Origin of the sequence: Kitasatospora sp. NPDC127067 (genome assembly GCF_042724755.1) — a bacterium.
Lineage (GTDB): Bacteria > Actinomycetota > Actinomycetes > Streptomycetales > Streptomycetaceae > Kitasatospora > Kitasatospora lactacystinica.
Window position 1 is genome coordinate 1 of the sequence record NZ_JBHXEM010000027.1, and the last position, 56,426, is coordinate 56,426.

At 73.2% G+C, this 56,426-nt stretch carries 50 protein-coding genes and 1 pseudogene (1 of these 51 running past the window's edge); 6 read left to right on the top strand and 45 right to left on the bottom strand.

Annotation, left to right across the window (positions count from 1 at the left end; all coding sequences use genetic code 11):
• The first annotated feature begins 197 nt into the window (after positions 1-197).
• Together ACFWJ4_RS14415 and ACFWJ4_RS14420 are read left to right on the top strand one after the other, a co-directional pair.
• Positions 198-953 carry an ABC transporter ATP-binding protein gene (locus tag ACFWJ4_RS14415; RefSeq protein ID WP_380543353.1) on the top strand — a complete coding sequence of 252 codons (756 nt, stop codon included), beginning with the start codon at positions 198-200 and terminating at the stop codon, positions 951-953.
• Between the two features lie 10 nt (positions 954-963).
• Positions 964-2,115 (top strand): hypothetical protein, encoded by a 1,152-nt coding sequence (locus ACFWJ4_RS14420; protein ID WP_380543356.1) that lies wholly within the window; start codon positions 964-966, stop codon positions 2,113-2,115.
• Between the two features lie 19 nt (positions 2,116-2,134).
• On the opposite strand, the gene rlmN is transcribed toward ACFWJ4_RS14420, so the two are convergent.
• The 6 genes from rlmN to rpsB form a co-directional block, all read right to left on the bottom strand.
• Positions 2,135-3,235, bottom strand: a complete 1,101-nt coding sequence (rlmN, locus tag ACFWJ4_RS14425) for a 23S rRNA (adenine(2503)-C(2))-methyltransferase RlmN (protein WP_359900630.1) — start codon at positions 3,233-3,235, stop codon at positions 2,135-2,137.
• An 82-nt stretch (positions 3,236-3,317) separates the two neighbouring features.
• On the bottom strand, positions 3,318-4,823 hold the full coding sequence (locus ACFWJ4_RS14430) for a phosphatidate cytidylyltransferase (RefSeq protein WP_380543359.1): 1,506 nt from the start codon (positions 4,821-4,823) through the stop codon (positions 3,318-3,320).
• Complete coding sequence (gene frr / locus ACFWJ4_RS14435) at positions 4,823-5,380, bottom strand: ribosome recycling factor (protein ID WP_359900627.1); 558 nt, start codon at positions 5,378-5,380, stop codon at positions 4,823-4,825. Before frr ends, ACFWJ4_RS14430 begins: the two co-directional genes overlap by 1 nt.
• A 98-nt stretch (positions 5,381-5,478) precedes the next feature.
• The gene (gene pyrH, locus ACFWJ4_RS14440) at positions 5,479-6,243 is read right to left on the bottom strand and encodes a UMP kinase (RefSeq protein ID WP_380543362.1); all 765 of its coding nucleotides are present in this window, start codon (positions 6,241-6,243) and stop codon (positions 5,479-5,481) included.
• Between the two features lie 261 nt (positions 6,244-6,504).
• On the bottom strand, positions 6,505-7,344 hold the full coding sequence (gene tsf, locus ACFWJ4_RS14445) for a translation elongation factor Ts (protein ID WP_189923571.1): 840 nt from the start codon (positions 7,342-7,344) through the stop codon (positions 6,505-6,507).
• A gap of 129 nt (positions 7,345-7,473) precedes the next feature.
• Positions 7,474-8,346 carry a 30S ribosomal protein S2 gene (gene rpsB, locus ACFWJ4_RS14450; RefSeq protein ID WP_359900624.1) on the bottom strand — a complete coding sequence of 291 codons (873 nt, stop codon included), beginning with the start codon at positions 8,344-8,346 and terminating at the stop codon, positions 7,474-7,476.
• A 754-nt stretch (positions 8,347-9,100) separates the two neighbouring features.
• Between rpsB and ACFWJ4_RS14455 the strand changes: the two genes are divergently transcribed.
• Positions 9,101-9,751 carry a peptidoglycan DD-metalloendopeptidase family protein gene (locus ACFWJ4_RS14455; protein WP_380543365.1) on the top strand — a complete coding sequence of 217 codons (651 nt, stop codon included), beginning with the start codon at positions 9,101-9,103 and terminating at the stop codon, positions 9,749-9,751.
• 48 nt (positions 9,752-9,799) lie between these two features.
• On the opposite strand, the gene ACFWJ4_RS14460 is transcribed toward ACFWJ4_RS14455, so the two are convergent.
• From ACFWJ4_RS14460 to proS, 18 genes and pseudogenes are all read right to left on the bottom strand, one after another.
• Positions 9,800-10,396 carry a TetR/AcrR family transcriptional regulator gene (locus ACFWJ4_RS14460; RefSeq protein ID WP_380543472.1) on the bottom strand — a complete coding sequence of 199 codons (597 nt, stop codon included), beginning with the start codon at positions 10,394-10,396 and terminating at the stop codon, positions 9,800-9,802.
• 139 nt (positions 10,397-10,535) lie between these two features.
• Positions 10,536-11,331 (bottom strand): annotated as a pseudogene (gene whiG, locus ACFWJ4_RS14465) (RNA polymerase sigma factor WhiG); the annotation flags it as partial.
• Between the two features lie 597 nt (positions 11,332-11,928).
• Positions 11,929-13,125, bottom strand: coding sequence for a DNA-processing protein DprA (gene dprA, locus ACFWJ4_RS14470; protein ID WP_380543368.1), 1,197 nt, complete (start codon positions 13,123-13,125; stop codon positions 11,929-11,931).
• Positions 13,122-14,864, bottom strand: a complete 1,743-nt coding sequence (locus tag ACFWJ4_RS14475; RefSeq protein ID WP_380543371.1) for a YifB family Mg chelatase-like AAA ATPase — start codon at positions 14,862-14,864, stop codon at positions 13,122-13,124. Before ACFWJ4_RS14475 ends, dprA begins: the two co-directional genes overlap by 4 nt.
• Before the next feature lies 1 nt (position 14,865).
• Positions 14,866-15,369, bottom strand: a complete 504-nt coding sequence (locus ACFWJ4_RS14480; protein ID WP_380543374.1) for a YraN family protein — start codon at positions 15,367-15,369, stop codon at positions 14,866-14,868.
• A 168-nt stretch (positions 15,370-15,537) separates the two neighbouring features.
• Positions 15,538-15,864, bottom strand: a complete 327-nt coding sequence (locus tag ACFWJ4_RS14485) for a DUF2469 domain-containing protein (protein ID WP_030056781.1) — start codon at positions 15,862-15,864, stop codon at positions 15,538-15,540.
• A 55-nt stretch (positions 15,865-15,919) separates the two neighbouring features.
• Positions 15,920-16,393: an NUDIX hydrolase gene (locus ACFWJ4_RS14490; protein WP_380543377.1), complete on the bottom strand. Its 474-nt coding sequence runs from the start codon at positions 16,391-16,393 to the stop codon at positions 15,920-15,922.
• Between the two features lie 112 nt (positions 16,394-16,505).
• A complete protein-coding gene (lepB, locus tag ACFWJ4_RS14495) occupies positions 16,506-17,258 on the bottom strand; it encodes a signal peptidase I (protein ID WP_380543380.1) in 753 nt (250 codons plus the stop codon).
• A gap of 160 nt (positions 17,259-17,418) precedes the next feature.
• Positions 17,419-18,423 carry a signal peptidase I gene (gene lepB, locus ACFWJ4_RS14500; protein WP_380543383.1) on the bottom strand — a complete coding sequence of 335 codons (1,005 nt, stop codon included), beginning with the start codon at positions 18,421-18,423 and terminating at the stop codon, positions 17,419-17,421.
• A gap of 242 nt (positions 18,424-18,665) precedes the next feature.
• The gene (lepB, locus tag ACFWJ4_RS14505) at positions 18,666-19,625 is read right to left on the bottom strand and encodes a signal peptidase I (RefSeq protein WP_380543386.1); all 960 of its coding nucleotides are present in this window, start codon (positions 19,623-19,625) and stop codon (positions 18,666-18,668) included.
• The gene (lepB, locus tag ACFWJ4_RS14510) at positions 19,609-20,568 is read right to left on the bottom strand and encodes a signal peptidase I (protein WP_380543389.1); all 960 of its coding nucleotides are present in this window, start codon (positions 20,566-20,568) and stop codon (positions 19,609-19,611) included. The genes lepB (ACFWJ4_RS14505) and lepB (ACFWJ4_RS14510) overlap by 17 nt, the downstream gene beginning before the upstream one ends.
• Before the next feature lie 77 nt (positions 20,569-20,645).
• A complete protein-coding gene (rplS, locus tag ACFWJ4_RS14515) occupies positions 20,646-20,996 on the bottom strand; it encodes a 50S ribosomal protein L19 (protein WP_030306736.1) in 351 nt (116 codons plus the stop codon).
• A gap of 154 nt (positions 20,997-21,150) precedes the next feature.
• Entirely contained in the window at positions 21,151-21,969 is an 819-nt protein-coding gene (gene trmD, locus ACFWJ4_RS14520) for a tRNA (guanosine(37)-N1)-methyltransferase TrmD (RefSeq protein ID WP_359900684.1), read from the bottom strand.
• Between the two features lie 131 nt (positions 21,970-22,100).
• Complete coding sequence (gene rimM, locus ACFWJ4_RS14525; protein WP_380543392.1) at positions 22,101-22,700, bottom strand: ribosome maturation factor RimM; 600 nt, start codon at positions 22,698-22,700, stop codon at positions 22,101-22,103.
• A gap of 164 nt (positions 22,701-22,864) precedes the next feature.
• The gene (locus ACFWJ4_RS14530; RefSeq protein ID WP_030056773.1) at positions 22,865-23,104 is read right to left on the bottom strand and encodes an RNA-binding protein; all 240 of its coding nucleotides are present in this window, start codon (positions 23,102-23,104) and stop codon (positions 22,865-22,867) included.
• Between the two features lie 2 nt (positions 23,105-23,106).
• On the bottom strand, positions 23,107-23,535 hold the full coding sequence (gene rpsP / locus ACFWJ4_RS14535; RefSeq protein WP_359900600.1) for a 30S ribosomal protein S16: 429 nt from the start codon (positions 23,533-23,535) through the stop codon (positions 23,107-23,109).
• A gap of 354 nt (positions 23,536-23,889) precedes the next feature.
• Positions 23,890-24,468 carry a hypothetical protein gene (locus ACFWJ4_RS14540; protein ID WP_380543395.1) on the bottom strand — a complete coding sequence of 193 codons (579 nt, stop codon included), beginning with the start codon at positions 24,466-24,468 and terminating at the stop codon, positions 23,890-23,892.
• Between the two features lie 593 nt (positions 24,469-25,061).
• Positions 25,062-26,474, bottom strand: a complete 1,413-nt coding sequence (proS, locus tag ACFWJ4_RS14545) for a proline--tRNA ligase (RefSeq protein ID WP_380543398.1) — start codon at positions 26,472-26,474, stop codon at positions 25,062-25,064.
• A 189-nt stretch (positions 26,475-26,663) separates the two neighbouring features.
• Here proS and ACFWJ4_RS14550 point away from each other — a divergent pair, with 189 nt between their 5' ends.
• Positions 26,664-27,488 (top strand): class I SAM-dependent methyltransferase, encoded by an 825-nt coding sequence (locus tag ACFWJ4_RS14550; RefSeq protein ID WP_380543401.1) that lies wholly within the window; start codon positions 26,664-26,666, stop codon positions 27,486-27,488.
• A 65-nt stretch (positions 27,489-27,553) separates the two neighbouring features.
• Here the strand turns inward: ACFWJ4_RS14550 and ftsH are convergent, their stop codons facing one another.
• The 7 genes from ftsH to ACFWJ4_RS14585 all read right to left on the bottom strand — a co-directional run bounded on the left by ftsH (position 27,554) and on the right by ACFWJ4_RS14585 (position 38,301).
• Entirely contained in the window at positions 27,554-29,536 is a 1,983-nt protein-coding gene (ftsH, locus tag ACFWJ4_RS14555; protein ID WP_380543404.1) for an ATP-dependent zinc metalloprotease FtsH, read from the bottom strand.
• Positions 29,537-29,628: 92 nt separating this feature from the next.
• On the bottom strand, positions 29,629-30,153 hold the full coding sequence (locus ACFWJ4_RS14560; RefSeq protein WP_359900590.1) for a GNAT family protein: 525 nt from the start codon (positions 30,151-30,153) through the stop codon (positions 29,629-29,631).
• A gap of 125 nt (positions 30,154-30,278) precedes the next feature.
• Positions 30,279-31,844: a signal recognition particle protein gene (ffh, locus tag ACFWJ4_RS14565; RefSeq protein ID WP_380354239.1), complete on the bottom strand. Its 1,566-nt coding sequence runs from the start codon at positions 31,842-31,844 to the stop codon at positions 30,279-30,281.
• Between the two features lie 196 nt (positions 31,845-32,040).
• On the bottom strand, positions 32,041-34,527 hold the full coding sequence (locus ACFWJ4_RS14570; RefSeq protein ID WP_380543407.1) for a [protein-PII] uridylyltransferase: 2,487 nt from the start codon (positions 34,525-34,527) through the stop codon (positions 32,041-32,043).
• 247 nt (positions 34,528-34,774) lie between these two features.
• A complete protein-coding gene (locus ACFWJ4_RS14575; protein WP_380543410.1) occupies positions 34,775-35,113 on the bottom strand; it encodes a P-II family nitrogen regulator in 339 nt (112 codons plus the stop codon).
• The gene (locus tag ACFWJ4_RS14580) at positions 35,110-36,516 is read right to left on the bottom strand and encodes an ammonium transporter (RefSeq protein ID WP_380543413.1); all 1,407 of its coding nucleotides are present in this window, start codon (positions 36,514-36,516) and stop codon (positions 35,110-35,112) included. The genes ACFWJ4_RS14575 and ACFWJ4_RS14580 overlap by 4 nt, the downstream gene beginning before the upstream one ends.
• A gap of 330 nt (positions 36,517-36,846) precedes the next feature.
• Positions 36,847-38,301, bottom strand: a complete 1,455-nt coding sequence (locus tag ACFWJ4_RS14585; protein WP_380354225.1) for a hypothetical protein — start codon at positions 38,299-38,301, stop codon at positions 36,847-36,849.
• Between the two features lie 637 nt (positions 38,302-38,938).
• Here ACFWJ4_RS14585 and ACFWJ4_RS14590 point away from each other — a divergent pair.
• Positions 38,939-39,616, top strand: a complete 678-nt coding sequence (locus ACFWJ4_RS14590; protein WP_380543416.1) for a bifunctional DNA primase/polymerase — start codon at positions 38,939-38,941, stop codon at positions 39,614-39,616.
• 198 nt (positions 39,617-39,814) lie between these two features.
• On the opposite strand, the gene ftsY is transcribed toward ACFWJ4_RS14590, so the two are convergent.
• The 5 genes from ftsY to ACFWJ4_RS14615 all read right to left on the bottom strand — a co-directional run bounded on the left by ftsY (position 39,815) and on the right by ACFWJ4_RS14615 (position 47,313).
• On the bottom strand, positions 39,815-41,050 hold the full coding sequence (ftsY, locus tag ACFWJ4_RS14595) for a signal recognition particle-docking protein FtsY (RefSeq protein ID WP_380543419.1): 1,236 nt from the start codon (positions 41,048-41,050) through the stop codon (positions 39,815-39,817).
• 47 nt (positions 41,051-41,097) lie between these two features.
• Entirely contained in the window at positions 41,098-44,724 is a 3,627-nt protein-coding gene (gene smc, locus ACFWJ4_RS14600) for a chromosome segregation protein SMC (RefSeq protein WP_380543422.1), read from the bottom strand.
• A gap of 155 nt (positions 44,725-44,879) precedes the next feature.
• Positions 44,880-45,083 carry a hypothetical protein gene (locus ACFWJ4_RS14605; RefSeq protein ID WP_045702518.1) on the bottom strand — a complete coding sequence of 68 codons (204 nt, stop codon included), beginning with the start codon at positions 45,081-45,083 and terminating at the stop codon, positions 44,880-44,882.
• A 424-nt stretch (positions 45,084-45,507) separates the two neighbouring features.
• A complete protein-coding gene (locus tag ACFWJ4_RS14610; protein ID WP_380543425.1) occupies positions 45,508-45,807 on the bottom strand; it encodes an acylphosphatase in 300 nt (99 codons plus the stop codon).
• 159 nt (positions 45,808-45,966) lie between these two features.
• The gene (locus ACFWJ4_RS14615; protein ID WP_380543428.1) at positions 45,967-47,313 is read right to left on the bottom strand and encodes a hypothetical protein; all 1,347 of its coding nucleotides are present in this window, start codon (positions 47,311-47,313) and stop codon (positions 45,967-45,969) included.
• A gap of 320 nt (positions 47,314-47,633) precedes the next feature.
• Between ACFWJ4_RS14615 and ACFWJ4_RS14620 the strand changes: the two genes are divergently transcribed.
• Entirely contained in the window at positions 47,634-48,554 is a 921-nt protein-coding gene (locus ACFWJ4_RS14620; RefSeq protein WP_380543431.1) for a hypothetical protein, read from the top strand.
• 9 nt (positions 48,555-48,563) lie between these two features.
• On the opposite strand, the gene mutM is transcribed toward ACFWJ4_RS14620, so the two are convergent.
• The 9 genes from mutM to recG all read right to left on the bottom strand — a co-directional run.
• A complete protein-coding gene (gene mutM / locus ACFWJ4_RS14625) occupies positions 48,564-49,442 on the bottom strand; it encodes a bifunctional DNA-formamidopyrimidine glycosylase/DNA-(apurinic or apyrimidinic site) lyase (RefSeq protein WP_380543433.1) in 879 nt (292 codons plus the stop codon).
• Positions 49,443-49,496: 54 nt separating this feature from the next.
• The gene (gene rnc / locus ACFWJ4_RS14630) at positions 49,497-50,288 is read right to left on the bottom strand and encodes a ribonuclease III (RefSeq protein ID WP_359900567.1); all 792 of its coding nucleotides are present in this window, start codon (positions 50,286-50,288) and stop codon (positions 49,497-49,499) included.
• 20 nt (positions 50,289-50,308) lie between these two features.
• Positions 50,309-50,482: a 50S ribosomal protein L32 gene (gene rpmF, locus ACFWJ4_RS14635; RefSeq protein WP_030056747.1), complete on the bottom strand. Its 174-nt coding sequence runs from the start codon at positions 50,480-50,482 to the stop codon at positions 50,309-50,311.
• Positions 50,483-50,484: 2 nt separating this feature from the next.
• A complete protein-coding gene (locus tag ACFWJ4_RS14640) occupies positions 50,485-51,129 on the bottom strand; it encodes a YceD family protein (RefSeq protein WP_380543436.1) in 645 nt (214 codons plus the stop codon).
• A gap of 173 nt (positions 51,130-51,302) precedes the next feature.
• A complete protein-coding gene (locus ACFWJ4_RS14645) occupies positions 51,303-52,529 on the bottom strand; it encodes an ATP synthase F0 subunit B (RefSeq protein ID WP_380543439.1) in 1,227 nt (408 codons plus the stop codon).
• A gap of 186 nt (positions 52,530-52,715) precedes the next feature.
• Complete coding sequence (coaD, locus tag ACFWJ4_RS14650; RefSeq protein ID WP_359900561.1) at positions 52,716-53,207, bottom strand: pantetheine-phosphate adenylyltransferase; 492 nt, start codon at positions 53,205-53,207, stop codon at positions 52,716-52,718.
• Between the two features lie 49 nt (positions 53,208-53,256).
• Positions 53,257-53,841 carry a 16S rRNA (guanine(966)-N(2))-methyltransferase RsmD gene (gene rsmD / locus ACFWJ4_RS14655; RefSeq protein WP_359900559.1) on the bottom strand — a complete coding sequence of 195 codons (585 nt, stop codon included), beginning with the start codon at positions 53,839-53,841 and terminating at the stop codon, positions 53,257-53,259.
• 90 nt (positions 53,842-53,931) lie between these two features.
• Entirely contained in the window at positions 53,932-54,465 is a 534-nt protein-coding gene (locus ACFWJ4_RS14660; RefSeq protein ID WP_359900557.1) for a hypothetical protein, read from the bottom strand.
• 103 nt (positions 54,466-54,568) lie between these two features.
• Positions 54,569-56,426: the 3' portion of an ATP-dependent DNA helicase RecG gene (gene recG / locus ACFWJ4_RS14665; protein WP_380543442.1), read on the bottom strand. 374 nt of this gene lie beyond the right edge of the window; the window shows 1,858 of its 2,232 coding nt (coding positions 375-2,232); the start codon falls outside the window, past its right edge — the gene reads right to left on this strand; its stop codon occupies positions 54,569-54,571.

A 56,426-nucleotide genomic window follows, 5' to 3' on the forward strand; every position in this document is an offset into this window, starting at 1 on the left:
GCCCCGCTCCCCGCGGGGCCGCCCTTCGGCGTGCCCGGCCCGGTCTCCCACCCCCGGAACATCACAGTCGTACGACCAAACATGCCTGAATGCGGGTGATTTGCCCGTGATGGACCAGAGCGCCGCCACCGCGACCAGCCCCCGTCGTTCTAATCTGACGACTGTCATATCCCTGCGGCCACCCAGGATGGATCCTCATGTCAGCGGCACCGCCTGACAACGACGTGCTGTGGGCCCGAGGGATCGTCAAGTCCCATGACGGCACCCCCGCCCTGCGCGGCATCTCGATCGGCGTCCGCGAGGGCGAGGTGCTCGCCGTCACCGGCCCGCGCGGCTCCGGCAAGAGCACCCTGCTCGGCTGCCTCTCCGCGCAGCTCCCGGTCGACGAGGGGGAGGTCTGGTTCAACAGCGCCCCCGTGCACACCCTCGCCCGGGCCGGCCGCGAACGGCTGCGCCGCGACCGCTTCGGCTTCGTCGGCTCCGAGCCCCACCTGGTGCCCGAACTGACCGCCCGGGAGAACGTCGCGCTGCCGCTGCTGCTCGCCGGGGCCGGCAACAAGGCCGCCTACACCGCCGCCGACGAGTGGCTGGAACGCCTCGACGTCGGCGACTGCGCCCGGCTGCGGCCCGAACACCTGCTCCAGAGCCAGCGCCAGCGGGTCGCCGTCGCCCGCGCCCTGGCCCCGCTGCCCCCCGTCGTCTTCGCCGACGACCCCACCGCCCCGCTGCACCGCGAGGCCGCCGACCAGGTCATGCGGATACTGACCAGCGCGGCCCGGTCCCACCAGCTCACCCTCGTCCTGGCCACCCACGACCCCGAGCTCGTCCGGTTCGCGGACCGCGCCGTCGCCCTCGTCGACGGACGGCTCACCGCCCCCGCCGCACCCGTCCCCCGCGGCATCACCACCCCCGGGGCCGCCGGAGCGCCCGCCGTCACGGCCACCCGCCGCTGAAAGGGTCGACGTGTTCTACCTCCGTCTGGCCCGGGGCTACCGGGTGCCCGACCTCGGCCGCTGGCTGCTCACCGCAGCGGCCGCCGCCGTGGTCGCCGCCTTCCTGCTGCGCTCCCTCGGCCGGGCGATGAGCGAGCAGATCGGCGGCGCCGACCCGCTGGTCCGGCTGCTCTGGTGCCTGCCCCCGCTCGCCGCCCTCGCCTGGTTCGCGGCCGTCGCCGCCCGCGCGGTGCCCGCCCGCCGGCCCGAGCGGATCGCCGGCCTCACCGCCGCCGGGGCCGGATCCCGCCGCATCCGGACGCTGATCGCCGGCGAGGTCGCACTCGCCTGCACCCTCGGCAGCGTGCTGACCCTGCTGCTCTTCCTGGTGCTGCGCAACGACGTCGCCGGCCCGGCGCTCGCCGCCGACCTCGGCATGGGCGTGCCGCTGCCGCCCGCCGCGCCCCTCGCCCTGCTCACCCTGGTCCCGCTCACCGCCGCCGGCGCCGCCGCCTGCGCGGTCTCCGTCACCGACACCCTGCCCGGCGGCCGCACCCCCGTCCCGACCGGCTTCGGCGTCTGGCGGATCGCCCTGGCGACCGGGCTGGGCGTCATCGGCGCCGCGCTCGAACTCATCGCCCTGCGGCCCGGAGCCGCCGTCGACGGCCGTCCGATCCACCTGCCCGCCGGGCTCGGCTCCACCAGCACCGCCGCCCTCTTCGGCTGGGCCGCCAGCGCGCTCGGCCTCGCGCTGCTCACCGGCCCGCTGCTGGCCTGGGCCGGGCGGCTGCTCGCCGTCGGGCGGCCCACCCCGCTGCGGCTGCTGGCCGGGCGCGGCCTCACCGCCCAGGCCCGCCGGCTCGGCGCGCCGCTGGCCGTGCTCACCCTCGCCGTCGCGCTGGTGCTCACCACCGTCCGCTACTGGATCGGCACGCCCGACAGCGCCGACGCGCTGCCCGCCGTCGAGGCCTGCCTGGTCCTCGGCTGCGCGGCCGCCGCGGTGGTCAACCGGCTCGCCGAGGTCCGCACCGACCGCCGCGCGGTCACCCACGCGCTGCTGCGCCTCGGCACCTCGCCCCGACTGCTGTTCGGCGCGGTCGCGCTGCGCACCCTCGCGGTGGGCAGCACGCTGCTGCTGACCGGCGGGGCGACCGCCGCACTGGCGGCCGCCGGACTCCGGTAGCGGTCTCCCGGAACGGGCCTCAGCCCGCCGCGGCGAGCTGGCCGCAGGCGCCGTCGATCTCCTGGCCACGGGTGTCGCGGACGGTCGTCGGCACGCCGTGCGACTGGAGGCGGCGGACGAACTCGCGCTCGTCCTCCGGCCGGGAGGCCGTCCACTTGGACCCGGGGGTCGGGTTCAGCGGGATCAGGTTGACGTGCACCCGACGGTTCTTGATCAGCCGGCCGAGCAGGTCCGCCCGCCAGGCCTGGTCGTTGATGTCCTTGATCAGCGCGTACTCGATGGAGATCCGGCGGCCGGACTTCTCCGCGTAGTTCCACGCCGCGTCCAGCACCTCGGCGACCTTCCAGCGGGTGTTCACCGGCACCAGCTCGTCGCGCAGCTCGTCGTCCGGGGCGTGCAGCGACAGCGCCAGACGGCAGCTGAGGCCCTCGTCGGCGAAGCGGTGCATCGCCGGGACGAGACCGACGGTGGAGACCGTGATGCCGCGCTGGGACAGGCCGAAACCGTCCGGCGCCGGGTCCGTCAGCCGGCGGATCGACGCCAGCACCCGGTTGTAGTTGGCCAGCGGCTCGCCCATACCCATGAAGACCACGTTGGACAGCCGCGCCTCGCCGCCCGGGATCTCCCCGGTCTTGAGCGCGCGCATCCCGGCGGCGATCTGCTCGACGATCTCGGCGGTGGACAGGTTGCGGGTCAGACCGGCCTGGCCGGTGGCGCAGAACGGGCAGTTCATGCCGCAGCCGGCCTGCGAACTGATGCACATGGTGACCCGGTCCGGGTAGCGCATCAGCACGGACTCCACGAGCGTGCCGTCGAAGAGCTTCCAGAGCGTCTTGCGGGTGGCGTCGTCGTCGCAGGAGACGTGCCGGACCACCGACATCAGCTCGGGCAGCAGGCTCCCGGTGAGCTTCTCCCGGCTGGCGGCGGGGATGTCCGTCCAGCTCGCCGGGTCGTTCGACATCCGGCCGAAGTAGTGGTTGGAGAGCTGCTTGGCGCGGAACGGCTGCTCGCCCAGCTCGGCGACGGCCTCCTTGCGCTCGGCGGGGCTCAGGTCGGCGAGGTGTCGCGGGGGCTTTGCGCCGCGCGGCGCGACAAAGGTGAGTTCTCCGGGCTTAGGCATGGTTGTTCCAGTGTCGCAGACGCGCGAGGGCCCCGGACGCCAGGCGTCCGGGGCCCTCCCTGGTACGTCTCGTACGCGCCGGTCAGCTGCCGACGAACGCGGCCAGCAGCAGCCAGACCACCGGGGCGGTCGGCAGGAGCGAGTCCAGCCGGTCCATGATGCCGCCGTGGCCGGGCAGCAGCGTGCCCATGTCCTTGATCCCGAGGTCCCGCTTGATCATCGACTCGCCCAGGTCGCCCAGGGTCGCGGTGACCGCCGCGCAGCCGCCCAGGATCAGGCCCTGCCACCAGCTGCCGCCGTCGATCATCAGCTGCATCAGCAGCGCGCCCGCCAGCATCGACAGCGCGATGCCGCCGGCCAGGCCCTCGCGGGTCTTGCCCGGGCTGATCGTCGGGGCCAGCTTGGTCTTCCCGAACTTGTAGCCCACCGCGTACGCGCCGGTGTCGCTGCAGATCGTCACGATCAGGAAGAGCACGATCCGCTGGGGGCCGTCGTCGGCCGCCAGCATCATCGCCACGAAGGTGGCCAGGAACGGCACGTAGAAGGCCGTGAACACGCCTGCCGTTATGTCCCGCAGGTAGTCCTCCGGCGGCTCGGCCATCCGCCAGACCATCACCGCCAGCCCGGTCAGCGCCAGCGCGGCGGCCGCCCACTGGATGCCGGACCAGTAACCGGTGGCGACCATGGCGACGCCGCCCACGACCAGCGGGATCAGCGGCGCCTTGATCTGCTTGCACTCGGAGAGCCGGCTGGTCAGCTCCCAGACGCCGACCGCGACCGCGGCCATCACGACGACCAGGAACAGCGCCTTCACCACGAACAGCGAGGCGACGATCACCGCCCCCAGGCCGACGCCCACGCCTATGGCGGCCTGGAGGTTACGGCCACCGCGCTGCTTGCGCGGCTGCGGCTGCGGGGCGGACTGGGCGGCCACGGGTGTCTCCTGCCCTGGGTGGGACGACGGCACGAAGTGGGGCTGCCCGGCCGCCAAGTGGTTCGCCGGCGGCGCGGGATGCACCGGTGCCCCCGGGTGCGGCGGGGTGCCGCGGCCGGGGGCGGGAGGGACGTCGTCGGATATCGCGCGCAGCACGACCGTCTCCGTCACGCCCGTCGGCGCCGGCTCGGGCTGGTCCTCCCGGAACAGCGGGCCGTTCAGCCGGCCGGACTCCCTGCCCTGCCCCTCGGCGGGCCCGGCCGGGCCACCGGTGGCGGGCCGGCCGTGGGCCGGGGGCCGACCGTGGACGGCGGACCGGCCGTGGGCGGGCGCGCCGGGCGGCGGACCGGGCTCGGCCGGCACGGGAGGCATGACCTGAGTCTCCTCCGCGTCGCCGCCCCAGTACACCGGAGGCTGCTGCGACTGATCCGAACGGAGGCCCGGCGCCCCGTGGGCGACGCCCGGCGCGCCCGGGGGCACGGCGTGGCCGCCCGGGTGGCCGGGGTGTCCCTGGGCCGGCGCCGGCTGCGCGCCGTACCCCGGCACCGGATGGGCCGGGGTACGGGCGGCCTGCGGGTGCGGCGCCGGATGGTGGGGCTGGAACTGCTGGTCGGACGGGCCCCAGTAGCCGGGGGCGTCAGGGGCGTCGTTCATCAGACCTCGAGCAGCTCGGCTTCCTTGTGCTTCAGCAGCTCGTCGACCTGGGCCACGTACTTGGCCGTGGTGTCGTCGAGCTCCTTCTCGGCGCGGCGGCCGTCGTCCTCGCCGACCTCGCCGTCCTTCACCAGCTTGTCGATGGCGTCCTTGGCCTTGCGGCGCACCGCGCGGATCGACACCTTGGCGTCCTCGCCCTTGGTGCGGGCGATCTTGATGAACTCCCGGCGGCGCTCCTCGGTCAGCTCGGGCAGCACCACGCGGATGATCGAGCCGTCGTTGGACGGGTTGACGCCCAGGTCGGAGTCGCGGATCGCCTGCTCGATGGCCTTCAGCGCGGTCTTGTCGAACGGCGAGACGACCGCCATCCGCGGCTCCGGCACCGAGAAGGAGGCCAGCTGGTTGATCGGCGTCACGGCGCCGTAGTACTCCGCGACGATCTTGGCGAACATCGCCGGGTGCGCACGGCCGGTGCGGATGGCCGCGAGGTCGTCCTTGGCGACGCCGACGGCCTTCTCCATCTTCTCCTCGGCCTCGAGGAGGGTCTCTTCGATCACTGTGGTCTCCCTGTCCGGTTCATCTGCTGTTGTCCCGACCGGTGTCGGCGCGGTGGCCGGTCCCGGCGTCGGCGCCGTCCAGTACGGCTGGTTGCTGCTCAGGCCCGGACAGAATCCTGGCTGATGAGTGTGCCGATCTTCTCACTCTTCACCGCGCGCGCGATATTGCCCTCCGCCAGCAGTTCGAAGACCAGCATCGGAAGGTTGTTGTCCTTGCACAGCGTGATCGCGGTGAGGTCGGCGACCTTGAGGTCGCGCGCGATGACCTCGGAGTACTCCAGCGCGTCGAACTTGACCGCGTCCGGGTTCGTCCGCGGGTCGGAGTCGTACACGCCGTCCACGCCGTTCTTGCCCATCAGCAGGACGTCGGCGTGGATCTCCAGGGCGCGCTGGACGGCCGTGGTGTCGGTGGAGAAGTACGGCATGCCCATACCGGCGCCGAAGATCACCACACGGCCCTTCTCCAGGTGCCGGACGGCCCGCAGCGGCAGGTACGGCTCGGCGACCTGGCCCATGGTGATGGCGGTCTGGACCCGGGTCTCGATGCCCTCCTTGACCAGGAAGTCCTGCAGCGCCAGGCAGTTCATGACGGTGCCGAGCATGCCCATGTAGTCGGAGCGGGCCCGGTCCATGCCGCGGACCTGGAGCTCGGCGCCCCGGAAGAAGTTGCCGCCGCCGATGACCACCGCGACCTCGGTACCGGCACGGACGACGGTGGCGATCTCCCGGGCGATCGCGTGCACGACGTCCGGGTCGACGCCGAGCCCGCCGCCACCGGCGAAGGCTTCACCGGACAGCTTGAGCAGCACCCGGCGGCGCGAGCCGTGCCTGGGGTCCTGCGCGGTCTCCTGCGTCTCCTGCATGGACTTCTCCTTTTTGCACCTACTGGTCACAGGCGCGGGTGTGCGGATGCCCCGCCTGCGCGTACACGAGAGGAGGCCACTGCCGCGGGAACCGGTTCGGTGTCCTGCACGGCAATGGCCTCCTCGTCGTTCATGGTGCCGACGCGAGCCCGCCCGTTGGGGATAGGCGCGGGGTGAGCCCGTTCGGCGTTCCTCCCGCCCCGATCAGCGGGCGGGGGCGGTTCCCAGCGTAAAGGGGCCGGGGACCAGGTGGAACGTGGCTCAGGCGCCGACGCGGAAACGCGCGAAGCGCTTGAGGGTGACGCCGTTCTCCTCGAGGACCTTGGCGACGGTCTTCTTGTTGTCCTTCGCGAAGGCCTGCTCCAGGACGGAGAACTCCTTCACGAAGCCGGTGACGCGACCCTCGACGATCTTCGGCAGGGCGGCCTCCGGCTTGCCCTCCTCGCGAGCGGTGGCCTCGGCGACGCGACGCTCGTTCTCGATGTCCTCGGCCGGGATGTCCTCGCGGGACAGGTACTTCGGGGCGAAGGCGGCGATGTGCTGCGCGACGTCCTTGGCGACCTCGGCGTTCTCCTTGTCCAGCTCGACCAGGACGCCGACGGCCGGCGGCAGGTCGGGGCTGGTCTTGTGCAGGTAGACCGCGACGAAGCCGTCACCGTCGAACTGGGCGAAGCGGCGGAAGACGATCTTCTCGCCCAGGGTCGCGTTGGCCTCGTCCACGAACTGCTGGACGGTCTTGCCGGCCTCGATCTCGGAGGCCAGGGCGGCGTCCAGGTCGGCCGGGGCGGTCTTGGCGACGTGGGCGGCGATGGCGTCGGCGACCTTGACGAAGTTGTCACCCTTGGCGACGAAGTCGGTCTCGCAGTTCAGCTCGACCAGGACGCCGGACTTCTTGTCCTCGGCGATCAGCGCGGCGACGGCGCCGTTGGAGGCGTCGCGGCCCTCGCGCTTGGCGACGCCCTTCTGGCCCTTGATGCGCAGGAGCTCGACGGCCTTCTCGACGTTGCCCTCGGCCTCGTCCAGGGCCTTCTTGCAGTCCATCATGCCGGCGCCGGTGAGCTCACGGAGCTTCTTGACGTCCGCGGCGGTGAAGTTCGCCATGGTGTGAATCTCTTCTCGCGTCTCGCGTGTCTGCGTGGAGTGACGCCGGGACCGATGGTCCGGTCCCGGCGCGGGAGAGAGGGGCACCCGCCGGCTTCGTACCGGCGGGTGCCCCTCACCCTTGGTACGTCAGGCCTGCTCGGCCGGCGCCTCGGCCGCGGGGGCCTCCTCGGCGGGCGCCTCGGCGGCGGGGGCCTCGGCGGCGGCGGGGGCCTCCTCGGCCTTCTTCTCGCCCTCGATGAGGTCCTTCTCCCAGGCGGCCAGCGGCTGGTCGGCACCCGGCTCGGCCTTGGCGTCGCCCTTGGCGACACCGGCGCGGGACTTGAGACCCTCGGCCACGGCGTCGGCGATCACGCGGGTCAGCAGGGTGACGGAGCGGATCGCGTCGTCGTTGCCCGGGATCTTGTAGTCGACCTCGTCCGGGTCACAGTTGGTGTCGAGGATGGCGACGACCGGGATGTTGAGCTTCCGGGCCTCGCCGACCGCGATGTGCTCCTTCTTGGTGTCCACGATCCAGACGGCGCTGGGAACGCGCTGCATGTCGCGGATACCGCCGAGGGTCTTCTCCAGCTTGTCGTGCTCGCGCTGGAGGACCAGGAGCTCCTTCTTGGTCAGGCCGGAACCGGCCACGTCCGAGAAGTCCAGCTCGCCGAGCTCCTTCAGGCGCTGGAGGCGCTTGTAGACGGTCGAGAAGTTGGTCAGCATGCCGCCGAGCCAGCGCTGGTTCACGTAGGGCATGCCCACGCGGGTGGCCTGCTCGGCGATGGCCTCCTGGGCCTGCTTCTTCGTGCCGACGAAGAGGACGCTGCCGCCGTGGGCAACGGTCTCCTTGATGAACTCGAAGGCGCGGTCGATGTAGTTCAGCGACTGCAGGAGGTCGATGATGTAGATGCCGTTGCGCTCGGTGATGATGAAGCGCTTCATCTTCGGGTTCCAGCGGCGGGTCTGGTGACCGAAGTGGACGCCGCTCTCCAGCAGCTCCCGCATCGTGACGACGGCCATTGCCGTGCTCCTTGGTGTTACGGCCCGGCGGCGGCACTGCCTCGCAGCGATCGCCCACAGCCGGGTCAGGCTCGGTTTGTCCGTGGCGGCCAGGTGACAGCCACGCCTGACGCCCCGAACGTGCCGAGCCGCTTGAACCCTCCCGGCCCGGGGGCCGGTCGAGCTCGGCGGACCGAGCGGCACTCGCACCTGGCGGGGCTGCGGACGAACCGCGTCCGACCGCCGGTGGCGGGGCGTGCGAAGTCGACCCGGCGGACCGGGTCGCGTGTGAAGTGTACGGGAAGCGCCGAGGCGCGAGCGACTCCACAAGTGGCCGGGGGCCCGCCGAAGAGCTGGGGGGAGCCCGGAGAACGGCCGGGGTGGGCGGGTTTCGGTGGGGGTGCGGCGGGGTCCCGGTAGCGGGTGCGGCGGGGTCGGTGCGGGGCCGGGCCGGGGTCCCCGGGCCGCTGCGGGAGCGGAGCCGGGGGTGGGCGTGCGGCAGGGCGCGGGGGTGGGGTGCGAGCGGGGGGCGGGGGGTGCGAGCGGGGGCGGGCGCGATGGCGGGTGCGGGCTCGTCGGCTGCGGGCCCGGGGGCGGGTGCGGGCTCGGGTCCGGCGGCGGCCGGCACGCGGTCCGTCAGCGGCGGGCCGCTTGTACACCGGATGGTGGCGTTCGTACACCCGTCAGGGGGATGGCGGTCGGGCGCGAGGACGGTTTGTCCACAGGAATCCGAATGCGGGTGGTGCTGGGGACACCGGGCGGCGAGCCTGCGGGCATGACTGGTCGCGGGTGGTTCGGCGGGGTGTCCGTGGTGGTGAAGGTGATGACGGTGGTGCTCGTGGTCGTGCTCGCGCTCGGGCCGTCGGGGGCTTTCGGCGCCGTCGGCGTCTCGGGGGCTTCGGGCGCCGTCGGGGATTCGGGCGCCGTCGGAGCGTCGGGACGCACGGGTGCGGCCGACCTCCCGGGCTCGGCCGGCGGGGCCGGGTGGGGTGGAGCGCGCGCCTGGCCGGTGGGCGGGCCGGGCGGGGTGCTGGGCCGCTTCGAGCCGCCGGCGAAGGTCTGGGCCGCCGGGCACCGGGGGGTGGATCTCGCCGCCGAGCCGGGGGTGGAGGTCCGGACGGCGGCTCCCGGAGTGGTCGCCTTCTCCGGGCTGGTGGCAGGGCGGCCGGTGGTGACCGTCGCCCATCCCGGCTCGGGCTCTCCCCCGCTGCGGACCACCTACCTGCCCGTCACCGGCACCGTCCCGGTCGGCACCCCGGTGGCCGCCGGACAGCCGATCGGGCTGCTCGCTCCGGACGGGCGCCACTGCGCCGGGCGGGACTGCCTGCACTGGGGGCTGCTGCGCGGAAGCCGCTACCTGGACCCGCTGGCCCTGTTCGGCGCGGGCACGGCGCGACTGCTGCCGTTGAGAGGCGCGGACGGGTAGGACCGGGGCCGAGATCAGGCTCGGGACCGGCCAGGTTCAGGTTCAGGTTCAGGTGCCGGTTCCGGGGTGGACGAGTCCGTGCAGCACCATCGCGACGGCGGCGTCGGCGATCTCCTCGGGGCTCTCGGTCGCACAGCCGGTGCGGCCTCCGCCCGTGGCCTGCTCGGCCCTGCGGGTCGCCGCCTCCACGACGCCCTGGACCAGGGCCGCGGCGAGCCGGGGCTGCGCGTGGCCGAGGTCCTCCAGTGTCCGGCCGACCAGACCGGCCAGCCTGCCGTGCGCGGCCCTGATCCGCTCGCGCGCGGCCTCGTCGAGCTCCAGTGCCGAGATCGCCACCACCGCCCGGTGCCGGGGGTCGGCGGCCAGCGCCAGCTGGCCGCGGACGTAGGCCTCGATCCGCTCGACGGCGGTGTCGCAGCTCTCCATCCCGGCCTTGATCTCGGCCGCCCAGAGCGGGAGGTCCACCTCGCAGAGCGCCTCGACCACGGCGGCGCGGGAGCGGAAGTACTCGTAGACCGAGGAGCGCGCCAGCCCGGTGCGCGTCGCGAGTGCGGGGAAGGTCAGGGCCTCCATGCCACCCTCGGCGAGCAGGATGCGGGCAGCATCGAGAAGCGCTGCGCGCTGGAGCTGGCGATGCTCGGCCACCGTGGCCGCTCGGATCTTCGGCACGCTCCCACTCTACGGAGCCATACCTCCGGCCGGTACGGCGCCGCGCATCGGGAAGATGCCCGGGCCCCACGAGCGGCTTCCGGCGGCCAGGTGTCGACGCCCGGGCGCCGGCGCCCTATCGGATGTCCGACAGCTTGGCGCGCAGCTGGAGGACGGACTTGGTGTGGATCTGGCTCACCCGGCTCTCCGTCACCCCCAGCACCTGTCCGATCTCGGCGAGGGTGAGGCCCTCGTAGTAGTAGAGCGTCACCACCGTCTTCTCCCGCTCGGGGAGGGTGTTGACCGCCTGGGCGAGCAGCCTGCGCAGTTCGCGGTCCTCGGCCACCTCGACCGGGTTGTCCGCGCCGTGGTCCTCCAGGGTGTCCATCAGGCTCAGCCGGTCGCCGCCCTCCCCCACCGGGTGCAGCAGTTCGTCCAGCGCCACCACGTTGGCCAGCGACAGCTGGCTGAAGATGGCGTGCAGGTCCTCGATCGCGATGCCCATCTCGGCCGCGACCTCCGGCTCGTGCGGCGTCCGGCGCAGCCGGGCCTCCAGCGTCGCGTACGTCCGCTCGACCGCCTTCGCCTTCTGCCGTACCGAGCGCGGGATCCAGTCCAGGGCACGCAGTTCGTCGATGATCGCGCCGCGGATGCGGCTGATCGCATAGGTCTCGAACTTGATGGCGCGGCCGATGTCGAACTTCTCGATCGCGTCGATCAGCCCGAAGACCCCCGAGGAGACGAAGTCCGCCTGTTCCACGTTGGAGGGCAGACCGACCCCGACCCGCCCCGCCACGTACTTGACGAGCGGTGAGTAGTGCAGGATCAGCTGCTCGCGCAGCCGCTGGTCCCCGCTCTCCTTGTAGGAGCGCCAGAGTTCCTCGAGCGCGGTGCGGCCCTGGGTCGCGGCCTCCCGGGCGTCCTGCCCCTGGTCTCCGCCTGCCGCCCTCTCCCGGCGGGGCGGCGACACCGGCGAGGCGAAGGCCGGGGAGGCGGCGCTTCCGCCCGACGCACTACCGGGCGACCGGGGCGCGCCGGCCACTACCGCGCCGGGGGGCACCCCGGCGGGTGCACCGGCGGGCGCGCCGGCGGAGCCTGCCGTGTCCGCGCCCTGGACCGGCTCGGCACCCCGGGCCGCGTCCGTAGGCTGGGGCGCCACCGCCGGCCGCCCGCCCTGGCGCGACAGGCCTCCCATCGTCCCCGCCGACTTGGCCGGGAAGTCGGGCACGGGGCGCCTCTCGGTCCGCGGCCCTCCCGAGGACCGAGCGCCACCGGTCACTCTGTGTCCGGGAATGTGTGTGGGCATGCGTTGGTCTGCGCCGTTCTGCCGAGTCATGTGCTGATAGGGAAGGCATGTGGAGCGTAGCGTGACCAACTCACTGCAAAGCGCTACCGCCACTCGGTCGTCCCCCGATCCGGTGGCGTTCGCACACCGGATCCGGGCGACGAACAGGAGAACGGATCGGCAGGTCAGCAGGGCGGCTCCGACGTGCGTTCCCTCGACGCGAGCGCGTTCTCCGTTCCGGCGATCACCTCCTGCGCACCACGCGCCAGTGCGCGCCGTGCCGCTCCACGTAGCCGAGCGAGCCCAACTCGTAGAGCCGTTGAAGGACCTCGTCCGGCGGGAGACCGGACTGCCGGGCCAGTCGCTCGACCGGGGCGCCCTCCGGCGTTGCCGGCACGGCTTCCAGCACCCGGGCGACCGCCGGCTCCAGCAGGTCGCGCGGGAGCACCGGACCGCTGCGCTGCGGTGCCAGGTCGTCCCCGATCGCCCCGATCAGCTCGGTGATCTCGGCCGCGTCGGTGACCAGGACGGCGGCGCCGCTGCGGATCAGGGCGTGCACCCCGGCGGAGAAGGCCGAGGTCACCGGGCCCGCGACGCCCATGGTGTGACGGTTGAGGTCCCGCGCCCGTCTGGCCGTGCTCAGGGCGCCGCTGCGCACCGCCGCCTCGACCACCACGGTTCCCCGGGTGAGCGCCGCGATGACCCTGTTGCGCAGGACGAAGCGGAAGCGGTTCGGGTGCTCCCCGGGCGGGAGTTCACTGACCAGCAGACCCTGGACGCCGATCCGCCGGATCAGTTCGGCGTTGCCCTTGGGGTAGGCCACGTCGACGCCGCAGGCGAGCACGGCGGCGGTCATTCCGCCGACCGCGAGTGCCCCGCGGTGTGCGGCCGCGTCGATCCCGTAGGCCGCTCCGGAGACCACCGTCCAGCCGCGCTCCGCCAGTTGGGCCGACAGCTCCCCCGCGACGTGGGCGCCGTAGGCGGTGCAGGCGCGGGAGCCCACCAGCGCGACCGAGCGGAGCGCGAGCAGCCGCAGCGAGCCGGTACCCGCCACCCAGAGCCCGACCGGACGTCCGTCACCCAGGTCGTCGAGTTGGCTGGGCCACTCTGTGTCCCCCGGAATGATGAACCGTCCGCCGACGTCCCGTACCCGTTTCAGGTCCATCTCCGGGTCCAGGCCCGGGAGCCGCGCCTGGTACCCGGCCAGTCGGGTGGCGTCCAGTCCGGGATGGTCGGGCACCGTCCCGTCCCGGATCGCCTTGACCACGTCGACGGCGGAGAGTTGGCCGAGCCACCGGCCGACCACCGCGTCCCCCGGTTCGCTGAGCCGGCCGATCAGCACCCGGGCGAGGCGCTCGGGCTCGGGCCCGTCGTTGGTTGCGGCACCGGCCCCGGCCTCGGCCGCGCCGGGAATTCGAGGTTGCCTCAGCAGCTGGTTCATGCCTCACCCTTCTGGTTCCGCGAACGGTCGTCGAGCGCCCCGGGCGTCCCGGGCGTCGCTGGCGTCCTGGGCGGCGCGGACCAGCCGTCCTCCGGACTGTCGCGCTGTGCCGGGATTCCGCCGAGCTGGCCGAGGGCCCGCTCGGCCAGCGGGAGTCCGTGCTCCACGCCGGTGCGCAGGACCAGCGCGGTGCGCACGTCCCGCTGGTCCGGCCGGTCGCGTCCGGCGAGGTCGGCGACCGTCCAGGCGACCCGGAGTACCCGGTCCAGGCCCCGGGCGGTCAGCAGCCCCCGCTCCAACTGCCGCGCGACGTCGTTGAGCGCGCCGGGCCCGAGCTGCCAGCGGGTGCGCAGTTCGTGGCCCGGCACCTCCGCGTTGGTCCGCCACGGGGTGTCCGCCAACCGGGCCGCCGCCCGCTCACGCGCGGCCAGCACTCTGGCCGCGACGGTCTCGGTGGTCTCCGCCGTGGTGTCCCGTTCCATGAGCTCGACCCTGGTCACCGGGGCCACCTGGACCTGGAGGTCGACCCGGTCCAGCAGCGGCCCGGAGAGCCGCCCCTGATAGCGGCTGACCATGGCCGGGGTGCACTCGCAGCCCTCGCCCCGCCGCGAGTACCGGCCGCACGGACAGGGGTTGGCCGCCAGGCAGAGCAGGAAGCGGGCCGGGAGCCGCAACGAGCCGGCCGAACGGGCGATCACCACCTCGCCCGCTTCCAGCGGCTGGCGCAGCGCGTCGAGCACCCGGACCGGGAACTCCGGCGCCTCGTCCAGGAAGAGCACGCCCCGGTGGGCCAACGAGACCGCCCCCGGTCTCGGCAGACCGCTGCCGCCACCGACGATGGCCGGCATCGTCGTGGAGTGGTGCGGAGCGCAGTAGGGCGCGGTGTCGATCAGTGGACGCCCGGCCGGGAGCAGCCCGGCCACCGAGTGGACGGCGGTGACCTCCAGTGCCTCCTTCTGGGTCAGCGGCGGGAGCAGCGAGGGCAGCCGCTCCGCCAGCATCGTCTTGCCCGCCCCCGGTGGGCCCTTCAGGTAGAGGTGGTGGCCTCCGGCGGCGGCGATCTCCAGGGCCCGCCGGGCCTCGTACTGGCCGGCCACATCGGCCATGTCGAGCCGGGCCGCGCGGTCGTCGGGCAGGCCCCGCACCCCCGCGCTGGGCAGCATCAGACCGGCCATCAGCGGATCCGGCCGGCCGCCGATCGGGTCGGGCGGCTCCTCCGGGGTTTCCGCGCCGGTCAGGGTGGCGACGAGCTGGCGCAGGCTGCGGACGCCGATCACCGTCACCCCGGGAACGAGCGAGGCCTCGGGCGCGGTCTGCTCGGCGACCACGACCCGCTCGTACCCCGCGTCGGCGGCGGCCAGCACCGACGGCAGCACTCCCCTGACCGGCCGCACCCGGCCGTCCAGCCCCAGCTCGCCGATGATCAGCAGGTCGGCGATGGCGGCGGGGTCGAGCCGTTCCGCGGCGGCCAGCACGGCGCAGGCGACCGCGAGGTCGAAGCCGCTGCCGCTCTTGGGCACCGAGGCGGGGCTGAGGCCGACCGTCAGCTTGCGCTGTGGCCAGGCCTCGCCGCTGTTCACGACCGCGGCACGGACCCGGTCGCGGGCCTCGGTGAGCGCCTTGTCGGGAAGGCCGACCAGGGTGAACGCCGCCACCCCGGGCTCCAGATCGGCCTGGACCTCGACGATCACTCCGTCGACGCCGACCAGCGCGACGGAACAGGTACGGGCGAAGGCCATCTCAGACCACCCCCCGCAGATGGTCGACCAGGGCCGCACCCCGCGCCCGGTTGACCACCGCGACCAGGTCGATCCGCACCCCGCCCGGTGGGGCGGGCGGCCATTGCGGATCGGTGGGCCCCGGGTCGTAGCCGGGCCCGGCCAACTCCGCGAAGTGACCGGGCCAGCGCTCGGCCATCCAGCGCTCGGCCAGGCGCTGCAGTCGGGCGGCCTTGGCCCGGTCGATGGCCTCGGTGGGCTGCTGGAACCCCCGCTCGGAGCGGGTCTTCACCTCGCAGACCGCCACGGTGTCGCCGTCGAGGGCGACGATGTCCAGCTCGCCCTCGACGCAACGCCAGTTGCGGTCCAGGATGCGGAGCCCGGCCTCGGTGAGGCGGCGGGCGGCGACCCGCTCCCCGTAGCGGCCGAGCCCGTTCTTGGTGCTGCGCTCCGGGATCGCCCGCGGGGTCTTCCCGGCTGCGGCCGTGTCCGGTACGGCCTGGTCCTGCACGACGGTGTGCTGCATGGTGACCACCTCCGCCGAGGAGGCTGCACCAAGGCGCGCGCCGAGGCCCGGGAATTCCCTGCCCCTGTGGATAACCCGGGCCTGTGGACAACTTTTGTCACCCGCAGGAGTGAGAAGCCCCGTTCCTCCCGAAATCGGCTGGACAACGCGGGACGGAGTCGTTCAACGTCAGTTCCCGAAGCCGGACTCGTCCGAGGGCAGCTCCAGGTCGCTCTTCGCGAGTTCCTCGATGTTCACGTCCTTGAAGGTCAGCACCCGGACCTTGCGGACGAACCGGGCCGGCCGGTACATGTCCCAGACCCACGCATCCGCCATCGACACCTCGAAGAACACCTCGCCCTGGACCGAGTGCACCTGCAGCTCGTAGTCGTTGGTGAGGTAGAACCGTCGCTCGGTCTCGATCACGTACTTGAACAGGCCGACGACGTCCCGGTACTCCCGGTAGAGCTTGAGCTCCATCTCGGTCTCGTACTTCTCGAGATCTTCGGCACTCATCCAGGCGTCCCCTCAACTTGTCACGTCCACCCATTGTGGACCACCGCACCCACGGTCAGAGCCGTACCGGATCCACCGGCGGGCCCTCGGCCAGCAGCCGCTCCAGGAAGTCCGCCAGACCGGGCGGATAGACCGTCTCGGCGGTCCCCCTCAGTTCCTCGACCGTCCACCAGCGCGCCGCGAGCAACTGGGCGTGCTCGTCGGCGCCCATGCCCGAGTGGTCCAGCCCCGTCTCCGTGGTCCGGGCCAGGTGGAACCACTGCTCCTGCTCGTAGCGCTGTCCCTGAAAGGAGAACGACACCGTGCCGTACGCCACCAAGGGCCCCAGGTCCACACCCCGCAAGCCGGTCTCCTCGGCGAGCTCCCGCTCGGCGGCCCCGCGCACGTCCTCCCCCGGCTCCAAGCCGCCTCCGGGCGTGAACCACCACGTCTCCCCCGGGGTGGCCGGATCGGCCCCCAGGAAGAGGAGGATGCGGTCCAGCCCGTCCAGCAGCAGGATCCGCGCCGCCCTGCGGCGCCGTGCTGTCATGGCAGCGCTCCACGCTCCTTCCGTCCGCATCGGTGGCGCTACCGATCCTGCCACCCGACGCGGCCGTCCGGGGCGATGTTCGGCAGAGCGGCCCGCCGGGCGACGGTCCCGCTCAGGCGCCGCGCCCCCGGAGCCGGCGGGCCAGACCCGCCACCCCGCCCACCACCGAGGTCACGAGGATCAGCGCCGCGCCCGCAACAGCGGCGGCGGCGAAGGGCCCCAGCGGCCCCGGCTGCGAGGCCTTCGGGCCCGCGAAGCCGTCGAAGTCCGTGACCCGGCCGAGCAGGCCCATGCGGCCGAAGGGCAGCACCGTGGCCTCGACCCTGGCCTCGACGGCCTCGGCCGGGACGGTCCCGTCGTCGACCTCCAGGTGGGTGCGGGAGTCGAGCGAGCCCATCCGGTTGTCGCCGAGCAGGAACAGCCGGCCCTGCGGCACCGTGCCGCTGAACGAAGCGCCCTGGCGGCCCTGTGTCGCGAGGTAGGGCTCGTCCACCGGCTGCCCGTTGACCGTCAGCCGGTAATCGGCCCCGGTGGTGGCGACGGTGTCCCCGCCGACCGCGACCACCCGCTTGACCATGAGCTCACCGCCCCAGGCCTGGTCCCGGAAGACCACCACGTCGCCCCGCCCGATGTCGCCGCCGCCGACCTTGCGGGCGAGCACGGTGTCCCCGGCGCGCAGGGTCGGGTGCATCGAGGCGGTGGGGATCTTGTACGGCCGGTAGTCGATCGCGATCAGGGCGAAGCCGCCGACCATCAGCACCAGCCCCAGCGCCAGGGCGACGCCCTGGAGCACCGCGGCGGCCCCGCGGCGCCCACGGGCGGGTACCGGAGGGCGGTCGACCGTCTGCTCCACGACACTGCTCATCGACACCGTCCACCTCTGGCCGACCGGAGAACACCACTGGCACGCCGGAGGCACGGGCGGAAAAGCCGACGGGCCGTGGCACGTCCGAGCAGATTACTCGTCGGTACCACGGCCCGCGCAAGAGCCGGGGCCAACCCGGCGGAACACGATCCGGTGGAGCTCAGGACTCCTTGCGGTGCTCCGCCCGGCCCCGCACCCGACGGACCAGCGGGAGCAGGGCGACGGCCCCCACCGCACCGGCCACGGGGGGCGCCATCGGCGCGGCCGCCGCCAGGCCCTTCTGGTCGAAGGTGTCCGGCACCGGCAGCGTGGACCAGTGGCTGATCGGCCAGGCCACCACGAACGCGCGCCCGATCACGTTGTCCACCGGGACGGTGCCGCCACCCGGCTGGTCCATGTGGAAACGGGAGTCCAGCGAGTTGGCGCGGTGGTCACCCATCACCCAGATCCGGTCCTTGGGCACCTTGACCGGGCCGAAGGGGTGGTCGCCGCAGGGGGTGTTGCCCTGGTAGACGTACGGCTCGTTGAGGGCGACACCGTTGACCTTGACCGGCCCCTCGCCCTCGCACTCGACGGTGTCCCCGCCGACCGCGATGACCCGCTTGATCAGGTCCTTCTCGTTGGCGGAGGGCATCAGACCGACGAAGCTGAGCACGTCCTGCACGCCCCGGAGGAAGGCGTTGCTGCTCTGCTGGGTCGGCTCGTCGCTCAGCCAGCCGCCCGGGTCGTGGAACACCACGACCTCACCGCGCTCGGGCTCGGCCCCGAACCACGGGGTCAGCTTGTCCACCAGGACGCGGTCGCCGACCTGCAGCGTGTTCTGCATCGATTCCGACGGAATGGAGAACGCCTGGACGAAGAACGTCTTGATCACCAGCGCGAGGATCAGCGCGATGCCGACCAGGATCGGCAGTTCCTTCCAGAACGAACGCGGCTTGCGCGGCTTGGAGGGAGCCTCCGACTCCGATCCGTCCGCGGGCTCGGCCCCCGCGTGCGAGGAGTCCGGGGAGTCCTCCGAGCCGGCACCCTGCCCGTCAGCGGTCTGCGCCGCCGCGTCCTCGACCGAGGCCGAGGAGGCCGCGGACTCGGCGGACCGGTCCGCCCGACGACCTGGGCCCTCGGGCTCTCCGGCGCCTGATCGGGCGCCGATCACCAAATCCCCCACAACGTCTCCTCCCTGCTGTGCGGACGCCCGCGCGCCCGCGCTCAGAGTGCCGCACAGCGGGCACCACGCTCACCACGACCATGAACGCCTCAGGGCTGCCCACCGCGGACTCCCCCGACACCAGCACGGCCTCGGCACACGACCGGGACCACTCCCGGCCGCACCTGCACTTCTCTATCACTCCCAGGCATCCGGCTCGCGGTCCCACACGCGAGGCCCGTCCGGTCGACGGCCGGCGCTGCTCACTCCGGAGGCCGCCCCGACCTGCGCGCGACGAACGGAAGGATGCCCAACACACCCATAACGAGCGGGGGTTCCACAGGAACCGGCCCAACGCCCACCGACTCCGCGGCAGTTCCGCCGGCCTGCGGCATCCGGGCGAGAGAGGAGAGTGAACCTGGCGCATCGAGTTGATGGAAGCGGTCCAGCGGCCAGGCGATCACGAACGCGCGGCCGACCACGTCGCTCAACGGGACCGTTCCCTGGCCCGGATTGCCCATGTGGAAACGGGAGTCGGCGGAGACGTCCCGGTGGTCGCCCATGACCCACAGCCGTCCCTGTGGCACCTGCACCTTGAAGGTCTGCCGGGACGGCGGGTTGCCGGGCGCGAGGTAGGACTCCTCCACCGGACGACCGTTGACACTGAGGCGCCCCTGTGCGTCGCAGCACTCGACGGTGTCCCCGCCGACGCCGATCACCCGCTTGATCAGGTCCTGCTCGTTGTCGGAGGGCAGCAGTCCGACGAAGGTCAGCACCTGTTTGGCCCCGCCCAGCACCGGGCCGTCGCCGGACGGCTTCCGGTCGCGCTCCAGCCAGCCGCCCGGGTCCTTGAACACCACGATGTCGCCGCGCTGCGGCTCACTGCCGAACCAGGGGGTCAGCTTGTCGACCAGTACCCGGTCCCCGATCTGGATGGTCTGCTCCATCGAGCCCGAGGGGATCACGAACACCTGGATCAGGAAGGTCTTCATCACCAGCGCCACCAGCAGGGCCACCAGGACGATCAGCGGCACCTCGCGCACCAGCGAGCGCTTGCGCCGACCGGCCGCCTTGCGGGCACTGCGACGGCGCTCGGCCCGACCGCGTGTCGGCGGGGCACCGGTCGGCCCCGATCCGGCGCCGCCGTCCTGCCCCGGTCCCGCGGTCGCCGCTCCCCCGGCGGCCGGACGGTCGGCGAGCCGTCCCCTACCCCTGGTCCCCATGACCACCCGTCCCCGCAGTCGGGGCGAAGGCCGCGGGCCGGTCCAGGCCGGTCCAGTGCGAGAACGGGTAGACCACCCAGTCCGCCCTGCCGATCACCTTCGCCTCGGGTACGAAGCCGCCGCCGGGCTCGCCGAGGTGGTCGCGGGAGTCCCGGGAGGCGCTGCGGTGATCACCCATCACCCACAGCTTGCCGGCGGGCACGACGATGTCGAAGGCCACGCTCGACGGGTCGTCGCCCGGGGACAGGTAGGAGGTCTCGTCGATCGACACGCCGTTGACGGTGATCGGCGCGCCCGGGCCGGTGCTGGTCACCCGGTCCCCGCCAACGCCGATCACGCGCTTGACGTAGACCGTGTTCCCGGCCGGGGCCAGACCGAGGTCCTGGGCGAACGAGCGCAGGCCGTCCCAGAAGCCGGGCGGCTTCGCCGACTCCCGGAGGAAGGAGCCCGTCCCGTCGAAGACCACGACGTCGCCCCGGCGGGGGTGGCCGCCGAAGGCGTAGGCGAGCTGGTTCGCGACCAGCCGGTCGCCCGGGCGCAGGGTCTCCTCCATCGACCCGGAGGGCACCGAGAACGGACGCGCGACGAAGGCGTTCACCAGCAGCAGGGCTGTCAGGCAGATCCCGGCCACCAGCAGCAGGTCGCGCGAACGCGAGTGCCCCGGCTCCTCGTCCTGCTCCGGGCCGTCGTCTCCGCAGCCGCCCGTCCGCTCCCCGACGCGTTCAGGGCCCTCGACCTGCTCCGGTACCTCAGTGCGCTCCGGTACCTCGGCATGCTCCGGCCCGCCGGTGGCCGCCGGGCCGTCCACACCATCCGCCGCGGCACCCCCGTCGTCGACCCCGGCGGAACCGCTCCCGGAAACGACCGCGGACCGCGACAGCGAGTCCGCACCGGTGGGTGCGGGACTGCCGTCGCGGTCCGCGGGTGGTTCGTGCGTGCTCATCGGGGGGTGAGCTTACCTTGCGGTCGTTCGCCCCCCTCGGAGCGTTCCGATCCCCGGCGAGGCCGGGGGCCGGTGGATCAGCGGTCGCGCTTCTCCTTGATCTTCGCGGCCTTGCCGCGGAGGTCACGCAGGTAGTACAGCTTGGCGCGGCGAACCGCACCGCGGGTCACGACCTCGATCTTCTCGACGACCGGGGTGTGCACCGGGAAGGTGCGCTCCACGCCGACGTTGAAGCTGACCTTGCGGACGGTGAAGGTCTCACCGATACCGGCGCCGTGGCGGCGGATGACGACGCCCTGGAAGACCTGGACACGGGAGCGGTTGCCCTCGATGACCCGGACGTGAACCTTCAGGGTGTCACCGGCGCGGAAGGCCGGAATGTCGCTACGCAGCGAGGCCGCGTCGACAGCAGCGAGCTTGTTGCTCATGTTGCTCTCCATCGCAGGCGCCACGGGCCGCCCACGGAAAATCGTCACAATGGGGTTTGCTGCGGGCCGCATCGGCTGACGACGATCCCCCCGTGGCGAGGGCGCCGGTCCACGTGTCCCCTACGGAAGGGAACCAGCGACAGACAACAGCCGCCTATTCTTCCACATCACCGGCCACGGACCGAAATCGGCCGAGCCGCTCGTCCCAGGCCAGGCCGAGGATGCTCAGCGCCTCCCGCTCCTTCTTGTCGAAGGCTCCGTACTGCCAGCGCTCGACCAGGTCGGGCCGGTTCGCCAGGGTCCGGGCGAAGGCCTGCTCGCGGCGCCAGCGGGCGATCCTGCCGTGGTTGCCGCTGAGCAGCACGTCCGGCACCGTCCGGCCGCGCCACTCGGCGGGCTTGGTGTAGACCGGGCCCTCCAGCAGGTCGGCCATCGCGCCCGGCGCGAAGGAGTCGTCGCGGTGGGACTCGGCGTTGCCGAGCACCCCCGGCAGCAGCCGGGCGATCGCCTCGACCATCACCAGCACGGCGACCTCGCCGCCGGCCAGCACATAGTCGCCGATCGAGGCCTCGACCACCGGCATCCGGGTGGCCGCTTCCTCGATCACCCGGCGGTCGATGCCCTCGTACCGGGCGGGGGTGAAGGCCAGCCAGGGGCGCCCGGCCAGTTCCTGGGCGAGCTCCTGGGTGAACGGTCGCCCGCTCGGCGTCGGGACGATCAGGGTGGGCACCTGCCCCTCGGGGCCGCCGGCGATCACCGCGTCCAGCGCCTCGCCCCACGGCTCGGGCTTCATCACCATGCCGGGGCCGCCGCCGTACGGGCTGTCGTCGACCGTGCGGTGCACGTCGTGGGTCCACTCGCGCAGGTCGTGGACGTGCACGTCCAGCTGGCCGCGGGCGCGGGCCTTGCCGACCAGCGAGACGTCCAGCGGCTCCAGGTACTCGGGGAAGATCGTGACGACGTCGATCCGCATGCCGCTCCGCGCACCGCCGGCCCCCGCGTCGTCCGCCCCGGCGCCGCTCGTGGCCGCGCCGCTCGTGGCCGCACCGCTCGACACGGCGCCGTCGGCCGCCGGAACGTCCGCCCCGGCGTTCTCCTCCGCGGTCACTGCGACTCCTCCGAGCCCTCGGCGCCGTCGGCACCCTCAGCGGTCTCGGCGCCCTCGGCCGAGGAGGTCCCCGCGACGTCGGCCTGCTCTGGGTCGATCAGCCCGGGCGGCGGGGTGATCACGGCGCGCTGGTTCTCCAGATCGATGGTCGGCACGATCTGGCTGACGAAGGGCACCAGCACCTCGGTCCCGTCTGCCTTCCTGACCGTGAGCAGGTCCTGGTAGGGCAGGTGGAGGACCTCGGTCAGCTCGCCGACCAGGGTGCCGTCCAGCAGCACCACGTCCAGGCCGATCAGCTGGTGGTCGTAGTACTCCTCCGGGTCCTCGGGGCTCTCCTCCGGGTCGACCTCGGAGATGAGCACGGTGCCGCGGAGGGCCTCGGCCGCGTTGCGGTCCTTGACGCCGGCGAAGCGCAGCAGCAGCCGGCCGCTGTGCACCCGGCCCGACTCGACGGTCAGCGGCCCGACCGACGCGGGGTCGGTGAGCACGACGGCACCGGGGCCGAGCCGGAGTTCCGGCTCGTCGGTGCGGACCTCGACACTGACGTCCCCCCTGATGCCGTGGGCACGGCCGATCCTGCCGACGACGAGCTGCACGGTGATCGTTCTCCTGGAGTTCCTGAGCCGAAACGAAAAGCGACGGCGACGGGCTGCGAAGCGATGATGCGAGGGAAATGCGGAGGGAAATGCGAAAAGGGCGACCGGGACGACATGCGTCCCGGTCGGCCTCACAAGCCCTGACGGCTGAACGAGCAGCAGCGTCAGCGAATGTTGTCCACGTCGACCAGGTCGACCCGGACGTTGCGACCGCCGAGGGCGCCGACCACGGTGCGCAGAGCGCGCGCCGTACGGCCGCCCCGGCCGATCACCTTGCCGAGGTCATCGGGGTGCACTCGCACCTCGATGGTGTTACCCCGACGCAGGTTGCGCGAGCGCACCTGCACCTCGTCGGGGTGCTCGACGATGCCCTTCACCAGGTGGTCGAGGGCGTCCTCGATCACGATCAGGCCTCGGCGGCGACGTCGGCCTCGGCCTCGGCCTTGTCCGACTTCTTGGCCTTCGGGGTGATGGCGACACCGGTGGTGGCGTCCTCGAAGCCGGCGACGGCCTTCGCGAACAGGTGCGAGAAGTCCTCGACCTTCGGCTCGGCGACCAGCAGCGGCGCCGGAGCCGGCAGGCCCTTGAACTTCTGCCAGTCGCCGGTCAGCTTCAGGATGGCGAGCACCGGCTCGGTCGGCTGGGCGCCGACGGACAGCCAGTACTGGGCGCGGTCGCTGTCGACCTCGATCTTCGAGGGGTTGTAGGTCGGCTGGTAGATGCCGATCTCCTCGATCGCGCGGCCGTCACGCTTGGTGCGGGCGTCGGCGACGACGATGCGGTAGTGCGGGGAGCGAATCTTGCCGAGACGCTTCAGCTTGATCTTGACTGCCACGGGAGTGGATTCTCCTGGTGTTGACGTGGGTGAGCGGGCTCGCCATCGCGTGGGGTTGCGCGGCGGACCGTTCAAGGGACACGCCAGCCGTAGGAGAGAGGGGTCCTGCTCGGCTGCCGAGTACTCAGCTGTCCATTCTGCCACATCGGCGAGAACCGGCTGAACGCGGGACCGGGAGCCCGGTCAGAGCTCGACCGGGAGCCCCCGCTCCCGGTCCAACCCGAAGACGTCACCGCTGTCCTGCTGTACCGCTCATTCGGTACCACTCATTCGGTACCGCTCACTCTGCCGCCCGGTGCCGCTCATTCCGGCCGGACCGCTGCCCGCACAGCAGCCCGCCGGGACGTCGAACGACTAAGCGATCTTGAACGGCTGCTGGCACGCGCCGCAGACGATGGACGCCTGCGCGAGCACCGACGGAACGACCCGGACGTTGCGCCCGCAGCCGCAGACCGCCTTGACCCGCACGCCACCCCCGGAGGAGCCGTGCCGGGCCGCCGGGCCGCGGAAGGCGCGCGTCGCGCCGTCGCCGGCCACCGCCTCCTGGTGCGCCCCGAGGGCACGGTCCAGGCGCTCGATGGTCTCGGTGTACCGCTCCTGCGTCTCCTTGAGCATGGTCACCTGGGAGAAGCCGCTGCTCGCGTGCGGCTCGACCGGGTGCGCCAGGCCCAGCTCGGAAGCGAGCATCAGGAAGCGCCGGTTGTGGTAGCGGCCGGCCCGCGAGGTGTCCCGGATGTCCCGGGCCGCGGCCAGACCGTGGGCGGCCTCGTGCAGGAGTCGCTCGAAACCGAGCCGTGTCCCGCAGGCCGAGGAGGACTCGCCGATCAGCGCCTCGGGCGAGGCGAGGTCGGGGAGGTCCTGGTGGTAGGCCTGGATGTCACTCCAGGCGGCGGCCAGTTCGGCCGCGAGAACGAGGGGCTGTGTCGTGCTCACGCTAGACCAACGATGGAGTGCGAGCCGATGTTCCGCATGTTCTCGTTCTTGGGAAATTCACAGGGAACTCCCAGGAATGCAAGGCCGCGCGCGAATTGCGCGTTCCGGATCTGACGCAAGACCAACCCCCTGCCGGTTTCGGCCCGTCGCGAGGTCGGCGGGCCTGGTGAATTTCCGTCCGGGGAGCGGGCTGTCGCCACCCAGGACGTACGGCCCGTGGGCCTGCCGGATTGACAGGGCCACGGGCCGTACACCGTACCGCTATTCCGTTAATACCGGGAGTTGACCGGCCAGTAGGGATGTCCACCGCGGGGACGCACCGGAGGAGTTACCGGATTCTTACCCTTCCGCATTCCGGGCAAATGTCGCCGCTGTCGGTCATTACCCGCGGACGACGGACGCCCGGCGGACATCAACAGGACATCCACCGAACACCGAACGCCCGTCGGGGCGCACCCGTGACGGCCGCGCGCCCGGAACGGACGCACGCCCGGGCCAAGCGCGCCCCCGGAGCGGACCCGGACCCGGGGCAAGCGGGCCCCGGACGGACGACGGCGCACCCCCGACGGACGACGGCGTGCCCCGGACGGACGTCAGTACGCCCGGGCGACGATCGCGATGTTGCCCTCCTGGTCGTCCGCCGCCGGCACCGAGCCGTCGGCCGCGACGATGCAGCGCACCGTGACGCCCTGCTCGGCCAGCTTGGCCTCGCCCTCCGCGCCGAGCTCGGCCCAGGAGATCCGGCCCCAGCCGGTCGCGGCGGCCTCGATGGCCTCGTCGATGGTCTTGACGTCGACCGTGCGGGACTCGCGGCGCTCGCGGGACTGGCGCAGCAGCAGCGCCTGGTCCTCCTCCAGCACGCCCGGGACCAGCGCGACGAGGGAGTCGATGGAGACCGGCTCCTTGCCGCCCGGGATGCGGCGGGCCAGCATCGCGGTGCCGTTCTCCAGGTCGCGCGGGCCGACCTCGATGCGCAGCGGAACGCCCTTGAGCTCCCAGTCGACGGCGCGGCGGCCGAACGGGGTGTCGGTGCGGTCGTCGACCACGACCCGGATGCCGGCGGCCTCCAGCTGGGCGCCGATCTCGCGGACCTTGGCGATGACCGCGTCGTCGCCCTTGATGGCGAGCACGACGGCCTGGACGGCGGCCAGGCGCGGGGGCACCCGCAGGCCGTTGTCGTCGCCGTGGGACATGATCAGGCCGCCGACCATGCGGGTCGAGACGCCCCAGGAGGTCTGCCAGACGTACTCGCGCTCGGCGCCCTGCAGCTGGTAGGTGGTGTTGAACGCCTTGGCGAAGTTCTGGCCCAGCTCGTGGCTGGTGCCCATCTGCAGGGCCTTGCCGTCGCCCATCATGCCCTCGAGGGTGAGGGTGTTGATGGCGCCGGCGAAGCGCTCCTTGGCGGTCTTGCGGCCGAGCACGACGTCGATGCCGAGCACGTTGGTCATGAAGTCGCCGTAGACCTGGGTGTGGATCATCGACGCGTAGGCGCGGGCGTCCTCGTAGGTGGCGTGGGCGGTGTGGCCCTCCTGCCAGAGGAACTCGGTGGTGCGCAGGAAGACGCGCGGGCGCAGCTCCCAACGGACCACGTTGGCCCACTGGTTGATCAGCAGGGGCAGGTCCCGGTGGCTCTGCACCCACTTCGAGAAGTACTCGTTGATGATCGTCTCGGAGGTCGGCCGGACGACGACCGGCTCCTCCAGCTGCTTGCCGCCGCCGTGGGTGACCACCGCGAGTTCGGGGGCGAAGCCCTCGACGTGCTCGGCTTCCTTGGTCAGGTAGGACTGCGGGATGAACATCGGGAAGTAGGCGTTCTGCGCGCCGGCCTTCTTGATCCGCGCGTCCATCTCCTGCTGCATCCGCTCCCACAGGCCGTAGCCGTACGGTCGGATGACCATGGTGCCGCGCACCGGACCGTTGTCGGCCAGCTCGGCCTTGTTGATGAGGTCCTGGTACCAGCGCGGGAAGTCTTCCGCCTGAGGGGTGAGAACGGGTGCCTTAGCCATGGGGCGAATGGTACGGGGCCCGGGGCCCCGGTTTCGAATCGGTATCACCGGACGGGGGCGCACCACCGCGACACGCGCGCACCACCCTGCACCCCTCTGGACGCCGGGCCCGACCCGCTGTTCGCTGGTGTGGGGCGGGACTTTGGGGGAGCCGTAGCAGCACACCGAAGGACCGGATGGGAGGCCGCCGTGGCTTCAGCTCGGACGACCGGCACGACCGCACGACCGACGGGCGCACGCCCGCACCACCCGCGGACCGGGGTCGCCCGCCCCGCGCGGGCGCGCGACTGGGCGGAGATCCAGGAACGCATGCTGGTGCCGCTCTACGAGGCGGTCTACGACCGTCTGGAGGTCGGCCCGGCGAGCAGTGTGCTGGGCCTGGGCTGCCGGTCCGGGCTGGCCCTGCTGCTCGCCGCCGGGCGGGGTGCCCAGGTCGCCGGGCAGGAGCCGCGGGAGGAGCTGCGCGAGCTGGCCCACGACCGTCGGCTGCGGGTGTGCGCGGGGGCTCGGACGGCGTCCGCCGTCCCCCGCTCGGCCCACTCGCTGGTGACGGTTTTCGAGCAGCTGCCCGGCGCCGCCGGGTCCGGCCCGGTGGTCGCCGAGGCCGCCCGGCTCGCTCTCCCGGGCGGGCACGTGGTGCTGGCCGCCTGGGGCCCGCCGGAGCGCTGCGAGAGCGCCGCGGTGCTGGACGTGGCCCGGCGGATGGCGGGCCGGACCACCGCGCGGGACCCGTTCGAGCTGAGCGCGCCGGGCGCCCTGGAGGACCTGCTCGCCCCGGCCGGCCTGCGCCCGGCCGGCAGCGGCCGGGTGAGCTGCCCGTTCGCGTACGCCGACCTCGACAGCGCCGTTCGCGGCCTGCTCTCCACCGGTCTGTTCGATCCGGCCGAGGAGTTCTCCGGCGCCTCGCTGGTGGCCAAGGAGCTGGAGGAGGCGCTCCAGCCGCATCTGCGCGCGGACGGCACGGTGCGGATGGAGAACCTGTTCCGCTACCTGGTCGCCGAGCGGCCGCGCTAGCAGGGGCGGGGAGACGAAAAACCGGGGGCGCTCGCCACTCTGGCGCGCGCCCCCGGCATCGGGCGTCACGCCCGGTCGATCGACTTCCCGTCGGAACCTTCGGCGCCTTCGGACCCCCCGGACGACCCCGCCGAGCCCTCCGAGGCCGCCTCCCGCGGCACCCCCGCCGCCCGGTACGCCGCCTCCTCGTCCAGCGTCTCCGCCTCCAGCAGCGCCGCCGCCAGCGCGTCCAGCCGGTGCCGCTGCTCGTTCAGGATCCGCACCGCGTCGCCGTAGCACTCGGAGACGATCCGCCGGGCCTCCTCGTCCACCGCGTCCAGGGTGGTCGGCGCGGCGGAGAGCCCGTACGCGCCCTGCGGGTCGGAGGGCACCGCGGTGAGCCGCCCGACCCGCTCGCTCATCCCCCAGCGCCCGGCCATCCCGCGGGCGATGTTGGTGACCTGCTCCAGGTCGCTCTCCGCGCCGGTGGTGATCACCCCGTAGACCACCTGCTCGGCCGCCATGCCGCCGAGCGCGCCGATGATCCGGCCGCGCAGGTAGGGCTCGGTGTACGAGTAGCGGTCGTTCTCCGGGGTGGAGAGGGTGACGCCGAGCGCCCGGCCGCGCGGCACGATGGTGATCTTGCGGACCGGGTCCGCGCCGGGCTGGAGCATGCCCAGCAGCGCGTGCCCGCTCTCGTGGTACGCCGTCCGCTCGCGCTCCTCCTGCGGCATCACCAGCGGCCGCACCGCCCCGAGCTGGACCTTCTCCAGGGCGTCCGAGAGGTCCCGCTCGTTGACGGCGTCCTGCTCGCGCTTGACGGCCAGCAGCGCGGCCTCGTTGACCAGGTTGGCGAGTTCGGCGCCGGTCATCCCGGGCGTGACCTTGGCCAGCTGGTTGAGGTCGGTGCCGCCGGCCAGCGGGACGCTGCGGCTGTGGATGCGCAGGATCGCGGCACGGCCCTCCCGGTCGGGCGGGCTGACGGTGATCCGCCGGTCGAAGCGGCCGGGGCGCAGCAGCGCCGGGTCGAGCACGTCCGCCCGGTTGGTCGCGGCGATCACGATGACGCCCTCGGAGCCGGTGAAGCCGTCCATCTCGGTGAGGATCTGGTTGAGGGTCTGCTCGCGCTCGTCGTGCCCGCCCATGCCGCCGCCGGCGCCGCGCTGGCGGCCGATGGTGTCGATCTCGTCGATGAAGATGATCGCGGGGGCGACCTTGCGGGCCTCGGCGAACAGCTCGCGGACCCGGCTGGCGCCGACGCCGACGATCATCTCGATGAACTCGGAGGCGGAGGCGGAGAAGAACGGCACGTTCGCCTCGCCGGCCACGGCCCGGGCCAGCAGGGTCTTGCCGGTTCCGGGCGGGCCGCTCAGCAGCACGCCGCGCGGCATCTTGGCACCGAGCCGGCGGTACCGCTCGGGGTTCTTCAAGTAGTCGACGACCTCGGTGAGTTCGGCCTCGACCTCGTCGATGCCGGCCACGTCGGCGAAGGTGGTGCGCTTGCCCTCCTCGGCCATGACCGGCTTGGGCGGAGCCTTGCGGCCGAGCGGTCCGCCGCCGAGTCCGCCGGCCATCCGGCGGGCGAGCAGCACCCAGATGAAGATCAGCAGCAGCATCGGGGCGAGCGAGAGCAGCAGGTTGGTGAGGAAGCTGCGCTGCTGGACGGGCGAGGTGGCGGTGACCTCGACGCCCTGCTGCTGAAGGGTGGCCCAGAGGTTGTCGCCCGCGAAGGAGGGCCGCTGGGTGTCGAACTCGGTGTAGTCGCCCTTGCCGCCGTCCGGTTTGGGCTGGGCGGTCTTGAGGGTGCCCTCGATCGCGTCGCCCTTGGCGTAGATCTTGGTGATGTTGCCCTTGTTCAGCTGGTTGTTGAACTCGGTGTACGAGATCGTGGTGGCGCCGGCGGGGCCGAAGAAGGACAGCAGCAGGTCCGAGATCAGGAACACCACGAGGGCGGTGAGGGCGAGGCCCACCCAGCCGCCGGGCATCCGGCGCTTGGGCGGCGGGGGCGGGGCACCCTCCGAACGCCAGGGCTGTTCGGGGGTCTGACGTGGCGGCACGGGTTCGGTCACCCATCGGACAATACGGACAGCTGCTCGGACGAGCCAATCGCAACGCCGCGCCCGGACCGCCGTACGCCCGCGCCAACCCCTCCCACCAGCGGCTATGCCGTTGCGCCCGGCCACTCCTCGGCGGTCAGGGCGAACCGCTCGTGGTCGCGCCAGTCGCCCTGGAGGAACAGCATCCGCGGGGAGAAGCCCTCGTGCCGGAAGCCCAGCCGCTTGGCCATCGCGACCGAGCGCTCGTTGTCCGGCTGGACGTTGATCTCCAGCCGGTGCAGCCCCAGTCCGTCGGCCGACTGCGGGGCGAAGCAGCGGTCCACGACCAGCCGCATGCCCTCGGTCATCCGGCCGGTGCCGTTGAACGGGAGGTAGGAGTCGTAGCCCAGCGTGGCGTTGCAGAAGCGGCTCATCACGATGTTGGCGACGTTCACCTTGCCGACCAGTCCGCCGGTCTCCCGGTCGAGGATCAGGAAGGTGCGCAGCCCGGAGCCCTGGCGCTTCAGCAGGTCGGGCAGTCCGTCCGGCTCGACCGGGTTCCACCGTCCGATGTGCTCGGCGGACCGCCGGACCGCCTCGGCGTACGCGGCCGTGTCGTCGGCCCTCGGGGCCCTGATCATCACTCGCATGTCCCCATCATCGGACACGCGATCGGCCCGCCGCCCGGAAACACCGGGCGACGGGCCGATCAGAATCGATCAGGACCGACCGCCATTGATCAACGGGTGACCGAAGGCGGCGGAACGTCCAAGGACTACAGCATGTCCTTGAACTCCTTGGGCAGCTCGAAGTCGGCCGGGCCCTTGCCCGCGCCGAGGCCGAACGCGCCGCCGTCCGCCGGACCCTGGCCGGCGCCCGGACCGAGCGCGCGGCGCTCGGCGGCCGCGGCCTCGTCCTGCGCCCGCTTCAGCGGGTTGCCGCTCTTGCGCTTGCCCTTGGCCTGCGGGGCCTTCTTGGCGGACTTCTTCCCGCCGCCGCCCATGCCTGGGATCCCCGGCATGCCGGGCATGCCCTTGCCGGAGGCCATCGCGGACATCATCTTGCGGGCGTCGAAGAACCGCTCGACCAGGTTCTTCACCTCGCCGACCTGGACGCCCGAACCCTTGGCGATGCGGGCCCGGCGGGAGCCGTTGATCAGCTCCGGCTCGGCGCGCTCGGCCGGGGTCATCGACTTGATGATCGCGCCGACCCGGTTGACGTCCTTGTCGTCGATGTTGTTGATCTGGTCCCGGATCTGGCCCATGCCGGGCAGCATGCCGAGCAGCTTGGAGATCGAGCCCATCTTCTGGACCTGCTCCAGCTGGGACAGGAAGTCGTCCAGGGTGAACTGCTTCGGGCCGCCGCGCAGCTTGGCGGCGATCTTCTCCGCCTCGGCCTGCGAGAAGGTCTGCTCGGCCTTCTCGATCAGCGAGAGGACGTCACCCATGCCGAGGATGCGCGAGGCCATCCGGTCCGGGTGGAAGGCGTCGAAGTCGTCGACCTTCTCGCCGTTGGAGGCGAACATGATCTGCCGGCCGGTGACGTGCGCGACCGACAGGGCGGCACCGCCGCGGGCGTCGCCGTCGAGCTTGGAGAGCACCACGCCGGTGAAGTCGACGCCGTCGAGGAAGGCCTGGGCGGTGGTGACCGCGTCCTGGCCGATCATCGCGTCGACGACGAACAGGACCTCGTCCGGGTTCACCGCGGCACGGATGTCGGCGGCCTGCTGCATCAGCTCGGCGTCGATGCCCAGGCGGCCGGCGGTGTCGACGACGACGACGTCGTACTGCTTCTGCTTGGCGTACTCGATCGAGTCCTTGGCCACCTGCACCGGGTCGCCGACGCCGTTGCCCGGCTGCGGGCCGTAGAAGGCCACGCCGGCGCGCTCGGCGACCACCTGGAGCTGGTTGACCGCGTTGGGGCGCTGGAGGTCGCAGGCGACCAGCAGCGGGGTGTGCTTCTGCGTCTTCAGCCAGTGGCCGAGCTTGCCCGCGAGGGTGGTCTTACCGGCACCCTGGAGACCGGCCAGCATGATCACCGTCGGGCCGCTCTTGGCGAACCGCACCCGGCGGGTCTCGCCACCGAGGATCGCGATGAGCTCCTCGTTGACGATCTTGATGATCTGCTGCGCCGGGTTCAGCGCGCCGGAGACCTCGGCACCGAGGGCCCGCTCCTTGACCTGCTTGATGAAGGCCCGGACGACCGGCAGCGCGACGTCCGCCTCCAGCAGCGCGATGCGGATCTCGCGGGCGGTGGCGTCGATGTCCGCCTCGCTCAGGCGGCCCTTGCCCCGGAGGTTCTTGAACGTCGCTGCGAGGCGATCGGAAAGGGTGTCGAACACGTCGTCGCGGGTCCTCTGCGGCATCGGTATCAGTACGGTCGTCGCCCCCCAGGGTATCCGGCCGCCCCGGGTGAGGTCTCCACCCCCGGTCGGAACTCCTGCCCGTACCCGTGGCCGCACCCCTGCCCGCGTCCTTCCGCGAGCCCGGGCGGCCCGGCCCGGACCGGCCCGGACCGGCCCCGACCGGGCCCGGCGCTCAGCCCAGCGCGGCCCGGACCGCCGCCGCCACCTCGCCGGCCCGCCCGGCGGTCAGCGGCCGCCCCGCCTCGTCGGTCAGGTAGAACGAGTCGACGGCCTCCGCGCCCAGCGTGGACACGTGCGCGGTGCGCACCCGCACGCCCGCCCCGTCCAGCGCCCGGCCGATCCGGTGCAGCAGCCCGGGGGCGTCGTGGGCGCGGACCTCCAGCACGGTCGCGGTCGCCGAGGCCACCGCCGGCGCCACCGCGACCAGCGGCGGCGGCGTGGGGATGCCCCGGCGGCGCGGGGCGGCGGCGTCCCGCTCGGCGAGGCGGCGGGCGACGTCCAGCGAGCCGTCCAGTGCCCGGCGCAGGTCGGCCCGCAGCCGGGCCGCCTCCGGCAGCTCGCCGTACTCGGCCGCCACCCGCCAGGACAGCACCAGCACCGGCCCGGCGCCCACCGGGTCCAGCTCGCGCAGCCCGGCCGAACGGACGGCCAGCCGGTGCAGCGCGAGCACCCCGGCGGCGGTGCCGAGCAGTCCGGGACGGTCCGGGACCGCCAGGTTCAGCTCGACGCCCATCGGCTCGGCGCCCGGCTCCGCCCCCTCCGATCGGGCCCGCAGCGACAGCGCCGGCTGCCCGGTCCGGGCGGCCTCGACCGCCAGCCGCTCCTGCTCGGCGGTCGGCGCCGCCTCGACCGGCGGGACTCCCGCCCCGGCCAGCCGGTCCGCCACTCGGGCCACCAGCCCGTCCACCAGCGAGGCCCGCCAGCCGCTCCACGCGGCCGGCCCGGTGGCCAGCGCGTCCGCCTCGGTGAGCGCGTGCAGCAGCTCCAGCTCCGGCAGGGTGGTGACCGCCTTGGTGATCGCCTCGACGGTGGCCGGGTCGTCCGGATCGCGCCGGGTCGCGGTGTCCACCAGGGTCAGGTGGTGGCGGACCAGTACCGCCAGGGTCTCGGTGTCCTCGGGGCCGAAGCCCATCCGGGCGCCGAGGTCGCGGACGATCACCTCGCCGGCCGCGCTGTGGTCCCCCGGCCAGCCCTTGCCGATGTCGTGCAGCAGCGCGGCGACCAGCAGCAGGTCCGGCCGGGCCACCCGGCGGGTCATCGCGGCGGCCCGCACCGCCGTCTCCACCAGGTGCCGGTCCACCGTCCAGCGGTGCACCGCGTTGCGCTGCGGACGGCAGCGCACCCGCTCCCAGTCCGGCAGCAGCCGGCGGACCAGCCCCTGCGCCTCCAGCGCCTCCCACACCGGGACGGCCGACTCCCCCGCGCCCAGCAGGGTGACCAGCTGCTCGCGCGCCTCGTCCGGCCAGGGCACCGGCAGCGGGCGGCACTCGGCGGCCAGTCGGCGCACCGTGGCGTACGAGACGGTCAGCCCGTTCTGCGCGGCCGCGGCCGCGGCGCGCAGCGGCAGCACCGGGTCGGCGGCGGGGCGGGCGCCCTGGGCGAGCACCGCCTCGCCGTCCTGCTCGACCACGCCCTCGGCGAGCGGCCGCCGCTCGACCGCGCCCCGGGCCACCGCGCCGGTGCCGCGTCCGGAGCCGACGAAGGGGATGCCCGGCCGACGCACCCGCCGGCCCCGGCCGCCGCGGGCCGCGAGCACCCGGTCCACCGCCCGCCAGGTGACGTCGCCCGCGTACGCGATGGTGCGGGCGGCCTCGTAGACCTGGCGCAGCAGGGTGTCGGCGTCCAGCACCCCGAGCCGCTCGGCGACCTGGTCCTGGTCCTGGAGGCTGAGCCGTTCGGTGGCCCGGCCGGTGACCAGGTGCAGGGCGTCGCGCACGTCGGCCAGCCGCTGTGCGGCGGCGTCCAGGCCTTCCCGGGGCGCGTCGGCCAGCCAGGTGGCGGCGATCGCGTCCAGCGCCACGACGTCGCGCAGGCCGCCGCGGGCCTCCTTGAGGTCGGGCTCCAGCAGGAAGGACAGCTCACCGTGCCGTTCGGCCCGCTCGCGGCCCAGCTCTCGAAGCTCCGGCAGGCGCGCGGGGGCGCTCGCGCGCCAGTCGGTGAGCACCGCGGCGCGCAGGGCGTCGGTGAGCGCCCGGTCCCCGGCGAGGTGACGGGCGTCCAGCAGGCCGAGCTGGACCTTGAGGTCGGCGGCGGCGACCGAGCGGGCCTGGGCGACGGTGCGCACGGCGTGGTCGAGCCTGGCGCCCGAGTCCCAGACCGGGTACCAGATCCGCTCGGGCAGCTCCCGGGGGATCGGGCCGTCGTGCAGCAGCAGGACGTCCAGGTCGCTGCGCGGGGACAGCTCGCCCCGCCCGTACCCGCCGACCGCGACCAGGGCGACGCGGGGCGGGGCGCCGGCGGCCGCGAGCAGGCCGGCCAGCCAGTCGTCGGCGAGCCGGGCGAGCTCCCGGCGGCGGGGGCGGCCGCCCGGGCCGGGGCCGGCCGGCAGCGCGGCCCGGGCGGCGGCCCTGCCCGCGAGGTCGAAGGGGTCCGCGGGGTCGCAGGAGCCGCCCGGGGCGACGGGGTCGGAGGGCTCGGAGGGGCTGGTCTCGGAGGTCATGTGCGTGGTCCCGTCCGTCGTGCTGCTGAGCCGTCGTGCTGGTGAACCGCCGTGCCGCGCGGGCCGCCGGGGCGTGCGAACCGTCGTGCCGCGCAGGCCACCGGGCGTGCGAACCGTCGTGCCGCGCGGACCGCCGTGCCGCCGCCCCGACCCGCCGGGCGGGCCGTTCGGCCGGCCGGAGGACGCCGTTGCGCCGTCGGGCGGACCCGCGCACCCGGGGGTGACAGGTCCGCCGTCCGGCGCGGGGCTACAGGGCGTCCGGGCCGCGCTCGCCGGTCCGGACCCGTACGGCGGTGTCGACCGGGATGCTCCACACCTTGCCGTCGCCGATCTTCCCGGTCCGGGCGGCCTTCACCAGGACGTCGATCAGGTCCTCGGCGTCCTCGTCCTCGACCAGGACCTCGATCCTGACCTTCGGCACCAGGTCCACGGTGTACTCGGCCCCCCGGTACACCTCGGTGTGGCCGCGCTGACGGCCGTAGCCGCTGGCCTCGGTGACGGTCAGGCCGTGCACCCCGAAGGCCTGGAGGGCGGCCTTCACCTCGTCCAGTCGGTACGGCTTGATCACGGCGGTGATGAGCTTCATCGGGCGTCGACCTCGGTCTTCTTCTCGGCGGGCTTCTCGGCGGGAGCCGCGGCGGCGGACCGCTCGGCGACGGGCTCCGCGGCGGCGGACCGTTCTGCGGCGGGCTTCGCGGCAGCGACGGCCAGGCCCGGCAGGGCCCGGGCCAGGCCTGCCCCCACGGCGCTGAAATCGTAGGCGGACTCGGCGTGTTCGGCCTGGTCGATGCCGGCCTCCTCGACCTCCCCGGCGACCCGGAAGCCGACCAGCCGGTCGACCGCCTTGGCCAGCAGCCAGGACAGCACGAAGGAGTACGCCGCGACCACCGCCACGCCCATCGCCTGCTTGCCCAGCTGCCCGATCCCGCCCCCGTAGAACAGGCCCTTGACGCCCTGGCCGACCCCGCCGGTGGCGAACAGGCCGACCAGCAGCGAACCGATCGCCCCGCCGACCGCGTGCACGCCCACCACGTCGAGCGAGTCGTCGAAGCCCCAGCGGTACTTGAGCGAGACCGCGGCGCAGCAGACCGCACCCGCCACCAGCCCGATCACCACCGCGCCGAGCGGGCTCACCGAACCGCAGGCCGGGGTGATCGCGACCAGCCCGGCCACCGCGCCGGAGGCGGCACCCAGCGTGGTGAAGGCGCCGTGCTTGAACCTCTCGTAGACCAGCCAGCCGATCAGCGCCGCGCCGGTGGCGACCTGGGTGTCGACCATCGCCATCGCGGCGACGCCGTTGGCCGCGAGCGCCGAGCCCGCGTTGAAGCCGAACCAGCCGAACCAGAGCAGCCCGGAGCCGAGCATCACCAGCGGCAGGCTGTGCGGGCGCATCGGGTCCTTCTTGAAGCCGATCCGCTTGCCCAGCACCAGGCAGAGCGCGAGGCCGGCGACGCCCGCGTTGATGTGCACGGCCGTGCCGCCGGCGAAGTCGATCACGCCGTTGCGGTCGCCCAGCCAGCCGCCGTGGCCGCCGTCGAAGAAGAAGACCCAGTGCGCCACCGGGAAGTAGACGATCGTCACCCAGAGCGCGATGAACAGGCCCCAGGCCGCGAATCTCGCCCGGTCCGCGACGGCGCCGCTGATCAGCGCCGGGGTGATGACCGCGAACATCAGCTGGAAGAGCGCGAAGGCGGTGACCGGGATGGAGCCGGTCAGCTCGTTGAGGCCGAGGCCGCGCATCCCGAGGTGGTCCAGGTTGCCGATCAGCCCGGCGAAGGAGTCGGACCCGAAGCTGAGCGAGTAGCCGTACAGGACCCACAGCACGCTGACGATGCCGAGCGAGAGGAAGCTCATCGCCAGCATGTTCAGTGTGCTCTTGGCCCTGACCATGCCCCCGTAGAAGAAGGCCAGCCCAGGGGTCATCAGCATGACCAGGGCCGCACTGATGAGCACGAAGGCGGTGTCGCCCGCGCTGAAGCCGTCCGGCATCGGCGTCTCCTCTGCGTCCAGGCCGACCCGCGCCCGGGGACCCGTCCCGTGGTGCCACCCGGGGTGTCGGCGTTGAGGAGGAGCGTGTCGAAGGCTGGTTTCGGCCAGTGCGACCGGTTGTTTCACCGCCGTGACGTGTGCGACGCAGGGGTTACGGCTGCGTGAACCGCGGCCCCGCATCCCCGCAGTCCGGCCGCGCGCCGTGCCGTGCCACCGGGCGCCGGACATACCACCGACCGTGACGGCGGCGGCCGCCACGGTCGGTGGAGCTTCCCTCGGAAGGCCCTCGGCGGGGCCGGTCGGACCACCGACCGGCGGACCACCGACCGGTCAGACCACCGAGACGAACTCCGGGATGTCCTGGACCACCCGCTCCTTGAGCCGGCTCACCGCGTCCACGCCCTTGAACCGGGCCGCCGCGGCCTCCGTGGTCTTGCGCACCCGGGAGTTCAGCCGCTCCGAGCGCACCTTGGTGGCGATGTCCACCGCCTGCTCGGCCATCACCGCGGCCTGCTCGGCCTCCCTCTGCAGCAGGTGGACGCTGGCCATGCCGATCAGGTTGAAGGCGTACGAGCGCACGTGGTCGGCGTCCTGGCGGAACAGGTCGACCGCGCGCTCCATCACCGGCGCGGACATCGAGGCGTAGAGCTGCGCGTTGTCCGAGTGGTACGCGAGGTCGCGGAAGGAGTGCGCGTTCTCGGCGTTCAGCTCGGCAGGCGAGAAGAACTTCAGCCAGTCCGGCTCCTGGTCCCCGTCCCGGATGTCGGTGAAGGTGTCCTCGGCCAGCCGGACCGCCCGGGCGCAGCGGTTGACCTCGCCGATGGTGGCGTAGGCGCGCGCCTCCATCGCGTACAGCAGGGACTGCTGGCGCGGGGTGGCGGTGTCGCGGCTGCCGTACTGGGCCAGGTGGATGAGTTCCAGGGCGTCCTCGCCCCGGTTGAGGTGGATCATCTGGCGGCTCATGTCGGTGAGGATCAGCGCGCCGAACGGGCGGTCGCCCGCTTCCTTGGCCGCGTGCAGGGCGAGCACGTAGTACTTCTGCGCGCTCGGGTGCATCCCGACGTCGTACGACATCCACCCGGCCAGGTGGGCGAGTTCGGCGGTGAGTCGGAACAGCCGCCTGGTGGTGTCCTCGCTGTACGTCTCCTGGAGCAGGTCGGTGACCTCGTGCAGCTGGCCGACGACGGCCTTGCGGCGCAGCCCGCCGCCGTTCTGCGCGTCCCACTGCCGGAACATGACCGTGGTCTGCTCCAGCAGTTCGAGCTCGGGCTCGGAGAGCCGGCCGGTGAACGCCTCGCCGCCGTTGGCCGCGGTGAGGATCGGGGTGGGGACGCCGGTCGGGCCGGGGGTGAGCCAGCGCTGCATCGGCTCGATCAGCGCGGCGCCCGCGGTCAGCGCCAGCGAGGTGCCGAGGAAGCCCCGGCGGTTGAGCATGAGGTCGCTGCGGGAGTAGTCGCTGATCAGCTGGACGGTCTGCGGGCCGCTCCACGGCAGGTCGACGCCGCCGCCCACGGTCGAGACCGGGATCGCGGCGCGCAGGCCGAGGTCCTCGATCGAGACCACCGAGCCGAACCGCTCGGAGAAGAGTTCCGACATGATCTTGGGAATCGGCTCGCGGGGCTGTTCGCCGTCGAGCCAGCGGCGCACCCGCGAGGTGTCGGTGGACACGTGGTGGGCACCGATCTGCCGGGCCCGGCGGTTGACCTGACGGGCCAACTCGCCCTTGGACCAGCCGCTGCGGGCGAACCACGTGGTCAGCTTCTCATTCGGTTGCTTCTCTGCCATGGGTAACGTCCCCATCCCGCCCGGCCCCTACCGGGGCCCCCGATCGTGACCGCCCGACGGTTGCGGGCTCTTGCCAGACGTGCCGTGCCTGAGGTGCTGCCGTGCCGCGGCGGCGCCGTACCGCAGCGCCCTCGCACTGGTGTGCCATCGTTGCGGACGATCCGTCAGATTCCCAACTCCCGCTCCTCGACGGCCCGGGACAGACTCCTCGACGACATCCGCGTGCTGAACGTAATGCCCCGCGAGGGGCCCGCGGGAGCGGCCCTGGCGAAACGCCACCTTTCGCCACCCCCAGGAGTGAACCGAAGCCCGGGGGCGCACGCTTCACTTAGGGAGTCCCGACGGCTCGGCATATGCGGGCCGCCAAGTCCCCCGGCGCATCCCGGAGGACCCGGCGGACCTCGCAACCCACCGCAGCCACAGGCGAGTTCACCGTCCACTCGGGACGGCGACAGCCCCACGCACCCGACGATCCGGCATCGGCGCCGCCCCCACAAGGCGGCGCCCGAGGCGCACCGGCGGAACAGGCGCACACCACGCGCTGCGCGCCGCCACTGCACTACGCACCACAGAGCTGACAATCGACACACAGTCACCGTCCCGTAACCATCGGCAACGACAACCTGTTGGGGGAGGCATGGACAACCTGTTCGGCGAACTTCGACTGGGGCACCTGCGGCTGGCACCGCTGGGCGCGCGCCGCCGCACCAAGGTCACCGCGTCCCAGGCCGCCGCGGAGTACACCGGCCGCTGGGGCTGGGCGGTCGCCACGGGCGACCCGGTCACCGGCGCCACCGCCCCGACCCGCTGTCCCTGCGGCTCCCCCCGCTGCGCCGCGCCCGGCCCGCACCCCGGGCCCGGCCGCGGCGGCCGGGCCCGCGGCGCCCGCGCCGAGGGCTCGGTGCTGTTCCCCACCGGCCGCGCCTTCGACGTCCTGGACGTCCCCGAGCAGGCCGGGCTCCAGGCGCTGGTCCGGCTGGAGCGGATGGGCACCCAGGTGGGCCCGGTGCTCGCCGTCCCCACCGGCCGGCTCCAGTTCCTGGTCGCCGCCGACACCGCCCGGCGCCTGCCCGACCTGCTGTACCGGATGGGCTGGGACGACGCCGCGCTCGACCTGGTCTGCCACGGCGAGGGCGGCTACGTCGCCGCCCCGCCCACCGTCCTCGGCTCCCTCGGCCCGGTCCGCTGGCTGCGCCGCCCCACCCGCGACAACGCGGGCTGCCCGCCCGAGGCCCGGCTGCTGCTCGGCACCCTCGCCTACGCCTGCCACCGCAGCCGCGAGCGCACCGCCGAGCCGGCCTGGATGGCCTCCTGACCCGACCGGTCCCTGCCGGTCGCCGCGCCGGGGCCCGCTCCCGGGCAGCCGTCCGAGCGGCCACCGCCGGGGCCACCGCGACGGAACCGGCGCACCGCCCGGCTCCGGGCACGCGAAAGGGCCCGCCCCCCGAGAGGGGAGCGGGCCCTTCCTGCGCTCTTCGTACGCCCTTCGCGCCTTTCCGGCGCGCGCGGGGCGTCAGTCGCCGATCAGCGCGTCCACGAACGCCCCCGGCTCGAACGGAGCCAGGTCGTCCGCGCCCTCGCCCAGGCCGATCAGCTTGACCGGCACGCCCAGCTCGCGCTGGACGGCGACCACGATGCCGCCCTTGGCCGTGCCGTCCAGCTTGGTCAGCACGATGCCGGTGATGTCGACCACCTCGGCGAACACCCGGGCCTGGATCAGGCCGTTCTGGCCGGTGGTGGCGTCCAGTACCAGCAGCACCTCGTCCACCGGGCCGTGCTTCTCGACGACCCGCTTGACCTTGCCCAGCTCGTCCATCAGGCCGGTCTTGGTGTGCAACCGGCCGGCGGTGTCGATCAGCACGGTGTCCACGCCCTCGGCGATGCCCTCCTTGACCGCGTCGAAGGCGATCGAGGCCGGGTCCCCGCCCTCCGGGCCGCGCACGGTGCGCGCCCCGACCCGCTCGCCCCAGGTCTGGAGCTGGTCGGCGGCGGCGGCACGGAAGGTGTCGGCGGCGCCGAGCACCACGGTGCGGCCGTCGGCGACCAGGACGCGGGCCAGCTTGCCGGTGGTGGTGGTCTTGCCGACGCCGTTGACGCCGACCACCAGGACCACCGCGGGGCCCTCCTCGTGCCTGGTCGAGCGGACGGTGCGGTCGGCGTCCTTGCCGACCAGCTCGACCAGCTCCTCGCGCAGCAGCGCGCGCAGCTCGTCGGGGGTACGGGTGCCGAGCACCTTCACCCGGGTGCGCAGCCGCTCGACCAGCTCCTGGGTGGGGGCGACGCCGACGTCGGCGGTGAGCAGCGTGTCCTCGATCTCCTCCCAGGTGTCCTCGTCCAGGTGCTCCCGGGAGAGCAGCGAGAGCAGTCCCTTGCCGAGCGAGTTCTGCGAGCGGGACAGCCGCGAGCGCAGCCGGACCAGCCGGCCGGCGGTGGGCTCGGGAACCTCGACGGCGGGCGCCGCCTCGGCCTCGGCGGGCACGACCTCGGGGGCCTCGACGGCTTCGGGGGCCTCCGGCGCGCCGGCCTCCGCCGGGAGTTCCACCTCCTCGATGGTGCGGCGGGGCGCCTCGGTCGGCGGCGCGGACTCCTCGCCGACCTGGGGCTCCTGCGGGGTCGGCTTCGGCGCCGTGATGACCGGCGCCTGCGACTTCGGGGGCAGCTGCTGGCGTCGTCTGCCGGAAACGACGAGGCCGGCGATCGCGCCGACGGCGACCACGGCGATGACTACGGCAAGGATCACGTATTCCATAACTGCTCCAGTATCCGCGACCGGAGCCCGGATGGACCGCAGCCGCCCTACACCGACGCGGTTCGTCCGGCTCGCGGCCGGCGCTCCCGGTGCTCTTCGCGCAGCCGCTGGCTGATCACCTGCGAGATGCCGTCGCCCTTCATGGTCACGCCGTAGAGGGCGTCGGCCGACTCCATGGTGAGCTTCTGGTGGGTGATCACGATCAGCTGGGAACTCTCCCGCAGCTCCTCCATGATCCCGATCAGCCGGCGCAGGTTGGTCTCGTCCAGCGCCGCCTCCACCTCGTCCATCACGTAGAACGGGCTGGGCCGGGCCTTGAAGATCGCCACCAGCAGCGCCACCGCGGTCAGCGAGCGCTCGCCGCCGGACAGCAGCGACAGCCGCTTGACCTTCTTTCCCGGCGGGCGGGCCTCCACCTCGACCCCGGTGGTGAGCATGTTGTCCGGGTCGCTCAGCACCAGCCGGCCCTCCCCGCCGGGGAAGAGCCGGGCGAAGACGCCCTCGAACTGGGCGGCCGTGTCGTGGTAGGCCGAGGTGAACAGCTGCTCGACCCGCTGGTCCACGTCCCGGACGATGTCCAGCAGGTCGCGCCGGCTGCGCTTGAGGTCGTCCAGCTGCTCGCCGAGGAACCGGTGCCGCTCCTCCAGCGCGGCGAACTCCTCCAGCGCCAGCGGGTTGACCTTGCCGAGCTGGAGGTAGGCCTTCTCGGCCGCCCGCAGCCGCTTCTCCTGCTCGGCCCGGACGTACGGGTACGGCTCCCCCGGCTCCTTCCCCTCCTCGGCGGCGACACTGACGGCGACATCGGCGGCCGGCGCCGCGGGCGAGGGCGGGACAGGCTGGTCGGGCCCGTACGAGGCGAGCAGTTCGCCGCCGTCGATGCCGAACTCCTCCAGCGCGCGGGCCTCCAGCTGCTCGATCCGCAGCCGCTTCTCGGCCCGCAGCACCTCGTCCCGGTGCCCGGCGTCGACCAGCTTGTCCAGCTCCTCCTTGAGCCCGCGGCCGTGCTCGCGGTGCTCGCGCAGCTCGTGCTCACGCTCGGCCCGCGCCTGTTCGACGGCCACCCGCCCGGCATCCGCCCGGGCCAGCGACACCTCCAGGCAGGCCAGCAGCTGCCGGGCGCCCGCCGCGACGGCGTTCGCCACCGAGGCGTCGTGCTCGGCACGCCGGCGGCGCTCGGCGGCCCGGGCGCGCGCCTCGCGTTCGGCGCGGGCGGCGCGGTCCAGCTGGTCGGCCCGGCCGGCCAGGGCGCGGACCCGTTCCTCGTGGGTGCGCACCGCGAGCCGGGCCTCCAGCTCGGCCTGCCGGGCGGCGCTCGCGGCCGCGGCCAGGCGCTGCTGTTCGGCGGTGTCCGGCTCGTCCTGGCCCGCCCGGGCCGAATCCTCGGCGGCGGCCAGGCGCTGCGCCAGTTCCTCGGCGCCGTCGAGCAGTTCGGTCAGCCCCTGCTCGGCCCGCGCGGCGGCGGCCGACAGCCGCTCGGCCTCCCCGGCGGCGGCGCGGGCCTGCCCGCCGAGCCGGCCGAGTGCCCCGGCGACCTGGGCCCGTTCCTTCTCCGCCTGCCGCCGCCGCTCGGCCAGTTGCTCCACCTCGGCGGCCGACTCCCGCCGCTGTTCGGCGAGTTCGGCCAGCCGCTCGGCCGACTCGGCGCAGCGGTCGGTGAGTTCCCCGATCGCCCGGGCCGCCTCGTCCACCGCCGCCTGGGTCTCCAGCAGGCTCGGCGCACCGCCGGACCCGCCCTGGGCGAAGCCGGCGCCGAGCCGGTCCCCGTCCGCGGTGACGGCGCAGACTCCGGGCTGCGCGGCGGTCAGCCGCAGCGCCTGGTCCAGATCCTCGACCACCGCCACCCCGGCCAGCAGCCGCCGGACCGCACCGAGCAACTCCTCGGGGCCGTCCACCAGTTCGGCCGCCCAGCGGGCCCCGTCCGGCAACTCCCCCGCCGCCTGGGCCACCTCGGCGGCGCCGGCGATCAGCAGCGCGGCCCGGCCGGCGTCCTCGGCCCGCAGCAGCCGCAGCGCCCCGGCGGCGGCGGACGGCGAGTCGACGGCCACCGCGTCGGCCGCCGCGCCGAGCGCCGCGGCCAGCGGCACCTCGTACCCCGCGTCGATCCGCAGCAGCGCGGCCGCCGGGCCGAGCATCCCGCCCAGCCGCTCCCCCGCCTCCAGCAGTGCGCCGGTGCCGTCCTTGCGGCGCAGCCCGAGGGAGAGCGCCTCGTGCCGCGCGGTGAGGGCGGCCCGCTCGCGCTCGGCGGCGCCGGCCGTCTCCCGGGCCGCGGCCAGCCCCTCCTCCGCGGCGGCCAGCCGCTCGCGCGCCCGCCGGTACCCGGCCTCGGCCTGCTCGTCGTCCCCGGTCGCGCCGTCCACCTGCTGCCGGAGTTCGTCCAGCTCGGCCCGGGCGGACTCGGCACGCAGCAGCGCCTCGTCCCTGGCCTCGGCGAGCCGGCCGATCTCGGCCTGCGCCGCGGCGGCCCTGGAGCGGGCGGCGGCGGCCTGCCCCTGCAGCCGGGCCAGGCCTTCCCGGCGGTCGGCGATGGCCCGGGCGGCGTCGCGCAGCCGGCGTTCCTCGTCGGCCAGCTCCCGTTCCAGCCCGTCCTTGCGCTCGACCGCCTCGGCCAGCGCGTACCGGGCCTCCTCCAGCGCCCCGGTCAGCGCGGCCTCCTCCTCGCGGACCCGCCCGGCCTCCTGTTCCAGGTCCTCGGGGTCGCGCCCGCGCCGCTCCTCGCCCCGGTCCCCGGCGACGGCGTGCCGGGCGCGGGCCTCGGCCAGCCCGATGGTGCCGCGGGTGCGCTCGGCGAGCGCGGAGAGCCGGTACCAGGTCTGCCGGGCGGTCTCCAGGCCGGGTCCGAGCCGCTGGACCTGCGCCTCCAGGACGCTCTCGCGCTGCACCGCGCGGGCCAGTTCCTGCTCGACGGTGGTGCGGCGCAGGCGCAGCGCCAGTTCGTCCGCGATCTCGGCCTCGACGGCCCGGCGGAGCGTGCACAGGTCGTCGGCGAGCAGCCGCAGCCGGGCGTCGCGCAGGTCGGCCTGGATGCCGGCGGCCCGGCGGGCGATCCGGGCCTGCCGGCCGAGCGGCCCGAGCTGGCGGCGCAGTTCGGCGACCAGGTCCTGGACCCGGTTGAGGTTGGCCTGCATCGCGTCCAGCTTCCGCAGCGCCTTCTCCTTGCGCTTGCGGTGCTTGAGGACGCCGGCCGCCTCCTCGATGAAGGCGCGCCGCCCCATCGGGTCGGCGTGCAGCACGGAGTCCAGCTGCCCCTGCCCGACGATGACGTGCATCTCGCGGCCGATGCCGGAGTCGGAGAGCAGTTCCTGGATGTCCAGCAGGCGGCAGGTCTCGCCGTTGAGCGCGTACTCGCTGCCGCCGTTGCGGAACATGGTCCGGGTGATGGTCACTTCGGCGTAGTCGATCGGCAGGGCGCCGTCGCCGTTGTCGATGGTGAGGCTGACCTCGGCGCGGCCGAGCGGGGCGCGCCCGCTGGTCCCGGCGAAGATGACGTCCTCCATCTTGCCGCCGCGCAGCGACTTGACCCCCTGCTCGCCCATCACCCAGGACAGCGCGTCCACCACGTTCGACTTGCCGGAGCCGTTCGGGCCGACGACGCAGGTGATGCCGGGCTCGAAGCGCAGGGTGGTGCTGGAGGCGAAGGACTTGAACCCGCGCAGCGTCAGGCTCTTCAGGTGCACGCGGCCGGTCTCCTCGATCACTCAGGACAGGAACCGACTTTATCCGGCGCCGGACACGACGAAGGGACGCCACATCCGGGCGTCCCTTGCAAGCTGCGTCCCTTTCGGGGCGGCTCAGTGCACAGCGGCGTCGATCTGCGAGGACCGGGCGGGACTCAGGTGAGAGCCGGCTCCCGCTGATCCAGATCGATGCTGTTGAGCAGCGAGTGCTCGTCAGCGACAGCGGTCAGAGCGTCGTTCTCAGCCTGCATCCGAAGGAGCTCGGCTTCAAGGTCCTGGACGCGCTGCTGAAGCCGTCGCATCTCGGAGAGCATTCGCGGGTCGGGGCCGCCGACGTACCCGAGAAGCGCCTTTGCCATGATGAATGGTCCTCCACGCTGAGTGACCGAACCGGAACGGTTCAGGTCTAGGGGGAAGGGGGACGCACGCGCGGCGCGTCACCGGAAGTGCTGGCTGGGCACTACGGCACAACCACCGTGAGCTGGGCTCACGGGGGCATGCGCCTGCCGGGATAACGCGGTCGTGTGCGCGGGCTTCCAGCGTCTCACCAAAGACGGAAAGGGTCAACACGATCACCGCACGCTACCGCGCCCCTGTCACCTGCCCGGCGGTGTCGTCACGCCTGGGGGGTCTCGGGACGGGTCCACCACGTGCTCGTGGATCATCGTTCGATGCGGAGTCAACCACGAGTCTGCCCGGATGGCAACCTCGTGACACCGCCGGTTCCCGATCTTTTCCCGGAACGCCGCACCCCGCTTCGCCGGAGCTCCGGCCCGGGGCGGCTCAGCGGATCTCGAAACCCTCGTAACCGGGGCCGACGGCCGTCCAGATCTCGGTGACGCCGCTGACGTTCCCCGGGGTCCCCGGGCCGCGCAGCCGGGCCAGCAGCTGCTCGCAGTCGGCCGCGAGTCCCTCGGCCACCACCTGCACCCGGCCGTCGCCGAGGTTGCCGGCGTAGCCGGTCAGGCCGATCTCCAGCGCCCGTGCCCTGGTCCACCAGCGGAACCCGACCTGCTGGACCTTCCCCCGGACCCAGACGGTCACCCGGACCGGTTCCTCACTGTGGGCGTCGCGACCGTGCATGCCCCCGACCTTAGGACACGCCCCGGTGGCCCGCGCGCCCGGCCACCGCCCGGCCACCGCCCGGCCGACCCGCCCCGCGCACGCCGGCCGGGACGAGGACGCCAGCGGCCCCGCCGGTGCTCCGGCGGGGCCGCTGAGTTGGACGGTCGGTGCCGCGGGTTACCAGTCCCCGCCGCCGAAGTCGCCGCCACCGCCGAAGTCGCCACCGCCGCCGAAGTCGCCGCCGCCGCTGAAGTCGGCCGGGTTGAAGTCGGCGCCGGTGTAGTCGCCGCCCTCGTACTGGTCCTGGTAGCCGCCGCCCATCATCGGCGCCGCCGCGTAGGCCGGGGAGCTCATCATCGAGCCGAGCATGGTGCCGACCAGCAGGCCGGGCAGCAGGCCGCCGCCGAAGCCGCTGTAGTAGCCGCCCGCGTACGGGGCGTACGCCGGGCCGGCGTTCCAGTACGGCTGCGGGCCCTGGTCGGTGTCGACGGTGCGGATCGCCGGGTCGAGGCCGGCCGCCACGCGGTCCGCGTCGGCCTGGCAGACCGGCACGGAGCGGGGGGAGCCGCCGGCCGGGGCCCAGTCCACGTCCTTGACGGACGGGCCGTGCCGCGGGTCCATGAAGCACGGGGGACGGCGCTCGGGCAGCGGCCGCTTGTCCCGCCGGGCTGCCAGGGTGGCCAGCGAGAAGCGGCCGTCCTCGATCGCCTCGGTGACCTGCTTGACGTCCTCGGGCTTCTTCGCCTCGTCCATCAGCCGCTTGGACTTCTCGTACGAGTCCAGGGCGTGGCTGTAGTCGGTGCGCTGGGCGTCGTCGGCGTCGGCCGCGGCCGGGCTGAAGTCGAGCCGCTCCAGTTCGACGCCGAAGGCGGTGATGTCCTCGTCCACGACCCGGCGCAGCTGCTCCAGCTCGGCCCGGGCCTGCTCCTCCTTGCGCTTCTTGGCGCGGCGGAACAGCAGGAAGACGCCGGTGCCGGCGAGCGCGACCAGCACGAGCGGGATGACCACCCAGGCGATCGAGGTGCTGTGGTTGACCCCGGTGCCCTTGGTCTGCGGGGCGGCCTGGTCGACGAAGGAGTTCAGGGTGGCGTCGATGTCGCCGCCGTTCGACCGGAAGGCCGCCCCGGCGATGCGCTGCGGCTGGCCCGCGCCCATCGCGCCGCGGTCGCCGCCGGCGTCGAACTTGTCGCCGTGCCAGACCGCGTAGACGCCGTCGATGCCCACCAGGGTGCGGAGGTCCTGGAGGTTGCTCTTCGCGTAGGCCGGAGAGTCGGGGATCACCGCGATGAAGATCGGCTTGTCGGCCTTGTCGATCTTCTTGGTCAGGGCGTCGGCCCGGTCCTGGCTGAAGCGGCTCGTCATGGCCGGGTCGACGTAGACCCGGCCCTTCTTCAGGGAGGCCGCGGCGTCGCTCAGTCCGCCGGCCGCCGAGGCCGCGGGCGCCAGCAGGAGCAGCAGCCCGAGCAGCGCCGCCACCAGGGCAAGCGGCCCGGCGCCCCGGGAACGTCGTGCAAGGGTTCTCATGCCCCCGACGCTACCGTGACCGGCCCCGGAGCACGCCATACCCTTCGCATACTGGTACTGACAAGGCTCCCCGCCGTCCGCCGGGGCCGCTCCCCTCCTCGGGGATGATGTTTCCCCCAGCCGTCCCCGAGACGGGGCCCGCGCGGGAACCGGCTGCGGCCCCCGGACGTACGTTCCGGCAGGCCCGGCCCGGTTCCGGGGCACTCCGGGGGGCGTGCCGACCGTACCGTGCGAACGGGCATAGTGGTCCCGAACCACCGGCCCCATTGCCCTTTCTTTACTCAGCCAATCCTTGACTCGACTCCCGATCGGAGCACTCGGTGATCATCGGCCTCGTCACCGCCGTGGCGGCATCCGCCTGCTACGGCACCGGCTCGGTCCTCCAGGCCGTCGGATCCCGCCGCTCCGCCCGGGAGGAGGCCGCCAAGGGCGCCACCACCTCGACCACCGAGCACGGCGGCCCGAGCCTGTCCTCGACCGCGAAGGCCGCCGTCACCTGGGAGTTCATCCTCGGCACGGTGCTCGACCTGATCGGTTTCGGGCTCGGCGCGCTGGCCGCCCGGCTGCTGCCGCTGTTCCTCTCCCAGACCATCATCAGCGCCAACCTGGTGATCACCGCGGTGCTCAGCATCAAGCTGCTGGGCATCCGGCTCAAGCAGTTGGAGTGGGCCTCGATCGCCGTTCTCTGCTCGGCGCTGGTGCTGCTGGCCGTCTCGGCCGGACCGGAGGGCGGCCACCACGTGGCGATGTCCTTCCACTGGTGGCTGCTGATCGTCACCACCGTGCTGCTGGTCGGCGGCAGCCTGCTGGTCCGGCGGATGGGCGCCAACGGCGCGATCGTCGCCGGCCTGCTCTCCGGCCTCGGCTTCGGCGCCCTGGGCGTCGGGGTGCGCATCCTCAACGGCATCGAGCCGTTCGACATCGGTTCGCTGCTCTCCGACCCGGCGCTGTACGCGGTCCTGGTCGGCGGCATCGGCGGGATGTACATCCACACCGTGGCGCTCCAGATCGGCTCGGTCAACGGCGCGACCGCCGCGCTGGTGGTCGGCGAGACGGTGCTGCCCGGCGCGGTCGGCGTGCTCTGGCTCGGCGACTCCTCCAAGGCCGGCCTGGGCTGGCTCGGCGTGATCGGCTTCCTGCTCGCGGTGATCGCCGCGGTCGGGGTGGCCTACTTCGGCCAGGACACCCACGGCACGCCCGGGGAGCCGGCCGCCGAGGAGCCCGAACTCACCCGCAAGTAGCGCGGGGCCTCAGCCCCCGCTGCGGGTGCGCGGCACGCGCTGGCAGCGGGGGCAGAAGTAGCTGGAGCGGTTCATCCAGGCCGCCCGCCGGATCGGGGTGCCGCAGCGGCGGCAGGGCTCCTGCTCGCGGCCGTAGGCGTCGAGGTCCCGGGAGAAGTAGCCGCTCTCGCCGTTCACGTTGACGTAGAGGCTGTCGAAGCTGGTGCCGCCGACGGCGAGCGCCGCGGTCATCACGTCCCGGGCGGCGGCCAGCAGCAGCAGGGCCTGCGGGCGGGTGAGCGTCGCGGTCGGGCGGTCGTAGTGCAGCCTGGAGCGCCACAGCGCCTCGTCGGCGTAGATGTTGCCGACGCCGCTGATCAGGGTCTGGTCGAGCAGGGCGCGCTTGACGGTGGTCCGCTTGGCGCGCAGCGCGGCCGCGAAGGCGGCGTCGTCGAAGCGCGGGTCGAGCGGGTCGCGGGCGATGTGCGCGATCGAGACCGGGGTGCTCTCGGGGTCCCCGTCCTCGGCCTCCTCGACCGCCAGGCCGCCGAAGGTCCGCTGGTCGACGAAGCGCAGTTCGCGCCCGCCGTCGGCGAAGCGCAGCCGCACCCGCAGGTGCGTCTCGTCGGGTACGGACGGGTCCTGGACGAGGAGTTGGCCGCTCATCCCGAGGTGGCCGATCAGCGAGAATCCCGCCCCGGTGCCGGCCAGCGGCACCCACAGGTACTTGCCGCGCCGCTGCGCGGTGCCGAGGGTGGTGCCGGTCAGCCGGGCGGTGAAGTCGGCCGCGCCGGCCGGCTGGCGGCGCACCGCGCGCGGGTGCAGCACCTCGACGTCGGCGACGGTCCGCCCGGCGACCCAGTTGGCCAGACCACGGCGGACGACCTCGACCTCGGGAAGTTCGGGCACGGGAAGACGCCTCCTGCTCGGTACGGTTCGGCAGGAGTGAAGGCTACTCGGAGGTCACGCCCCGGCGGGCAGCCGGTCGGCGTACTTGTCCTTGATCGCGCGCCAGGCGCTCTCGGCGGCCTTCTGCTCGGCTTCCTTCTTCGAGCGGCCGACGCCGCTGCCGAAGTCCTCGCCGGCCACCCGGGCCGCCGCGGTGAAGGTCTTCTCGTGGTCCGGACCGGATTCCATGACCACGTACTCGGGCACTCCGATGCCCACCGAGGCGGTGAGCTCCTGGAGGCTGGTCTTCCAGTCCAGGCCGGCGCCCAGCTGAGAGGACTCCTCGATCAGCGGGTCGAACAGTCGGTGGACGAACTCGGTGGCCGCGTCCAGGCCCTGGTCCAGGTAGACGGCGCCGATCACGGCCTCGACGGTGTCGGCGAGGATCGACGACTTGTCGCGGCCGCCGGTGCCCTCCTCGCCCTTGCCGAGGCGGATGAACGTGCCGAGCTCCAGGCCGCGGCCGACGTCCGCGAGCGCGCGGGAGTTGACCACCGCGGCGCGCAGTTTGGCGAGCGTGCCCTCCGGGACGTCCGGGTGGACGCGGTAGAGGGTGTCGGTCACCACGAGGCCCAGCACCGAGTCGCCGAGGAACTCCAGGCGCTCGTTGGTGGGCAGCCCGCCGTTCTCGTACGCGTACGAGCGGTGGGTCAGGGCACGTACCAGAAGGGCGCGCTCGAGCGTGTACCCGAGGCGCCCTTCCAGGACGTCGTATTCGGTCGAAGCCGGCCCGCCGGCCTTGCCGCCGCCCGAAGAGGAACCCTTCGGGGCGGTGGACGCCTTGCGGGTGGAGTTACCGTCCGACATCGATCCGTACACCCCGCCGATCAGACCGAGAGGACCTGGCGACGGTTGTACGTGCCGCAGCTCGGGCACGCGATGTGGCCCAGCTTCGGCTCGTGGCAGCGGTCGCACGCCACGAGGGCCGGGACAACGGCCTTCCAGTTGGACCGACGGTGGCGCGTGTTGCTGCGCGACATCTTCCGCTTCGGAACAGCCACGGCTACTTCTCCTGGTTCTCGGCGAGACCCTCACGGGTGTCGCTGTTCTTAGATCCGTCACCCTCGTCGCCGGGGGCGGCGGAGAGTCCCTGCAGAGCCGCCCACCGGGGGTCGACGGCATCGTGGTGGTGCGCCGGGTCGTCGCTCAGGCGCGCTCCGCACTCGGAGCACAGGCCCAGGCAGTCTTCCTGGCACACCGGCTGCAGCGGCAGTGCGAGCACCACCGCGTCACGCAGCACCGGCCGGAGGTCGAAGAAGTCGCCCTCCAGACGGTAAGTCTCTTCTTCCGAGTCCTCTTCGAGGTCCTCGGCCCCGGCGGTCCGGGCGCGGTGGCGCTCGTCGGACTCCGGGTAGTAGTACAGCTCCTGGAAGTCCACGTCGATGTCGAACTCGACGGGCTCCAGGCACCGGACGCACTCGCCCTCGACGCGGGTCTCGGCGGTGCCGGTGACCAGCACGCCCTCGACCACGGACTCCAGGCGGAGCTCCAGCTCGATCGGGCTCTTCTCCGGCACGCCGATCACGTCGATGATCCCGAAGCCCTCCGGGGCCTCCAGGGTCCGGCTCACCTTGCGCATCGAGCCCGGACGCCGACCGAGCTCGTGCGTGTCGAACACGAGGGGGTCGCGGTGGTCGAGGCGGTTCAAGGTGTCCTGACTTCCATAGGAATCAACGAGGGAGTCCCCATACAGGTCGGCTTTGCGAGGGCAAGCCAACGGCCGGACATGGGGAGGCCGGAGTGGTCAGACTACCGGAGTCTCCCGCCAGGCCCAACTTCGGTCCCGTCGGGAGACTCCCCCGCGGCCGCGCCGGGGCCGGTTCAGCGGCCGCCGAGCTCCCGCAGCCTGGTCATGTCGATCATGCTGGTGTCGAAGAAGCTGGTCTCGTCCAGACCCTGCCCCTGCGCCTGGCCCTGGCCCTGCTGCTGGCCCTGGCCCTGGCCCTGCGGCTGGCCCTGGCCCTGCTGCTGGTGCGGCACGGCCGGCGGGGTGGCCGGCGGCTGGGGGTAGGCGTAGCCGTCGTAGGACTGCGCGGCGTAGCCCTGCTGCTGCTGGGGATATCCGTAGCCACCCTGCTGCTGGTCCGGGTAGCCCTGCTGCTGGTAGCCGTCCTGCTGCCCGCCCCACTGGGCGTTGTACGGGTCGCCCTGGCCGGCCGGGTCGTAGCCGCCGCCGTACACCTCGGCGTACTGCCCGCCGGGCTGCTGGGCGGCCGCGTACTGGTCGGTGCCGGGGGCCTGCCAGCCGGCCGCGGCCGGGGTCTGCTCCGGCCAGGTCTGCTGCTGCGGGACGTCCTCGCGGTACCAGGCGATGTCCCCGCCGTCGGGGTCGTGGGCGAAGCCCGCCGCCACCGCCTCGGCCCGCTCCTTGGCCTCCTGGGCCTGGTCGGCGGCGGCCAGGTAGGCGCCCAGCTCGTCGATGGGACGCTTGCCGAGCAGCTTGTCCCGGCCCTTGCCGACCGCCTCCAGGGTGGCGCCGAGCACGTTCTCCAGGGTGGCGAGCTTCACATCGACGTACTCGTCCACCTCGGGGCTCGGGCTGATCCGCTGCGGGCGGAACTCCTCGCCGTCGCCCTCGGACTCGGACTCGGTCTCGAAGACGCTGGAGTCGCCGCGCAGCTTGGTGCGGCCGCGGCCGACCGCGCCGAGCGTCTTGGTCAGCACGACCTCGAAGTTGGCGAGCTTGCTGTCCACGTAGTCGTCGGCCTCGGCCCGCTTGGCGTCGACCTCGGCGCGCGCCTCGGCGAGGATCCGGTCGGCCTGGGCCTGGGCCTGGCGGACCACCTCGGTGTCCGAGATCAGCGAGCCGCGCTCGGCGTGCGCGCCCTGGATGATCCGCTCGGCCTCGGCCTGGGCGCCCGCCACCACCTGCTCGTGGTCGGCCATCACCGACTGGGCCTGGGCGAGTTCGGCGGGCAGGGCCGACCTGAGGTTGTTGAGCAGGCCGATCAGCTCGGCCCGGTTCACCACGCAGGAGGCCGACATCGGCATCGAGCGGGCGTTCTCGACCGCCGCCACGATCTCGTCGACCTTGTTCTGCACGTCCACGGGGCTTCGTCTTTCCGTGTGCCGCCGACGGTCCGGCGGAGGCAGGCCCGACGCGGTGAACCTCACCGCGGGGCAGGAGTACAGACTGTACGGCCCCTGCCGGGCGGGGTCACAACGCCTGCGCCGAACCGGTCTGCCGCCCGCGGGACAATCCATGACGAACCGGCAGAAGCGGACAGACGGCGCCTACTGCTCGGCCTTGCGCTCCGCGATCCGCTCCACCAGCTGGCGGTGCACCGTCTCCGGCAGCAGGTGCGAGACGTCGCCGCCGTACGAGGCGACCTCCTTGACCAGCGTCGAGGAGAGGAAGCTGTACGTCGGCGAGGTCGGCACGAACAGCGTCTCCACCCCGGTCAGGCCGTGGTTCATCTGGGCCATCTGGAGCTCGTAGTCGAAGTCGCTGACCGCGCGCAGGCCCTTGATGATCGCGGGGATGTTGCGCTCCCGGCAGAAGTCCACCAGCAGGCCGTGGTGCGACTCGACCACCAGGTTCCCGAAGCCGGCGGTGACCTCCTCGATCAGGCCGATCCGCTCCTCGACGGTGAACATGCCCTGCTTGTTCCGGTTGATCAGGACCGCGACATGCACCACGTCGTACAGCTTCGAGGCCCGCCCGATGATGTCGAGGTGACCGTTGGTGATCGGGTCGAACGACCCAGGACAGACGGCTCGGCGCATGGCGTGTGTGCTCCCTCGTGGGGTGACGGCTGCTGCGGGCCGCGGCCCGCTACTTCTGCTCACCGGCCGCGGCGGCGGCGCGACCGTACCAGAGCGTGCCCTCGCCGTAGCGGCGGGAGCGCAGTTCCTCGAAACCCCCGGGCCAGTCGAACCCACCGCCGCGGGTGCTGCGCTCCACGGTGACGAGTGCGTCGTCCGCGAGCCAGCCCCCGGCCAGGAGTGTGATCAGCATCTCGCGGACCTCCTCGTCCGTCACCACGTACGGCGGGTCGAGGAAGACCAGGTCGTACGGGCTCTGCGGGGGCGGGCCGGCGATCACCTTCTCCGCCCTGGCGGCCCGCACCTCGGCCCCGGGCAGGCCGATCGTCCGGACGTTCTCCCGGATCACCCGGGCCGCCTGGCCGTCCGCCTCGACCAGCAGGACGTGCTCGGCGCCGCGCGACAGCGCCTCCAGTCCGACCGCGCCCGATCCGCCGAACAGGTCCAGCATCCGGATCCCGTGCAGGGTGCCGCGCAGCGCCTCCAGGGTGGAGAACATCGCCTCGCGGGCCTTGTCGGAGGTCGGGCGGGTGCCCCGGCCGGGCGGTACGGCCAGTCGGCGGCCGCCGGCCGCCCCGGCGATCACGCGGGTCATGGTGGTGGGAGGTCCTTTCGTCGCTGCCCGACCACGCTATACGGCGCAGGCCCCGCCGGGCTTACCGGCGGGGCCTGCGGGGAGTACGGGTCAGCTCGCCTCGGAGCCCGCCGCCTGGGGCGGCAGGGCCGCGCCGAGCAGGGCCGGCGAGGCGTAGCGGGACCAGGACAGGCAGCCGTCGGGCGGGCAGAACTCGGGGCGGCGCGGGTCGTGCCCGAGCTCGCGCAGCTTGGTCCGGACGGAGTCGGGCGTGCGGCCGAACCGGGCGGCGATCCGGGCGATGGTCTCGCCGTCGTGGAAGCGCCGGACCAGTTCCTCCTCGTGCTGCGGCACCCAGGGGGCGCCGTGGCCGGGGTACAGCTCGCGCAGCACGTCGCGGTCGGGGATGGGCTCGGAGACGTCGGCGACGATCGCCAGCGCCCGCAGCGCGCGGTTGAGCGCGATCCGCAGCGAGGCGACGTCCTCGACCGGCAGGCGGAGCTTGCCCGAGGCGAGCGGTGCGGCGGCCGCCCCCTCGCGCCAGCCGGTCAGGGTGAGGGTGACCTCGCGGTCGTCGTCGCTGGCGAGTTCGATCCGGAAGACCTTGTCGCCCAGCGGGAGCTCGTTGAGATGACGGAATGCCATGGCATGACCCCCAAGTGTCGTGCCAGGTACGCACCTTGGAGGTGCGTCCTGAACAACTCCATTCTCTCCCGGGGGTCTGACAATCCGACCCTCGAAGGGCCGCTCAGCCCTTCTCCATGTAGGCCGCGCGGTCCTCGTCGAGCAGGCTCTCCAGCGCGGTGCGCAGCTCCGGGTGGGCGGCCAGGTGCGGGTCCTCGGCGACCAGCCGGGTGGCCTCGGTGCGGGCGGTGAGGATGACCTCCTCGTCCTCCAGCACCGAGAGCACCTTGAGCGAGGACTTCACCCCGGACTGGGCCTGGCCCAGCACGTCGCCCTCGCGGCGCTGTTCGAGGTCGATCCTGGACAGCTCGAAGCCGTCCAGGGTGCCCGCCACCGCGTCCAGCCGGGCCCGCGCGGCGCTGCCCCCGGGCATGTCGCTGACCAGCAGGCACAGGCCCGCCGCGCTGCCGCGGCCGACCCGGCCGCGCAGCTGGTGGAGCTGGGAGACGCCGAAGCGGTCGGCGTCCATGATGACCATCGCGGTGGAGTTGGGGACGTTGACGCCGACCTCGATCACCGTGGTGGCGACCAGCACGTCCACCTCGCCGGCCGTGAACCGGCGCATCACCTCGTCCTTGGCCTCGGGCGCGAGCCGGCCGTGCAGGATCTCCACCCGCAGGCCGCTCAGCGGGCCCTTCGCCAGCTTCTCGGCCGTCTCCACCACCGAGAGCGGGGGCCGCCGTTCGTCGCTCGCCGCGCCCTCGTCGCCGCCCTCGTCGCCGACCTCCTCGAAGTCCTCCACGGCGGCCTTGCGGCGCTTCTTCCCCGGGCCCGCCGCCGGCTCCTCGTCCCCGATCCGGGGGCAGACCACGTACGCCTGATGGCCCTTGGCGACCTCCTCGCGGACCCGCTCCCAGGCCCGGGTGAGGAAGTTGGGCTTCTCCAGCGCCGGGACGACATGGGTGGAGATCGGCGAGCGGCCGGCCGGCAGCTGGTCCAGGACGGAGGTCTCCAGGTCCCCGAAGACCGTCATCGCGACGGTGCGCGGGATCGGGGTGGCCGTCATCACCAGCAGGTGCGGCGGCTGCTCGCCCTTGGCGCGCAGCGCGTCCCGCTGCTCGACGCCGAAGCGGTGCTGCTCGTCCACCACGACCAGGCCGAGGTCCTGGAACTGCACCTTGTCCTCGATCAGCGCGTGGGTGCCGATGGCGATCCCGGCGTCCCCGCAGGCCATGTCGAGCAGCGCCTGCCGGCGGGCGGGGACGCCCATCGAGCCGGTCAGCAGCACCACCCGGGTGCCGAGGTCGGAGCCGCCGAGCATGCCGCCCTCGGCGAGGTCTCCCATCATCTCGACGATCGAGCGGTGGTGCTGCTGGGCGAGCACCTCGGTGGGCGCCAGCAGCACCGCCTGGCCGCCCGCGTCCACCACGGCGAGCATGGCGCGCAGCGCGACCAGGGTCTTCCCGGAGCCGACCTCGCCCTGGAGCAGCCGGTGCATCGGGTGGTCGGTGGCGAGGTCGGCGGCGATCTCGGCGCAGACGGACCGCTGGCCCTCGGTGAGGGTGAACGGCAGCCGGGCGTCGAAGGCGTCCAGCAGGCCGCCCTCGCGCGCCCGGCGCGGCTTGGCGGGCAGGGCGGAGTCGGCGGCCCGGCGCTGCGCGAGGGCGACCTGGAGCACGAAGGCCTCGTCCCAGCGCAGCCGGCTCTGGGCGCGCTCGCGGTCGGCGTGGCCGCGCGGGCGGTGGATCAGTTCCAGCGCCTCGGGCAGCGGGATCAGGTCGTGCCGCTCGCGCAGTTCGGCGGGCAGCGGCTCGCCGACGTCGCCGAGGTGCTTGGTGAGCGCGGTCTCGATGCAGATCGACAGCTTCCAGCTGGGCATCTGCGCGCTGGCGCCGTACACCGGGATGAGCCGGCCGGCGAACTGCCGCGCGGCGTCCGACCCGGTGTCCTCGTCGAGCAGCTGGTAGTCCGGCGAGACCAGC

What these genes read in the sequence shown, in the direction of transcription:
- ACFWJ4_RS14415 (WP_380543353.1), top strand. Translation starts at nt 198, where the DNA reads ATGTCAGCGGCACCGCCTGACAACGACGTGCTGTGGGCCCGAGGGATC.
- rlmN (WP_359900630.1), bottom strand. Translation starts at nt 3,235, where the DNA reads ATGCCTAAGCCCGGAGAACTCACCTTTGTCGCGCCGCGCGGCGCAAAG.
- ACFWJ4_RS14430 (WP_380543359.1), bottom strand. Translation starts at nt 4,823, where the DNA reads ATGAACGACGCCCCTGACGCCCCCGGCTACTGGGGCCCGTCCGACCAG.
- pyrH (WP_380543362.1), bottom strand. Translation starts at nt 6,243, where the DNA reads ATGCAGGAGACGCAGGAGACCGCGCAGGACCCCAGGCACGGCTCGCGC.
- tsf (WP_189923571.1), bottom strand. Translation starts at nt 7,344, where the DNA reads ATGGCGAACTTCACCGCCGCGGACGTCAAGAAGCTCCGTGAGCTCACC.
- rpsB (WP_359900624.1), bottom strand. Translation starts at nt 8,346, where the DNA reads ATGGCCGTCGTCACGATGCGGGAGCTGCTGGAGAGCGGCGTCCACTTC.
- ACFWJ4_RS14455 (WP_380543365.1), top strand. Translation starts at nt 9,101, where the DNA reads ATGACTGGTCGCGGGTGGTTCGGCGGGGTGTCCGTGGTGGTGAAGGTG.
- dprA (WP_380543368.1), bottom strand. Translation starts at nt 13,125, where the DNA reads ATGAACCAGCTGCTGAGGCAACCTCGAATTCCCGGCGCGGCCGAGGCC.
- ACFWJ4_RS14475 (WP_380543371.1), bottom strand. Translation starts at nt 14,864, where the DNA reads ATGGCCTTCGCCCGTACCTGTTCCGTCGCGCTGGTCGGCGTCGACGGA.
- ACFWJ4_RS14480 (WP_380543374.1), bottom strand. Translation starts at nt 15,369, where the DNA reads ATGCAGCACACCGTCGTGCAGGACCAGGCCGTACCGGACACGGCCGCA.
- ACFWJ4_RS14485 (WP_030056781.1), bottom strand. Translation starts at nt 15,864, where the DNA reads ATGAGTGCCGAAGATCTCGAGAAGTACGAGACCGAGATGGAGCTCAAG.
- ACFWJ4_RS14490 (WP_380543377.1), bottom strand. Translation starts at nt 16,393, where the DNA reads ATGACAGCACGGCGCCGCAGGGCGGCGCGGATCCTGCTGCTGGACGGG.
- lepB (WP_380543380.1), bottom strand. Translation starts at nt 17,258, where the DNA reads ATGAGCAGTGTCGTGGAGCAGACGGTCGACCGCCCTCCGGTACCCGCC.
- lepB (WP_380543386.1), bottom strand. Translation starts at nt 19,625, where the DNA reads ATGGGGACCAGGGGTAGGGGACGGCTCGCCGACCGTCCGGCCGCCGGG.
- lepB (WP_380543389.1), bottom strand. Translation starts at nt 20,568, where the DNA reads ATGAGCACGCACGAACCACCCGCGGACCGCGACGGCAGTCCCGCACCC.
- rplS (WP_030306736.1), bottom strand. Translation starts at nt 20,996, where the DNA reads ATGAGCAACAAGCTCGCTGCTGTCGACGCGGCCTCGCTGCGTAGCGAC.
- trmD (WP_359900684.1), bottom strand. Translation starts at nt 21,969, where the DNA reads ATGCGGATCGACGTCGTCACGATCTTCCCCGAGTACCTGGAGCCGCTG.
- proS (WP_380543398.1), bottom strand. Translation starts at nt 26,474, where the DNA reads ATGGCTAAGGCACCCGTTCTCACCCCTCAGGCGGAAGACTTCCCGCGC.
- ACFWJ4_RS14560 (WP_359900590.1), bottom strand. Translation starts at nt 30,153, where the DNA reads ATGCGAGTGATGATCAGGGCCCCGAGGGCCGACGACACGGCCGCGTAC.
- ACFWJ4_RS14570 (WP_380543407.1), bottom strand. Translation starts at nt 34,527, where the DNA reads ATGACCTCCGAGACCAGCCCCTCCGAGCCCTCCGACCCCGTCGCCCCG.
- ACFWJ4_RS14575 (WP_380543410.1), bottom strand. Translation starts at nt 35,113, where the DNA reads ATGAAGCTCATCACCGCCGTGATCAAGCCGTACCGACTGGACGAGGTG.
- ACFWJ4_RS14580 (WP_380543413.1), bottom strand. Translation starts at nt 36,516, where the DNA reads ATGCCGGACGGCTTCAGCGCGGGCGACACCGCCTTCGTGCTCATCAGT.
- ACFWJ4_RS14585 (WP_380354225.1), bottom strand. Translation starts at nt 38,301, where the DNA reads ATGGCAGAGAAGCAACCGAATGAGAAGCTGACCACGTGGTTCGCCCGC.
- ACFWJ4_RS14590 (WP_380543416.1), top strand. Translation starts at nt 38,939, where the DNA reads ATGGACAACCTGTTCGGCGAACTTCGACTGGGGCACCTGCGGCTGGCA.
- ftsY (WP_380543419.1), bottom strand. Translation starts at nt 41,050, where the DNA reads ATGGAATACGTGATCCTTGCCGTAGTCATCGCCGTGGTCGCCGTCGGC.
- ACFWJ4_RS14605 (WP_045702518.1), bottom strand. Translation starts at nt 45,083, where the DNA reads ATGGCAAAGGCGCTTCTCGGGTACGTCGGCGGCCCCGACCCGCGAATG.
- ACFWJ4_RS14610 (WP_380543425.1), bottom strand. Translation starts at nt 45,807, where the DNA reads ATGCACGGTCGCGACGCCCACAGTGAGGAACCGGTCCGGGTGACCGTC.
- ACFWJ4_RS14615 (WP_380543428.1), bottom strand. Translation starts at nt 47,313, where the DNA reads ATGAGAACCCTTGCACGACGTTCCCGGGGCGCCGGGCCGCTTGCCCTG.
- rnc (WP_359900567.1), bottom strand. Translation starts at nt 50,288, where the DNA reads ATGTCGGACGGTAACTCCACCCGCAAGGCGTCCACCGCCCCGAAGGGT.
- coaD (WP_359900561.1), bottom strand. Translation starts at nt 53,207, where the DNA reads ATGCGCCGAGCCGTCTGTCCTGGGTCGTTCGACCCGATCACCAACGGT.
- rsmD (WP_359900559.1), bottom strand. Translation starts at nt 53,841, where the DNA reads ATGACCCGCGTGATCGCCGGGGCGGCCGGCGGCCGCCGACTGGCCGTA.
- ACFWJ4_RS14660 (WP_359900557.1), bottom strand. Translation starts at nt 54,465, where the DNA reads ATGGCATTCCGTCATCTCAACGAGCTCCCGCTGGGCGACAAGGTCTTC.